This is a genomic window from Solibacillus sp. iso_87, from assembly GCF_056173085.1.
Map to the genome: position 1 here is coordinate 3898528 of NZ_CM149656.1, position 48332 is coordinate 3946859.

At 37.6% G+C, this 48332-nt stretch carries 48 protein-coding genes and 2 riboswitches (1 of these 50 running past the window's edge); of the genes, 9 read left to right on the top strand and 39 right to left on the bottom strand.

The features are described 5' to 3' along the window. Window positions 1-948, top strand: partial view of a DUF4179 domain-containing protein gene (locus tag AC0VXV_RS19950; protein WP_475529802.1) — the 3' portion only. The gene continues 135 nt to the left of window position 1, outside the view; the window shows 948 of its 1083 coding nt (coding positions 136-1083); the start codon falls outside the window, past its left edge; it ends in the stop codon at window positions 946-948. Between the two features lie 169 nt (window positions 949-1117). Here the strand turns inward: AC0VXV_RS19950 and AC0VXV_RS19955 are convergent, their stop codons facing one another. The 3 genes from AC0VXV_RS19955 to AC0VXV_RS19965 form a co-directional block, all read right to left on the bottom strand. Further along, a complete protein-coding gene (locus AC0VXV_RS19955; protein ID WP_475529803.1) occupies window positions 1118-2785 on the bottom strand; it encodes a sodium:solute symporter family protein in 1668 nt (555 codons plus the stop codon). Between the two features lie 16 nt (window positions 2786-2801). After that, window positions 2802-3104 (bottom strand): DUF4212 domain-containing protein, encoded by a 303-nt coding sequence (locus AC0VXV_RS19960; RefSeq protein WP_475529804.1) that lies wholly within the window; start codon window positions 3102-3104, stop codon window positions 2802-2804. A gap of 1120 nt (window positions 3105-4224) precedes the next feature. After that, on the bottom strand, window positions 4225-5814 hold the full coding sequence (locus tag AC0VXV_RS19965; RefSeq protein WP_475529805.1) for an ATP-binding protein: 1590 nt from the start codon (window positions 5812-5814) through the stop codon (window positions 4225-4227). A gap of 239 nt (window positions 5815-6053) precedes the next feature. Between AC0VXV_RS19965 and AC0VXV_RS19970 the strand changes: the two genes are divergently transcribed. After that, window positions 6054-6872 (top strand): dimethylarginine dimethylaminohydrolase family protein, encoded by an 819-nt coding sequence (locus tag AC0VXV_RS19970; protein WP_475531504.1) that lies wholly within the window; start codon window positions 6054-6056, stop codon window positions 6870-6872. Window positions 6873-7081: 209 nt separating this feature from the next. Here AC0VXV_RS19970 and AC0VXV_RS19975 read toward each other — a convergent pair whose 3' ends face one another. The 19 genes from AC0VXV_RS19975 to AC0VXV_RS20065 all read right to left on the bottom strand — a co-directional run bounded on the left by AC0VXV_RS19975 (window position 7082) and on the right by AC0VXV_RS20065 (window position 26695). Further along, entirely contained in the window at window positions 7082-7630 is a 549-nt protein-coding gene (locus AC0VXV_RS19975; RefSeq protein WP_475529806.1) for a VUT family protein, read from the bottom strand. 9 nt (window positions 7631-7639) lie between these two features. Continuing rightward, complete coding sequence (gene queC / locus AC0VXV_RS19980) at window positions 7640-8296, bottom strand: 7-cyano-7-deazaguanine synthase QueC (RefSeq protein ID WP_475531505.1); 657 nt, start codon at window positions 8294-8296, stop codon at window positions 7640-7642. Window positions 8297-8338: 42 nt separating this feature from the next. Next, the gene (gene queF / locus AC0VXV_RS19985; protein WP_475529807.1) at window positions 8339-8839 is read right to left on the bottom strand and encodes a preQ(1) synthase; all 501 of its coding nucleotides are present in this window, start codon (window positions 8837-8839) and stop codon (window positions 8339-8341) included. A gap of 121 nt (window positions 8840-8960) precedes the next feature. Continuing rightward, window positions 8961-9007: riboswitch (PreQ1 riboswitch) on the bottom strand. A 115-nt stretch (window positions 9008-9122) separates the two neighbouring features. After that, window positions 9123-9851 carry a 7-carboxy-7-deazaguanine synthase QueE gene (queE, locus tag AC0VXV_RS19990; RefSeq protein ID WP_475529808.1) on the bottom strand — a complete coding sequence of 243 codons (729 nt, stop codon included), beginning with the start codon at window positions 9849-9851 and terminating at the stop codon, window positions 9123-9125. Next, window positions 9844-10317, bottom strand: coding sequence for a 6-carboxytetrahydropterin synthase QueD (gene queD, locus AC0VXV_RS19995; RefSeq protein WP_475529809.1), 474 nt, complete (start codon window positions 10315-10317; stop codon window positions 9844-9846). Before queD ends, queE begins: the two co-directional genes overlap by 8 nt. Before the next feature lie 152 nt (window positions 10318-10469). After that, window positions 10470-10516: riboswitch (PreQ1 riboswitch) on the bottom strand. An 81-nt stretch (window positions 10517-10597) separates the two neighbouring features. Beyond that, the gene (gene rlmH / locus AC0VXV_RS20000; protein WP_251691003.1) at window positions 10598-11077 is read right to left on the bottom strand and encodes a 23S rRNA (pseudouridine(1915)-N(3))-methyltransferase RlmH; all 480 of its coding nucleotides are present in this window, start codon (window positions 11075-11077) and stop codon (window positions 10598-10600) included. 90 nt (window positions 11078-11167) lie between these two features. Then, complete coding sequence (locus AC0VXV_RS20005) at window positions 11168-11332, bottom strand: CxxH/CxxC protein (RefSeq protein ID WP_079523607.1); 165 nt, start codon at window positions 11330-11332, stop codon at window positions 11168-11170. A 163-nt stretch (window positions 11333-11495) separates the two neighbouring features. After that, window positions 11496-12788, bottom strand: coding sequence for a S1C family serine protease (locus AC0VXV_RS20010; protein WP_475529810.1), 1293 nt, complete (start codon window positions 12786-12788; stop codon window positions 11496-11498). A 180-nt stretch (window positions 12789-12968) separates the two neighbouring features. After that, window positions 12969-13757: an MBL fold metallo-hydrolase gene (locus AC0VXV_RS20015; RefSeq protein WP_475529811.1), complete on the bottom strand. Its 789-nt coding sequence runs from the start codon at window positions 13755-13757 to the stop codon at window positions 12969-12971. Between the two features lie 12 nt (window positions 13758-13769). Then, window positions 13770-14603: a two-component system regulatory protein YycI gene (locus AC0VXV_RS20020; protein WP_475529812.1), complete on the bottom strand. Its 834-nt coding sequence runs from the start codon at window positions 14601-14603 to the stop codon at window positions 13770-13772. Then, a complete protein-coding gene (locus tag AC0VXV_RS20025; RefSeq protein ID WP_475529813.1) occupies window positions 14590-15924 on the bottom strand; it encodes a YycH family regulatory protein in 1335 nt (444 codons plus the stop codon). The genes AC0VXV_RS20020 and AC0VXV_RS20025 overlap by 14 nt, the downstream gene beginning before the upstream one ends. Beyond that, window positions 15921-17756 (bottom strand): cell wall metabolism sensor histidine kinase WalK, encoded by a 1836-nt coding sequence (gene walK / locus AC0VXV_RS20030; RefSeq protein WP_475529814.1) that lies wholly within the window; start codon window positions 17754-17756, stop codon window positions 15921-15923. Before walK ends, AC0VXV_RS20025 begins: the two co-directional genes overlap by 4 nt. Before the next feature lie 5 nt (window positions 17757-17761). Next, window positions 17762-18472, bottom strand: coding sequence for a response regulator YycF (gene yycF, locus AC0VXV_RS20035; RefSeq protein WP_008408338.1), 711 nt, complete (start codon window positions 18470-18472; stop codon window positions 17762-17764). A 238-nt stretch (window positions 18473-18710) separates the two neighbouring features. Further along, window positions 18711-20180 carry a peptidoglycan DD-metalloendopeptidase family protein gene (locus AC0VXV_RS20040; protein WP_475529815.1) on the bottom strand — a complete coding sequence of 490 codons (1470 nt, stop codon included), beginning with the start codon at window positions 20178-20180 and terminating at the stop codon, window positions 18711-18713. A gap of 288 nt (window positions 20181-20468) precedes the next feature. Continuing rightward, window positions 20469-21755, bottom strand: coding sequence for an adenylosuccinate synthase (locus tag AC0VXV_RS20045; protein WP_475529816.1), 1287 nt, complete (start codon window positions 21753-21755; stop codon window positions 20469-20471). 194 nt (window positions 21756-21949) lie between these two features. Continuing rightward, window positions 21950-23302 carry a replicative DNA helicase gene (gene dnaB, locus AC0VXV_RS20050; RefSeq protein ID WP_079523573.1) on the bottom strand — a complete coding sequence of 451 codons (1353 nt, stop codon included), beginning with the start codon at window positions 23300-23302 and terminating at the stop codon, window positions 21950-21952. 12 nt (window positions 23303-23314) lie between these two features. Beyond that, the gene (gene rplI, locus AC0VXV_RS20055) at window positions 23315-23761 is read right to left on the bottom strand and encodes a 50S ribosomal protein L9 (protein ID WP_475529817.1); all 447 of its coding nucleotides are present in this window, start codon (window positions 23759-23761) and stop codon (window positions 23315-23317) included. Then, window positions 23758-25734 carry a DHH family phosphoesterase gene (locus tag AC0VXV_RS20060; RefSeq protein ID WP_475529818.1) on the bottom strand — a complete coding sequence of 659 codons (1977 nt, stop codon included), beginning with the start codon at window positions 25732-25734 and terminating at the stop codon, window positions 23758-23760. Before AC0VXV_RS20060 ends, rplI begins: the two co-directional genes overlap by 4 nt. A gap of 13 nt (window positions 25735-25747) precedes the next feature. Then, a complete protein-coding gene (locus AC0VXV_RS20065) occupies window positions 25748-26695 on the bottom strand; it encodes a YybS family protein (RefSeq protein ID WP_475529819.1) in 948 nt (315 codons plus the stop codon). A gap of 500 nt (window positions 26696-27195) precedes the next feature. Between AC0VXV_RS20065 and AC0VXV_RS20070 the strand changes: the two genes are divergently transcribed. From AC0VXV_RS20070 to rbsB, 6 genes are read left to right on the top strand one after another with little or no spacing between them, the layout of a single operon-like run. Then, window positions 27196-28182, top strand: a complete 987-nt coding sequence (locus tag AC0VXV_RS20070) for a LacI family DNA-binding transcriptional regulator (protein WP_475529820.1) — start codon at window positions 27196-27198, stop codon at window positions 28180-28182. Then, window positions 28179-29057: a ribokinase gene (rbsK, locus tag AC0VXV_RS20075; RefSeq protein ID WP_475529821.1), complete on the top strand. Its 879-nt coding sequence runs from the start codon at window positions 28179-28181 to the stop codon at window positions 29055-29057. The genes AC0VXV_RS20070 and rbsK overlap by 4 nt, the downstream gene beginning before the upstream one ends. Beyond that, window positions 29054-29443 (top strand): D-ribose pyranase, encoded by a 390-nt coding sequence (rbsD, locus tag AC0VXV_RS20080; RefSeq protein WP_475529822.1) that lies wholly within the window; start codon window positions 29054-29056, stop codon window positions 29441-29443. Before rbsK ends, rbsD begins: the two co-directional genes overlap by 4 nt. 15 nt (window positions 29444-29458) lie before the next feature. Next, the gene (locus tag AC0VXV_RS20085; protein ID WP_475529823.1) at window positions 29459-30955 is read left to right on the top strand and encodes a sugar ABC transporter ATP-binding protein; all 1497 of its coding nucleotides are present in this window, start codon (window positions 29459-29461) and stop codon (window positions 30953-30955) included. Further along, window positions 30942-31883, top strand: coding sequence for a ribose ABC transporter permease (gene rbsC, locus AC0VXV_RS20090; RefSeq protein WP_475529824.1), 942 nt, complete (start codon window positions 30942-30944; stop codon window positions 31881-31883). The genes AC0VXV_RS20085 and rbsC overlap by 14 nt, the downstream gene beginning before the upstream one ends. Window positions 31884-31898: 15 nt before the next feature. Continuing rightward, entirely contained in the window at window positions 31899-32837 is a 939-nt protein-coding gene (rbsB, locus tag AC0VXV_RS20095) for a ribose ABC transporter substrate-binding protein RbsB (RefSeq protein WP_475529825.1), read from the top strand. A gap of 151 nt (window positions 32838-32988) precedes the next feature. Here the strand turns inward: rbsB and rpsR are convergent, their stop codons facing one another. The 6 genes from rpsR to AC0VXV_RS20125 all read right to left on the bottom strand — a co-directional run bounded on the left by rpsR (window position 32989) and on the right by AC0VXV_RS20125 (window position 36703). Further along, complete coding sequence (gene rpsR / locus AC0VXV_RS20100; protein WP_172954456.1) at window positions 32989-33228, bottom strand: 30S ribosomal protein S18; 240 nt, start codon at window positions 33226-33228, stop codon at window positions 32989-32991. Between the two features lie 41 nt (window positions 33229-33269). Further along, window positions 33270-33827 (bottom strand): single-stranded DNA-binding protein, encoded by a 558-nt coding sequence (ssb, locus tag AC0VXV_RS20105; protein WP_008408356.1) that lies wholly within the window; start codon window positions 33825-33827, stop codon window positions 33270-33272. Between the two features lie 38 nt (window positions 33828-33865). Beyond that, window positions 33866-34156 (bottom strand): 30S ribosomal protein S6, encoded by a 291-nt coding sequence (rpsF, locus tag AC0VXV_RS20110; RefSeq protein WP_008408357.1) that lies wholly within the window; start codon window positions 34154-34156, stop codon window positions 33866-33868. A 208-nt stretch (window positions 34157-34364) separates the two neighbouring features. Then, window positions 34365-35465, bottom strand: coding sequence for a redox-regulated ATPase YchF (ychF, locus tag AC0VXV_RS20115; protein WP_350478716.1), 1101 nt, complete (start codon window positions 35463-35465; stop codon window positions 34365-34367). Between the two features lie 128 nt (window positions 35466-35593). Continuing rightward, window positions 35594-35794: a DUF951 domain-containing protein gene (locus AC0VXV_RS20120; protein WP_079523585.1), complete on the bottom strand. Its 201-nt coding sequence runs from the start codon at window positions 35792-35794 to the stop codon at window positions 35594-35596. Window positions 35795-35797: 3 nt separating this feature from the next. Beyond that, the gene (locus tag AC0VXV_RS20125; RefSeq protein WP_475529826.1) at window positions 35798-36703 is read right to left on the bottom strand and encodes a mechanosensitive ion channel family protein; all 906 of its coding nucleotides are present in this window, start codon (window positions 36701-36703) and stop codon (window positions 35798-35800) included. A gap of 115 nt (window positions 36704-36818) precedes the next feature. Between AC0VXV_RS20125 and yyaC the strand changes: the two genes are divergently transcribed. Continuing rightward, entirely contained in the window at window positions 36819-37445 is a 627-nt protein-coding gene (gene yyaC, locus AC0VXV_RS20130; protein ID WP_475529827.1) for a spore protease YyaC, read from the top strand. Here the strand turns inward: yyaC and AC0VXV_RS20135 are convergent. The 11 genes from AC0VXV_RS20135 to rpmH all read right to left on the bottom strand — a co-directional run bounded on the left by AC0VXV_RS20135 (window position 37362) and on the right by rpmH (window position 47644). After that, window positions 37362-38069, bottom strand: coding sequence for a DUF554 domain-containing protein (locus AC0VXV_RS20135; RefSeq protein ID WP_475529828.1), 708 nt, complete (start codon window positions 38067-38069; stop codon window positions 37362-37364). The genes yyaC and AC0VXV_RS20135 overlap by 84 nt on opposite strands. A gap of 108 nt (window positions 38070-38177) precedes the next feature. Next, a complete protein-coding gene (locus AC0VXV_RS20140; protein WP_475529829.1) occupies window positions 38178-39023 on the bottom strand; it encodes a ParB/RepB/Spo0J family partition protein in 846 nt (281 codons plus the stop codon). Further along, entirely contained in the window at window positions 39016-39777 is a 762-nt protein-coding gene (locus AC0VXV_RS20145; protein WP_079523590.1) for a ParA family protein, read from the bottom strand. Before AC0VXV_RS20145 ends, AC0VXV_RS20140 begins: the two co-directional genes overlap by 8 nt. A 222-nt stretch (window positions 39778-39999) precedes the next feature. Beyond that, window positions 40000-40884 (bottom strand): nucleoid occlusion protein, encoded by an 885-nt coding sequence (noc, locus tag AC0VXV_RS20150; protein WP_475529830.1) that lies wholly within the window; start codon window positions 40882-40884, stop codon window positions 40000-40002. 249 nt (window positions 40885-41133) lie between these two features. After that, the gene (gene rsmG, locus AC0VXV_RS20155; RefSeq protein WP_475529831.1) at window positions 41134-41850 is read right to left on the bottom strand and encodes a 16S rRNA (guanine(527)-N(7))-methyltransferase RsmG; all 717 of its coding nucleotides are present in this window, start codon (window positions 41848-41850) and stop codon (window positions 41134-41136) included. Between the two features lie 60 nt (window positions 41851-41910). After that, the gene (gene mnmG, locus AC0VXV_RS20160) at window positions 41911-43800 is read right to left on the bottom strand and encodes a tRNA uridine-5-carboxymethylaminomethyl(34) synthesis enzyme MnmG (RefSeq protein ID WP_475531506.1); all 1890 of its coding nucleotides are present in this window, start codon (window positions 43798-43800) and stop codon (window positions 41911-41913) included. 33 nt (window positions 43801-43833) lie between these two features. After that, window positions 43834-45219, bottom strand: coding sequence for a tRNA uridine-5-carboxymethylaminomethyl(34) synthesis GTPase MnmE (mnmE, locus tag AC0VXV_RS20165; RefSeq protein WP_475529832.1), 1386 nt, complete (start codon window positions 45217-45219; stop codon window positions 43834-43836). Window positions 45220-45393: 174 nt separating this feature from the next. Next, the gene (gene jag / locus AC0VXV_RS20170; RefSeq protein WP_475529833.1) at window positions 45394-46158 is read right to left on the bottom strand and encodes an RNA-binding cell elongation regulator Jag/EloR; all 765 of its coding nucleotides are present in this window, start codon (window positions 46156-46158) and stop codon (window positions 45394-45396) included. Next, window positions 46159-46941, bottom strand: a complete 783-nt coding sequence (yidC, locus tag AC0VXV_RS20175; RefSeq protein WP_475529834.1) for a membrane protein insertase YidC — start codon at window positions 46939-46941, stop codon at window positions 46159-46161. A gap of 131 nt (window positions 46942-47072) precedes the next feature. After that, complete coding sequence (gene rnpA, locus AC0VXV_RS20180; protein ID WP_008408387.1) at window positions 47073-47414, bottom strand: ribonuclease P protein component; 342 nt, start codon at window positions 47412-47414, stop codon at window positions 47073-47075. 95 nt (window positions 47415-47509) lie between these two features. Continuing rightward, complete coding sequence (rpmH, locus tag AC0VXV_RS20185) at window positions 47510-47644, bottom strand: 50S ribosomal protein L34 (RefSeq protein WP_008408389.1); 135 nt, start codon at window positions 47642-47644, stop codon at window positions 47510-47512. Window positions 47645-48332: the final 688 nt, after the last annotated feature.

The following is a 48332-nucleotide window of genomic DNA, read 5'->3' on the forward strand; positions in this document are numbered from 1 at the left end:
AATTGGATGAAGGGAGTTGCGGCTGTTTGCCTATCGCTCGGTATCGGCACCGCATCACTTATAGGCCTATCCTATACAACTTTTGCTCATGAAATTCCGATAGTAAACAGTATTATCAAACTCTTCTCGACCAAGGATGAGATAATTTCAGGCTATGAGGAGTTTGCGGATCAGCAGCATCTTGTAGCAGAAAGCAATGGCACAATAATTACGGTAAATGAAAGCTTATTTGATAGTAAAAAGTTTTTAGTTGGCTATTATATTGAAACAGACAGAGATTTAGGTGAGCATCCGGACATAGAAACTACATTTAAAGTGGATGGTCGTGAGCATGTACTCTTTCATACGGAGCATATAATTGAAAAGGTCGGACCAAACAAATATGCCGGCTTAACAACAGCGATTTTGCACTTATCTAATCAATTGGAACAGGCGAATTTCGAATTCCACATTAGCAGTCTTTCCAATCGGGATACAAAAGAGAAAGTTCAGGGTAATTGGGATTTTGAAATAGATGCAAAAGCTACTGAGAATAAAGTTCAAATTGTGGAAGTACCTGCATCAAAAAAAGCTGATCTAGGTATTGAAATAAATGAAATTATATACACACCGATTTCCTTTATCGTCAATTATACAGAAACGGAAAATAATGAGATGTTGAAAGAGAAATGGGACGTTATTTCTTCCGATTTAAATGTAAAGGATGATTTAGGCAATACGTATACATCAAGGCTAACAGGCGGTACAGGAAACGGGCAGGGAATTATGGAATATGTATTCACATATGAAAAACTCCATCCGGATGCAAAAACTTTAATATTCACCCCTATATTCAAATTGATGGAGGCGGAAATCGACGAAAACGGCGTTAAATGGGCAGATCCTGATAGCGATTTGAAAAAGGAAATAATCGAACTTGGAGATATTATTATTGAAATTCAAAAGTAACATATCATCTAAGTCCAAGCCAGTTACTATTTAAAATGAATACCCGGCTTAGATCTCCCTTGAAATTAGGCAGGCAACCAATAGAAAAGCCAAAACGTTAAACTCTACGTTTTGGCTTTTAAAATTCTAGTGATTTTGTAATAGAACATTGAACTGCGCTCTCAATTTATTATTCTTTCGATGATCCGTCATTTAAATAAACTTCACCGTCTTTATAAACCATTTGTTCTGGATAACGCAGGTTTATAACTGCCTCTTGAAGTTCTTGTGAAGGAGCCCGTGTTGAAAGTGAAACAATAATATTAGTAGCGAAGGCAGCAATTGCTCCGAAAATACCAGCACCAGTATCAATAATGCCTAATACTGTATAGCCACCATACTTCGCACTAAAGATATAAATAAGTGTAACCGCTAAGCCGACAAGCATTCCTGCTATAGTTCCTTTTGCATTAGCACGTTTCCACCATACACCTAAAACGAGTGCAGGGAAGAAGGTACCTGTTGCAAGCGCAAATGCCCATGCAACAATTTGGGTAATGGCACCAGGCGGGTTTAATGCAATAATCCCAGCTAATAGTGTTGCAACAACAATTGAAATACGTCCTATTAACAGGCGTTTTTGTTCAGATGCTTGTGGATTGATGATGCGGTAATAAATATCGTGTGCAAATGAAGATGAAATAGAAATCATTAAACCACCAGCTGTAGATAACGCAGCTGCCATTGCGCCTGCTGCCACAAGTCCAATAACAAATACACCTAGATTTGCAATTTCAGGTGTAGCCATTACGACAATATCGTTGGCAATTTGCAGTTCAAGCCATTGAAGAATACCGTCACCATTCGTATCGGCTATCCCTAATTTGCCTGTATCAATCCATGATTGAGTCCAAGCCGGTAGTTCAGCAATTTTTCTACCAGCGACTTCCGTCATTAAAATAAAGCGAGCAAAAGCTGCATAAGCTGGTGCACTAAAATATAAAAGCCCGATAAACACTAATGCCCATGCACCTGACCAACGTGCCGCCTTCATAGTACCTACTGTATAAAAACGTACGATTACATGCGGAAGTCCAGCTGTACCACACATTAACGTAAACATAAGAGCTAAAAACTGCCACTTAGTTCCATTCGTAAAAGGTGCAAAATACTCAGAAATACCGAGCTCCCGGTCGAGTTCACCCATTTTCGTTAAAATTTCACCATAAGAAATCCATGGTAAAGGATTACTAGTCAAATGGAATGACATAAAAATAACAGGTACTAAATATGCGATAATTAAAATTACGTATTGGGCTACTTGAGTCCAAGTAATACCTTTCATACCACCAAATGCAGCATAAAATGCAATTAGCACAACGCCGATTAGTGTTCCGATTTTCGCATCAATTTCAAAGAGACGTCCGATTACTACACCAGAACCTGATAGCTGTCCGATTGAATACGTGAAGCTTATAATAATTGTACATATAGCTGCTATTATTAGTGCTGCTTTACTATTAAAACGGTCTCCGATAAATTCAGGCACAGTATAGCGACCAAATTTACGAAGCTGCGGTGCAAGTAATATCGTTAAAAATAAATATCCGCCAGTCCAACCCATAATATAAGCCAATCCATCATAGCCAAGTAACATGATCGTTCCAGCCATCCCGATAAAGGATGCTGCACTCATCCAGTCTGCCCCAATTGCCATCCCATTGAAAATTGGTGGCACCCCGCGACCAGCAACATAGAAGTCCGATGTTTGTTTAGCAGTATTATAAACTGCAATCCAAATATATAAAGCAAATGTAGCCAGTATAATTAACATTGACACTATAAATTGAGTATCCATAAATTACCTCCCCTCATTAGTGATTAATCATATTGTTTGCGCCAATTTCTTCATTTCGCGCTTCACTGATCCCATACTTTTTATCAATTTTGTCCCCAACAATCGCATTTACAAAAAGTAAAATAATGAAAGTAAGCAAAGCTCCAATTGCCCCCATAAAATAGTGGAACGGGAATCCCAAAAACTGAACATCGGTTAATGAGTCTGCAAGCGCTACCATAACAAAAGACACTAAAAACCAAATTGCAAAATAAATAGCCATGTACGTATTTTTCTCACGGAAATAGGCATCAGCAACTTTTTTGTCGATTTTTTTCATCTAGACCTTCTTTCTTCAAATTTTTATCGTAAATCAAAAATAAAAAGAATTGTTTCCTTTAAAGGAAGCGGTACTAAAATCACCTTAACAACCATTAAAATAATAAGTCCTATTATAGGAAAGGTGAGTGCGATGAAACGTTTTTTGATTAGTCCATAAGCAAGACAGCAAATGGAGAAAAGAATAATGAACAGAAGCAACTAATTCCCCCTATATCTCCAAGTTTTTTTTAATGTATGTTAAAAAGGTCCAGGATAAAACGACTATAGAATAAAAAAATCAATTGAGTAGTGATTACTAAAACAGACAAGCATTAAAAATTAAAACCACCTAGTATGATGATAAATCAACGTTCTAGGTGGTATTTTTTAAATTGCACAACTTATGATATGTTTTATTTTCTCTTTGATCGAATATGGTTTGTCTTATAAACTTAAACACAGAATACATAATTATTAAAGATTCGACGGTTTACTATGTTATATTGAAATTGTAGTAAAAGACCATCATACTTTTGACATCGAAAATGTTAATTTAAGATCATTAAATCAGCATTATTGGGTGCCAAACCCATTAGAGTTCTTCAGGAACAAAGAATTCTACCGCAGCATCTCCAAGTGAGATGCTGCCTTTTTAATTGTTGCAGAAACAAATTTACAGTTTATAAACAAACCATTTAATTTAAAACTAAAAAGCTTAGAGGATATTAATAGTTACTATCCTCTAAGCTTTTTTAAATCTATTTTCTTACACACCAATAAATATCGGAATTCTTTATCAATCCCCGCTATTTTCTACACATAAAACAGTACCGTTCGTTGGAGTAAGTCTTTTTTGTTCCCATTGTTCTTCTAGAAGGTTGATCATTAATGATTGAATTAATTTTGTTACAATATTTGCGTGTATAGGAATTGCAAGATTTTTTCTTTCAAGAGGCTCCTTCGTAAGATTATACAATTCCCTATATTTTCTCCTCTTTCTGCAATTCCAAATATTTTCCCCCTTGCAAACATGAATAATTAAAACATCCAATGTTTACAGATTCGAAAATACCATACACTTTGAAGGGTAATATTTAGAAAGATTCGCAATGAAACAAAGTTACAAAAACCGCATCTATTTAAGATTGCGGCAACCAAATTGTAAATATTGTCCCTTTTCCCTTCTCACTTTTTACATTTATTCTTCCTCTATGCAACTCTATAATATGGTAACTCATCGATAATCCCAGTCCCAACCCATCTTTTTTCGTTGAGTGAAACGGAGTAGACAGTTTTTCCAACGTATCTATATCCATTCCAGACCCATCATCTCTGATGGTAATTTCAACTTCATTATCAGAATGACTTTGATCGATAGAAATTGATATATTACCGTCAAAATCAATGGCATCAAAGGAATTTTGTAGGATGTTTAGAAATACCTGCTTGATTTTATCTTTATCTATATTAATCTTATCCTTAAAAGAAGCCTGATAAAGAACCTTTATATTTTTGTTTCTAAAATCATTTTCCATTAACGTCAAAATATCTTCCATAAGTTCATGTATACTTACTCTGGATTTAGAGACTTCTTTTTCATCCGGTTTAGCCATCATCACAAATTGCTGAATAAGATTTTTTATTCTTTCTAATTCACTGAAGATAATTCTAAAATATTCTCTTTGCTTGTCATTATCTGTTTTTAGATTTTCCTTAAAGACTTCTAATAAACCAATGATTGAAGTAAGAGGATTTCTAATCTCATGAGCAAGTCCGGCACTTATCTTTCCTATTGCTGACAATTTCTCACTTAGCATAACTTGTCTTTCTAATGCGAGTCGTTCTGTAATATCTCTAAACTGGCCAAATACTCCATTTATTTGGTTAGATTCATTATAAATTGGAAATGTGTCAAATAAATATGTTTTATTGGATATAGATACTTCAATATCTTCGTACTTTTCACTATCTCTCAAAACATTTTCCATGTACCCCCCGATTACTGCTATTTCTGTAATTGGGCGATTGCATATTTCTTCTTTACTGCATGATAATACATTCTCAGCAAAAGGATTTATTTCAACTATTTTTCCGTCATCATCGGCCATAATGACCCCGTTTCGACTGTTTTCCATTAACACTTGATTTAAGACTAATAATTTCTTATTCTGCTGCTTTACTTTAACCTCACGTTCTATAGAATCTACAGCAGATTTGAGTAATCCTGAATGGAAAGAACTTGCATGATGAGCGGCCATCATTACTGATATAGTCCCGCCTATCTTACCTGAAGAATTAAAAGGTACAGAGAAACAAGCACTCTCATGTAAACTATGGAAGAAATGGTCTAATCCAATGAGCTGCACAGATTCCCCCATTTTTAATGCCATTTCAATGGAATTCGTTCCGACCTCTTCTTCTATTAATCTAATTCCCGGAGTTAACCCTAACGACTCAATTTGCCACTTAATCATTTCATCTCCGTACAATTCTATAATGTATCCTTCATGATCAGTGATAACGATTAAAACAGCTGTCCCATCTAGTTCAGCTATTAACTTCGTCATAAATTTTCTTGCCACGGTAATGGTATCATCAAGAATCTTCTTCCTTTGTGCCAACTCACTTTTTGGCAATTTCTCTCCAGAAATCGGCAGTTCATAAGGATCCATATTTCTATTAAGACATCTTTGATGCGAATTATATATATATGTATTTCTAGTTTCCATTTTATTAAAGCCACCATTTACAATTTATTTGTAAGTTATCCCATTCAACCCTATTAAGAATATCATGTTCATTTAGGAATATGTGACTATAAATATATTAATAGAAATGCTATTGACTTTAATTTCAGTATGTCCGTTTGTAATAATAATGACCGTTTCGGAAAAACTAGTTGAAAAAGCGATGATAGGAGTGCCTAAAAGTGACAGAACGCCCAAACATAAATCTCAAGACTTTTTGCATGAGTGAATACGATGTTTTAAAAAGAGTAATTCTTTGTCAGCCTCAATATATGACGATTCGTGAGGTAATTAATGAAACACAGGAGCATTTTAAGAAGGAAGGCATCCATATTGAACGCGCACTCGAGCAGCATGCTGAATTTGTTAGAATTCTACAGGAAAATAACGTCGATGTTATTTTATTACCTTATCATAAAAAATATCCTGAACAGGTCTTTACAAGGGATGTTGGTTTTACACTAGGACAAACAATTTTTGTTGCTAAAATGGCAACAGAAATTCGTTCAGGAGAGGAAAACATTTTAAAGCAGTGGCTGGAGGATGAAGAAATCTCCTATTATAATTTAATCGAGGAACGAATTGAAGGCGGGGATGTTGTAATTGATCAGAATACTATTTACGTGGGCCTCAGTAATCGGACGGACGAAAAAGCTGTTGAACAATTACAGCGTCTTTTAAATAATTTTAAGGTCATTCCTATTCCATTTAAAGAAAAATACTTGCATTTAGATTGTATATTTAATATCGTTTCCCCTGAAGTAGCACTTATTTATTCAAATGCTTTAACACAAAAAGAAATTGATTTTTTTGCTGCACGTTATGATTTAATTGAAGTTTCTGAAGAAGAGCAATTTCAATTAGGTACAAATGTATTGAGTATTGGCAATAAGCGGATATTAAGTCTTCCAGTTAATGTTAATGTCAACAAACAGCTTCGTGAACGGGGCTTTCAGGTAATTGAAGTGGATATTACAGAAATTATTAAATCCGGCGGCTCGTTCCGCTGCTGCACCCTTCCTATCTTACGAGAAGCATAAATAAAAATATACAATGGATCTGCAGTAGCACCTACCGGGAAACCACTTCCAATTAATGAAAACCAAATTTCATAAGTATAAAAAGAAGCATATTCACTTGATGCGAATATGCTTCTTTCACAAAATTTATAAACCGCACTTACTTATGGTACGGTTCACCTTAACTAATTTAAGTGCGGTAAAAAATGCTTTAACATATTATTACTTAATTAGGTGGACATTTTAGATAGACGCCTTTCTTTATACACTAAACCTTGCGCTAATAAAGCCGCGCCAATCATTTGCATGACTATTTTTACAAATACTTGACCAACTATAGCTGCAGGGACGGCTACCCAAGGTATAAAGCCTGCACCAATTGGACTTAATCCTACAACTACAAAAATAACCGAATCTAGCAAGCCTCCTACAATTCCACTATAAAATACGCGCCACGCCATCGGTAATTTTAAACGTGTATAAATTTCTGTATCTGTCGTTTCTGCTACTAAAAATGACAAGGCTGAAGCTGCAACGATGACCAATGTGTCTCCCAATAAATAGGACACCACTGCTGATAATACTAACGCTAAGAAGATAAAGGCATATGTCTTTTTGCGGCCGTATTTATTTTGAACTATGTCGCGGAAAATAAATGTCGCACCAATAAAGAATGAGCCCATCGGTATAATAAACATTCCAAATTCAAGTGGCATAAATCTCGCTGTTACGACATTTGCCGTAACAATTGATATTAAATAAAGTAAAACTCTACTCATAAAATCCTCCTATCTTAACGATTGTGCATAAGCTTCCATTCCTTGCAGACGAAGTTTACATGCCGGGCACTCACCGCATCCATCCGCTATTATTCCGTTATAACATGTCAATGTTTTTTGACGTACAAAATCAAACGCACCTAGCTGATCCGCTAAAGCCCATGTCTCTGCTTTATTGATCCACATGAGTGGCGTATGTATAACAAATGATGTATCCATTGATAAATTTAATGTGACATTTAATGATTTTACAAAGGCATCGCGACAATCTGGATAGCCACTAAAATCGGTTTCACATACACCTGTCACAATATGCTTAGCGCCAATTTGGCTTGCTAAAATCCCTGCGAATGATAAAAAAACTAAATTACGACCCGGTACAAATGTAGATGGGAGCTCACCTTCCTCTCCTTCATTTATTTCGATATCGTCACGCGTTAAAGCATTCGGTGCTAACTGATTCAAAAGCGACATATTTAAAATATGATGTCGTACGTTCAATTCCTGTGCAATATGTTTAGCGCATTCAATTTCTAGTGCATGTCGTTGTCCATAATCAAAAGTTACTACTTCTACCTCTTTAAAGTTTTTTAAAGCCCAAAACAAACACGTTGTACTATCTTGCCCGCCACTAAATACAACAACGGCTTTTTCATGCTTCATTATTTTTCCCCTCACTTTGCATGCAAAATTTACCGAATAAAAAAATTATCGATTATCAATTTTTTCAGGATATAAATCATGATTCATTAAACGATAGTTTGCTATTTCTTCATATTTCGTACCTGGACGACCGTAGTTACACCATGGATCGATTGAAATACCTCCACGTGGCGTAAACTTGCCCCATACTTCAATATAGCGAGGATCTAAAAGTTTAATCAAATCATTCATAATAATATTTACACAATCTTCGTGGAAATCACCGTGGTTGCGGAAACTAAATAAATATAATTTTAACGACTTACTTTCCACAATTTTCTTATCTGGAATATATGAAATATACATCGTTGCAAAATCCGGTTGCTGCGTAATCGGACAAAGACTTGTAAACTCTGGGCAATTAAATTTCACAAAATAATCACGGTTTACATGTAAATTGTCAACAGACTCTAATACTTCTGGTGCATATGCAAATGTGTAACTCACATTTTGATTCCCTAATAACGTTAAATCCTCTAATCCTTCTGTTTGGTGACGACCAGACATAAAAAAACCTCCTTAAGTTAATACCGTAGTATTCCAAGGAGGGCTAACTGTAACGACTATAAACAAACTATTAGAGGCATAAAAAAAGCCACATCCGATATGGACATGGCGTAATATACATGTATCCATAGTTTTTTATAGAGGGTATCAGCTATGAACCTCTCCTGAACAACTCAGGTATTTCATTATTTTTCATTCTATTATATATATTGGCATATGTAAATTAATATTTCTAAAATAATTTGAGCTTACTTAACATTCCCTATCATTTTACTGCCCTGAATTACACGCCTCTTTTATTTCCCCATATGAGAGTATGCAGCTGTGGAAGTACTTTAACATCGTTTAATTGTTCATCCATCATCACTTGATCAATGAGCATTTCATACTTTGCCAATAGATAGTTTGCTAATTGTCCAGTGTCTAAAGAGGTAATGTCATCATTTCCGACTTGTAAATAAAATGGGGTGTCTGGGTATCGTCGATGTACTTCTTTGGCATACTCATAATCCTCTTGATTAAACACGACGATTTTTAGCGACACGTGCTGATTCCCATTTTGAATTTTCAACTTCTCTAAAATATGGGACAGCATCAAAAAATCTGTTGTCATGCCTGAGCTAGGTGGCTTTGGTGAAATTGTCAATTCATCGATATCGTATAGCCAATCCTGCCATTTACTTCCTTGCGTCTCTACCCCAATTTTTATATTGTTTTTTTTAAAAATCGCAGTCAGTGCACCTAAGTTATACAGAAGTGCTGGATTTCCTCCTGAAATGGTGACAAACGAAAACCTGTTTCCACCAATACGTTTTAACTCCGCCCATATATCCTCCGCTGTCATTTGCTTGATTAAATGCTTGCCGCTGCCATCCCATGTAAATGACGAATCACACCAAGAACAGGCATAATCGCATCCAGCTGTGCGTACAAACATCGTCTTCTGACCTATTACCATACCCTCACCTTGAACTGTAGGACCGAAAATCTCAATTACAGGGACTTTACTCAACTTCCATCCATTCCCTTCTTGCTTCAGCATAGCTCGTAGGCGTTTCATATAGCTTAACAAACTCTACACGTGTGCCATCATAACGTTGCTCCTTTTGCAAAGCTTCATGTAACTTTTCATAAATCCAAACAACGATATTTTCAGCTGTTGTATTCATCGGTGGTAGCGTTTCATTGATATAATGATGGTCCAAGTGCGTTTCGATTTGTTGCTTCCAAATTTCCTTAATATCCCCAAAATCAATCATCAACCCTCGATCATCCGTATAGCCGCTCAAGCCTAAAATTACACGATACGTATGTCCATGTAAATTTTTACACTTTCCCTCATAGTTATGTAAATGGTGCGCAGCGTCAAACGTAAACTCTTTACTCACAAGCACCCGTTTTGCATGATACTTTAATTGACTTCTTTTTATATCTACATCCATTTTTTGTAGCTTATCGACAATTCTAAAACCTGGCATACGTTAAAATCCCCTCCACATATAAATATAAAAAAACTCCCTCGTAAAATGTTTCCGACACTTTCCAAGAGAGGTTGCTATGAATCGTTCTATTAAAACATATGAATAAAACATAAAAAGCCATGTCCTATATGGACATGGCGAATTGTCATGTTTCCATAGTTTTTTATAGAGGGTATTAGCTATGAACCTCTCCCGTTTTACTTCGGGTATTATTGTATAAGATTATAATATATAAGTATCCAGAAGATTTCAAATGTAATTCCAATTAAAACCGCACTTACTTATGATACGGTTCACCCTTAATAATTCTGAAACTGCGGTAAATCTGCTCTACTAGCACTAGTTTCATCAACTGGTGAGGCAGCGTCATTTTTCCGAAGCACAGTTTTTCATCCGCGCGATTAAGTACATCCGCATGCAATCCTAATGATCCGCCTATAACAAACGCGACTTTGCTTTTCCCGTAAGTCATTAGCGCCTCTAAATCTGCGGCCATTTCTTCACTCGTTTTCATTTTACCGTCAAGTGCCAATGCGATGACATATGTACCGTCATTGATTTTCGCAAGGATACGGTCACCTTCTTTACGTTTGACGATTTCCATATCAGCTTCACTTAACTGCTCAGGTGCTTTCTCATCCGGTACTTCTACTAAATCGATTTTCGCATAGCCGCCTAATCGCTTCACATATTCCTCAATACCCATTTTTAAATACTTTTCTTTCAACTTACCAACCGAGATGATAGTAATATTCACAACTTATCCACCTTTACGTTCCATTTACAAACAAGTTATCCACAAAAGTTATGCACATATCCACAAATAAAAACTATATATTGTGTAAAGTTATTTACTTGATACAACATATGTTGCGGACTGTTCACAGTAAGAACAAGTTGTTGATAACTTTTCCTCTTCCGATAACAAATCCATCATCGGGAAATTTTCTGTTTCTGCCACGTGCATATCTAACGCATGATCTATATGGGTTTCACAGCTGTACGTCTTCATTTTTAAACCTTCTTTCTTTTCTGAAATTTCCACAAACTTATTCACAATTTTTGAAATGTTATCCACAACCCATTGTAACAGACAAAAAACGAGTAGAAAAGACAAGCCTTTTTCTTCTCTACCCGTTGTGTACAATTTCATTCTTTAATTAAGTTATCCACATTTACAATTGTGCATTTTCCACTAACTCTAAATTAGCCTCTACTATTTTACCGTTGCGATATACTTTAATTTTTAATGTATCGCCAATAGATTTTTGATTATATAAATGTTTACGAAGCTCAATTGCATTTTCGATTTTTTCGCCATCCATTTCTACAATGACATCGTATTGCTGTAAACCTGCTTTATCTGCAGCTGAACCTCTTACAACTTGAGAAATGACAACACCATTCGTTACTTCTTCAGGTAATTTTAATGTTTGCTGTTGATAATAAGCCGGTACTTCCGTTAAATCGACTAAGGAAATTCCCATAGTTGGGCGTTGTACTTCCCCATGCTTTTCGAGTTGTTCAATAATTGGAATTGCTGAATTGATCGGAATCGCAAATCCTAAGCCCTCAACTGAAGACTGGGCAATTTTCATCGAATTTATACCGATTAATTCACCTGCAATATTCACTAAAGCTCCGCCTGAGTTCCCTGAGTTGATTGCTGCATCAGTCTGTAATACTTCCGTTGACCAGTCTTCTGCACCATCTTCATTTAAGTCGACAGGTACAGAGCGGTCTTTCCCCGAAATTACACCTGTTGTTACCGAACCATAAAAATCTAAGCCTAATGGATTTCCGATGGCAATTACCGTTTCACCTTGTTTTAATACATCCGAATTTCCAAAGTTAGCTACTGTATCGATTCCTTCACTTGGTATTGAAAGTATTGCCAAGTCTGTCCAAATATCAGAACCGATAAGCTCTGCTTTTACTTTCTCGCCATCATCTAAAGTTACTTCAATTTGTTCTGCACCATCCACAACATGGTGGTTCGTTACGATAAAGGCAAAGTTCCCTTCCTTTTTATATACAACGCCTGAACCGCTACCTACCGCTTGAGCTTCTCCCGTACTTTGATTCCAAAAGTTTGGTGCTACATTTTGGATATTTGTAATCCCAACAACGGCACTCGATACTTTTTCAACCGCATTTGTTACATCAGTTGTCACCTCTGTTGCAGTTTGGCTAATCGTTGAGTTTGGGGAATCATTTGTAACCGAGTTAACTTCATTACCACCTGGTAGCTGATTTGCCAACGAGGGGAGCAGGAGCCATAATAATAAAGCACCAACGACAACACCGCTTAAACCAGATAAAAAGTATCCGCCTTTACTGCCTCCTTTTTTATCTTTTCTACTTTGCCGCTGTTTTTTCTCTTCTTCTTCTCTTTTTAAACGAGCCTCAAGCTCAGCAATACGATCATTTTGAGTTTCTTGCTTATCGTCTTCAGGATAGTATCCCATATCGCTCATCCTTTCTTTACTCTTCTTACTGTTAGCATACACACTTAACATTAAAATTAGATGAAAATCACATAAAACCTAATTAAAAATTGTTTATAAAATAAAAAAGGTATGCTAAAAGTAGAAACTTTTAACACACCTATCTTTTACCCATATTTACTTCAATTATGCCTTGCTAAATTAAACTGTCACAAGCTTTGTCGGCTCATTGGCATCGGTATCATGCAGATGCAAATATTCCCCTGCAATAATGCCGCATGACTGTAATGTCTGTTCTACGCTCATCCGCGCCAGATCTTTCATATTGTTGTCTTTACTTAAATGCGCCAAATAAATTTGCGTCGGTTTTTCTGCTACAACATCAGCCATTGCTACTGCAGCATCCTCATTTGAAACATGTCCTACATCCGATAATATACGGCGTTTAATACTCCAAGGATATTTGCCCATTTGAAGCATACTCACATCGTGGTTACTTTCAAATACGTAGGCATCTGCTGCTGAGATATATCCTTTCATCCGGTCACTGACATAGCCTGTATCTGTAATGACAACTAGCTTTCGCCCGTTCTCATAGAATGTATAGAACATCGGTTCAGCAGCATCGTGAGACACGGCAAATGATTGAATATCCAGCCCGCCGAATGTTTTTACAGTTTCCATATTAAAATCAAAACATAAATCGGTTGGGATTGTTCCTACTAGCCCGTCCATCGCTGTCCATGTTTTTGCATTTGCAAATACAGGAATATTATATTTACGTGCAATGACACCGAGCCCTTTTATATGGTCACTATGCTCATGTGTTACTAAAATACCTGATAAACTTTTCATATCACGATCTATATTAGCAAACAGTTGCTCCATTTTCTTTCCGCTTAAGCCTGCATCAATCAAAAATGAGTGTTCATCATTTTCTACGTAGACTGCGTTTCCTGTACTGCCACTTGCTAAAACGCTAAATCGCATTGTTAAAACTCCCTACTCTTCCAAATCCTCTGTCTGCTCGACAATTTCGGATAAGTCATTTTGGATCTCCACAATTCGTCCTTGTACCGCATTCACAAAATGTATTTCTTCTGTGTCATCAGCCAGTTTTACCCGCACTTCCCATGTCGGTGCAAATACTTGTGTTTGCGTTAATTGAACAATTGTAGAGTAGCCTAGATTCATTTCCGTTATCTGAGAATCTGGTTTTAATAAATTCTTTCCATATAGAATCTGCAATACTTGTCTTGCAGTTAATAGATTCTGTTCTTTATCTAATTTTTTATGCTCTTCCAGCATTGTTTGCTCATAGGAAACAATGCTGTTTTCATCATCCCAATAAAGTTTTACATAACCACGCACATTATAATACAGTGTTACATCATTCACCTTCTGGAAAAATGTCGCTTCTCTTTTCTCTTCATCGATACTCCAAAGCACATAGGAATTACCTTCATATACATTGTTGTGGACAAATTCAGTATATGAATCTCGGGTATCGCTTTTCTGTAGCTTTACAGGCTTGTCCATCGTCACAATCAGCTTATTGTTATTTTCGATCTTTGCACTTTGATTCGGAAAGTATGGCACTTCAGATGGAGAGAAATTTTTAATTTGTCCGGAATAATATGCCGCACTTTCCTTATTGTTCGGAAGGGCAATATACGTTATATTATCTTCCTTCAAACGGGCTTCGATTTCCACCGTTTCCCCTAAAACTTCTATTTTCTCTCCTTCTTTATAGCTCTCTAAATACTGCGTATATAAAAAGAGATTCAATACTAGAAAAACCCATATAAAAATAGTTTTCGTTCTACTCCAATCCAAATTCATCACCCCCTGTTTCCTCGGGTGAAAGGCGTGTCCATTCATTGTTTGTTACGGCAAACCATTTTGGCTCCAATACGAGGACTAAATCCGTATCCTGCTCCGATTCTTCAAGCGTTAATTCGTACCCGACAACGATTTCCTCTGTTTCATTAAATAATTTTTTATCATTTGTACGGAGTGACTCAGCTATTTGTTCCCCTGATTCCAGATCTCTCTGTACCCCATCAATATGAGTATCCATTAAATAATAAGGGCGGCGGTAACGGAAAATACGGTCTTCACCCCAAGTAGTTACGAGACGAGTCATCGTATCATTACTGTATACAGGAAGACCCTGTACAAATAGCTGATACTCTGTACTATGCCTTCCAATGTCCATATAGGACAAGCGGTAATCCATTGTAAATCCACCATGGTCATTTATAAAATTATAACTGTCCTTCAATAATCTTGTCGAAGGAAGCGGTGTATTACTTTCTGCAGTCGGGTATACATAATTTATTATCCGATTTTGGCTATCAACTGTCATTAACGATGTTCCATCAGTAAACCTTTCTGATTGAGAACTTTCAATATTCCTTTGTACGATTTTTAAATCGGTGAACAGAATCTTTTTAAATAGATCAGGTTTAATATCTACAGCTAAATATCTGTCCCTCGCTAACTGTATAGGATCTTTGGCCACATATAAAGAGCGTAAAGCATCCCGTTCAACTTCAACGTATTGGCCATAATCATTTGCCGGTTCAATTACCTTCTCCATGAAATAATCCTTATCAGGTACGCTTGCATACGCTCTATATAATAATCCTTTTTCTGTGTTTAGGAAGAGCAACTGAAGCTGATCGCTATTCTCAACATTTGACCAGTCTATAATAAGACGTGTAAAGCTTGCATCTGGTATTTCATTTTCATTATATGACAAAAGATTAGAGAAAACGCGCAAAGGAATTTCTTCCTTATAAAACATTGTTATGCGATTATTCATACGTACCATTTCATTCATACTACTGTCTGAAAGGTCAACATTAATTAAGTCCATCTCGTAAACTTGCCATGAACGTAAGTGTTTATATAGTCCTTTTAAAGGTGTTGAAGAGACTGTACCGTAAAATTGGTCATTTTGGCGATACAACAATCTGTATGGTTTTATTACTTCCTGTATGTCCTTCGGTTTGCCGACAAGTACTTCCTCAATCTGGGTCTCCTTTATCGTTTCATATTCCGGTTTGTAATTCCAAATAAGAAGTGTAAACACTATGCTGAGTAGAACGAGGAATGCTAATAAAAAAGATTTTATCTGTTCAACATATTTCATTCCCAATCACCCGCTTCATCCAATTCATATGGCAATGTGAAGAATATCGTAGTACCCTGGCCTTCCTCACTTTCTGCCCAAATTTTCCCGCCGTGTGCTTCAATCATTTCACGAGCGATTGCAAGACCTAAACCTGTTCCACCCATCGACCTTGCTCTTGCTCGGTCTACACGATAGAAACGATCAAAAATTCGCGTCACATTTTCTTTCGGAATTCCCATGCCATCATCTGAAATCATAACGCGAATCATATTATCATGAACGGTAAAACCAAAACGAATATTGCCGCCATCCGGAGAATACTTCAATGCATTTGAAATAATATTATCGATTACCTGTGTCAGCTTATCGGTATCAATATCAACAAAATAACTTTTTTCCGGAAGCAATCGGATAAACTCTACATTTTGTGACTTCGACATTTCAAATCGGTCGATAATTTGCGTGAAAAACTTATTAAATTCAACAAACTCCAAGTTCAGTTCATACTCCTGGCTGTCCATTTTTGATAACTGCAGCAAATCATTAACAAGGCGGATCATACGCTCTGTTTCAGTTTGTGTGACGTTTAAAAATGTTGGTGCTATATTTTCATCTTTCCACGCACCTTCTGCAAGGGCTTCTAAATAGCTGCGCATCGTCGTTAACGGCGTACGCAATTCATGGGAAACATTCGCAACAAATTCACGACGTTCCATATCGATTTTTTCTTGTTCGGTAATATCATGCAATACTGTAATCAGACCATTAACAAAACCTGTTTCCTTTTGAATTACAGAAAAGTTTGCCCGTAACACATATGGCGCATCATTCATACTAAAATCAAGATTCACAGGATCTTTCATATGAATCAAGTCTTCAAAACTATACTCCTGGTCTAAACGCAATACCGATGCAATCGGGCGGTTTAAAGTTGTTTCACGTGAATCATGAAGCAATTCCAATGCCGGATCATTAATCAAAATAATTTTCCCTTTACGGTCTGTTGCAATTACACCATCTGTCATATTACTAAGTACGCTTGCCAGTTTCCGGCGTTCAGCCTCTGTCGTGGATTGTGCTTCCTGAAGGCGATTGGTCAAATGATTGAAGGCAATGGCTAACTGTCCAATTTCATCTGTTCCGTATACACGCACTTTCCTTGCATAGTTCCCTTTTGACATTGCCTGCGCCTGTTTTCGCATATCGGAAATAGGGCGAGTGATGGTTCTCGCAACTAAAATTCCTAATATAATCGTAATAGCAAGCGAAACTGCAATACCTGCTGCAAAAATACGATTAATTTCATTTAATTGCTCATATACCTTTTCAATATTCGATTGAACGTAAATGACACCCTTCAATTCCTCCTTGGGCCCTACATTATCCATAATAGGGACAGCCAGTATCCACATGCGATCTCCTGTATCCCGATCCATTGAAACCTTATCCAACAGTGTTTCGGAAGACGCGGCCTGTTGGATAATTTCTTCATTTATCCGTTGACCAACAATTGCCTGGTCATTATCGGAAGTAGCCAATATACGGTATTGACGGTCCACTACATTGATTTTGTTAATATCTTCTGTAGAAAAACTCTGCAAAATGGACTTTAAACTATCCTCTATCGTAGGAGGCGTATTTTCATCGCGCACTTTTAACATTTCTTCACGTACACTATAATGCACAAGCTCTATTCTTTGGCGAATCGAATCCTGGAAATTCGTTTTTAAACTCGTCTCCAGCTGCTTTGAGAAATAAATGCCTATAATTTGAAGAGCAATAATAACTAATAGGACATAAATCAGTACAAGCTTTACATGGATGGACTTAAAAAAGCTCACTTTTTGCATGTATTTTACTCCTGTTCAGGGTTTCGTAAGTAATAGCCGACTCCTCGTCTCGTAACAATCCATAAAGGATGACTTGGATTATCTTCAATTTTTTCACGTAAACGGCGGATTGTTACGTCCACTGTTCGTACATCACCGAAATAATCATACCCCCATACTGTTTGCAGCAAATGCTCACGTGTCATAACTTGACCAATATGTTTTGCTAAATAATGCAGTAATTCAAATTCACGGTGTGTTAATTCAATTGACTCGTCACGCTTTAATACTAAATAGGCATCTGGCTGAATCGTTAAAGAGCCCACTACAATATCGTTCGTTTCCGCTTGTGCTTCTTCTATTTGGGCAGGCACATTTAATCGGCGCATATTCGCTTTTACGCGGGCGATTAATTCACGTGTACTAAACGGCTTTGTTACATAGTCGTCAGCACCCATTTCCAACCCCAGCACTTTGTCGATTTCCGAACCTTTTGCCGTAAGCATAATAATTGGGAAATCATATTTTTTGCGCACTTCACGACATACTTCCATGCCGTCACGTTTAGGTAGCATAATATCCAGCAGCATTAAATCAGGCTGTTCCTCTTCAACTCTTTGAAGCGCTTCGTCCCCATCGTATGCACAAATGACGCGATAACCTTCTTTTATTAAATTAAACTGCAGAATGTCTGCAATTGGTTTCTCATCGTCTACAACTAATATCGTTTTATCCATCGTCTAATTCCTCTTTTCTCATATATTCTCTATATAATTATGAAAGGTTATCTTTATTTTTACTATAACTACTCTATCATGCTTTGCCGTTTGGTGCATTATACAGCTATACTGCTATGATTATTTTCCGGGAAATATTCCACCCATTTAAGAATAGTTTTTGAATTTTATCCACTCTAATAACTTGAAGACCATATTATAGAAAAAGCAGTCCAATTCTGTCTTGGACTGCTAAAAATTAATCTAAATATGATAACGGATTTACTTCTTTACCGTTTTTATGAACTTCGAAATGTAAGTGTGTGCCTGTTGAACGCCCCGTTGAACCCATTTGTCCTAAAGCGGAGCCTTGTTCTACTACTTGTCCAACTTTTACATCAATGCGAGATAAATGGGCATACAATGTTTCAAAACCGTTTTTATGGTTAATCACTACATAATTTCCGTATGTTGAATGCTTGCCTGCAGTTTTGACAACACCATTATCTGACGCTTTTATCGTATAGTTTGATGGACGGGCAATATCAATACCATAGTGGTAACGTCCCCATCGCTCTCCCATATTACTTGAAATATAGCCACCAACTGCCGGCCAAGCAAAAGTACCGGTTCCAACAGAAGGGATCACTTTCGTTCCGACAACGACAATACGGTTTTCAGGCTCAGATACTACATTTGCCTCTGACTGTATTCTTTCAGTACGGACACCATTCTCTTCAGTGATTAAGTACGAAACTTCTTTCTTGCCCTTTTCGCCTTCCTGCTTCACTACTTTTTTACCTTTAAGCATCGTTGCATCTTCTTTGACGATTTTCGCAAAGTCCATTTCCTCTACTTTTTTCTTTTCATAAACCGTCTTTACTGTAACAAATGGCTTTTGTACAGTTACATTGACTTGTTCGCCAATTTGAAGGACAGTGTCTGCTTTAAGCGTAGGGTTGATTTTTAATAACTCAGCAGTTGTTAAATCATGTGCTTTTGCAATTGAACCTAACACATCTCCTGCTTTTACAGTATATACTTCTTGCTCCAATGCACCTGTTTGTAAAAGTTGTACTGCTTGTTCGGCAGAAACAATATTTGCCGGCTCGGCTAACACTTCATCACCTGTAATCGGAGCAGATAATGTAAGATCGACCAGGCGTGTTTCATCCTTTTGTAATTCGGGTACAGAATCTTTAGTTGCATTGTTTTGCAATTCTTTTAAATCGTTTTGTGTTACAAATTGAAGCTTTAATCCGTCAATTACAGCTTCAAACTCTTTTTTATCCTTCACTGATGCAACGACTGTTTCTCCCACTTTTAGTGAGTAGGCTTGTGCCTGAACAGTTATTGCCTCTTGAAGGTTTTTTAATGTCTGCTCTTCATTAGCTTCGACTGTAAATACTTGCTCTGGTATAAGTGAAATATCAGCGCCTGCGTCAATAGTTAAGTCTTCATATTGTTCGCTTGCCTCTTGCTCTTTTTGCTCGACAATCTCATTTACTGTTGCTTCATCTGCAACGGAACCTACGTATGTATCAGCTACATAAACGTGGAAAACTTTAGCGAATTTTTCTTTATCTGTTTCATTCGCGAAACCTATATTGAATGTCACTGTAGAAACAAGTAATGCAAATAATGTAGCCATTTTAAGTTTTCTATTATGACGATTCATTAGACTTTGATTAGATTTTTTCAAGTCTAACTTGTTTCCTTTTGAACTCATGATAAAGCTCCTTTCGACTAGATCTGTCCTATAAAAATGATGTATTTTCTTTAAATAACTAGCGATTGCTAAAAACACACTTTGCTAATGTACCATATTTCTCATTTCAAATGAACCGCTCCAGTCTTTTTGTAATGTAAATGTATTATTTTCTAAAAGAATGTTACATTTTTAGTAGGTAAAATAGTCCACTAACCCTCCTTATATCCATTTATAGTTTTTCCTAGTAACAAAAAAAGCATATTAAAAGCCGGCTAGACTTTTAATACACTTCTATACTTCAAATAATTACTTCCAAATTTCATTTACGATATTTGTTTGCTCACGTGAAGGGCCAACTGAGAAAGTCATCAATGAAATACCTGTAAGCTCAACAATGCGCTGTACATAATTTTTCGCATTCTCTGGCAGCTCATCAAATGTGCGAACGTTCGTCACATCTTCTGACCAACCTGGCAGTTCTTCATAGACAGGTTTACACTGTTCAATGATTTCCAAGTTTGCCGGGTATTCTGTAATCTGTTCTCCGTTATATTCATACGCTGTACAAATTTTAACCGTTTCAAGCCCTGATAATACATCAATAGAATTTAAAGCTAAATCCGTTATTCCTGAAACTCGGCGTGAATGACGAACTACAACCGTATCAAACCACCCAACACGACGCGGGCGACCTGTTGTTGTCCCATATTCACGGCCTACTTCCCGAATTTGCTGGCCAATTTCATCATGAAGTTCAGATGGAAATGGACCATCCCCAACACGGGATGTATATGCCTTACAAACACCAACAACGCGCTCTACTGCTGTTGGACCAACACCTGATCCGATTGCTGTACCGCCTGCTACAGGGTTTGAAGAAGTTACATATGGATAAGTTCCTTGATCGACATCAAGCATAATTCCTTGTGCTCCCTCAAACAGCACTTTACCGCCTTCATCAACAACATCGTTCAGCACTTTCGATGTATCCGTTACATATTGGGCAATTTCTTGACCGTATGCGTAGTATTCCTCGAAAATATCATCAAACTCTAAGCCTTCTACTTCATAAAACTTCGTAAATAAACGATTTTTTAATGTTAAATTTGCACGTAATTTTTTTTCAAATGTTTTTTTATCTAAAAGATCTGCTACACGAATTCCGATTCGGGCAACTTTATCTTGGTAGCAAGGACCAATTCCTTTTGCTGTCGTTCCTATTTTTTCATCACCACGTGCCGCTTCCTCTGCAATATCCTGATGAATGTGATATGGCAAAATAACATGTGCACGATTGGAAATTCTTAAGTTCGATGTATCAATTCCTCTAGCTTGCAGTCCTTTTAATTCCGTTACAATTGACTTTGGATTAAGAACAACACCATTTCCTATAACCGAAAGTTTATCCGGATAAAAAATTCCTGAAGGGATTAAATGCAATTTATATGTCTCTTCACCGATTTTAATTGTGTGACCCGCGTTATCTCCACCAGCATAACGTGCGATTGCATCTGCTCTTTTTGAAAGGAAATCTGTAATTTTACCTTTTCCTTCATCTCCCCATTGCGTACCTACTACAACTACAGCTGTCATCTATGTGCACCTCCGACGAATGAATTACCTAACGACTAAAATTATGTATTAAGTATTTCATTCTTATTCATAAGAATTTACCTTTTAATTCCTTAATGATGAAACATGAACATTTTAACAAGTTCAAATCATAAATGTCAACAAAAAACACGAACATCCACATTTAACTTATGCGGAACGTTCGTGTTTAAGTGTTACTCCTCTCGTGGAGGAGGGGTAAATTCTAAATTCAGGAATTTATTGTACTCTTTACGGAATGCCAAGCTTACCGTGCCTGTTGGACCGTTACGCTGTTTTGCAATAATTATTTCGATAATATCTTTACTTTCCGATTCTTTATCGTAGTAATCATCACGGTATAGGAAGGCTACGATATCGGCATCCTGCTCAATCGAACCTGATTCACGCAAGTCACTCATCATCGGCCGTTTATCCTGACGCTGCTCTACACCGCGGGACAGCTGTGATAAGGCTATTACAGGTACTTTTAGTTCACGTGCTAAACCTTTTAAAGAACGGGAAATTTCCGATACTTCCTGCTGACGGTTTTCCCCTGGCTTACCGCTACCTAAAATAAGCTGCAAGTAGTCGATTAAAATCATCCCCAAACCGCTTTCCTTTGCTAATCGACGGCATTTCGCACGTATATCCGTCATGCGTACACCAGGAGAGTCATCGATATAAATACCGGAATTTGATAAACTTCCCATAGCCATTGTCAGCTTACTCCAGTCCTCTGTCTCCAAAGCACCTGTACGCAAGCGTTGTGCATCAATATTGCCTTCTGCACATAACATACGCATGACAAGTTGGTCCGCGCCCATCTCAAGTGAGAAAATAGCTACATTTTCACGGGCCTTTACAGCAACACTTTGGGCTACATTTAGGGCAAAGGCTGTTTTACCAACTGATGGACGGGCTGCTACAATAATTAAATCGTTGCGTTGGAAACCGGCCGTCATCTTGTCCAAATCACGGAAACCGGTAGGAATACCTGTCACATCTCCGTCACGTGACTGGAGCTGTTCAATATTATCAAATGTCTGAACAAGTACATCTTTTACGTGCTTAAAGTCGCCCGCATTTTTACGGTTCGAAACTTCAAGCATTTTCTTTTCAGCTTCTGCTAAAAGAACCTCTACCTCATCTTCACGCGTATATCCGTCATCCGCTATTTTAGATGCAACGCGAATAAGGCGACGTAAAATCGCCTTTTCTTCTACTATCTTTGCGTAATGTGCGATATTGGCAGCTGTCGGAACAGCACTCGCCAATTCCGTAATATAGCTTAATCCGCCGATATCCTCGAGCTCTTTTTTTGCTGATAATTCTTCCGTTACAGTGACAAGATCAATTGCTTTTCCCTGATCGCTCAAGTTCAGCATCGTTTGGAAGATCTTTTGATGTGCAATATGATAAAAATCATCTGCTATAACAATTTCAGATGCTGTTATTAGAGCTTGTGGTTCAAGGAAAACGGCTCCAATGACCGATTGTTCCGCTTCACTATTATGTGGAGGAACTCGGTCCATCATGGATTCGTTCATTGTTGTCGCTCCTTATTCTTCAATTACATGTACCTTTAAAGTAGCCTTTACATCTTGATGTAACTTCACTGGTACATTGGCATAACCTAATGAACGAAGTCCTTCATTACAATCCATTTTGCGTTTATCTACTTTAAAACCATGTTTCTTTTGTAATGCATCTGCAATTTGCTTAGTAGATACTGAACCAAATAGGCGACCACCTTCACCTGATTTCGCTTTTACTTCTACTGTAATTGCTTCTAATTGCTCTTTTAAATCTTTCGCTGCCTGCAACTCTGCCGCTGCATTTTTCTCTTCTAAACGCTTTTGACCTTGCAGTTCGCTAATTGCCTGGTTATTAGCTTCTTTTGCATAACCGTTTTTAAGTAAAAAGTTACGTGCGTAACCTTCTGCTACTTCTTTAATTTCACCTTTTTTGCCTTTACCTTTTACGTCTTTTAAAAATACTACTTTCATGATTCTTTACTCCCTTCGACTACTTCATTAATTGCTTCATATAAATGTTTTTTAACCTCATCAATGGATTGTGCTTCCATTTGGGTAGCGGCATTTGTTAAATGGCCTCCACCGCCAAGCTTTTCCATGACAAGCTGGACATTTACTTCTCCTAATGAACGTGCACTAATGCCGATCAGTCCATCATTGCGATGGGCAATGACAAACGAGGCACCGACATCTTTCATTGTTAGTAAAATGTCTGCAGTTTGTGCGATTAATACTGAATCGTATACTTTTGAATCTTCACCATTTGCTACCGCAATTCCTGCAAACGGGAATTCTACAGTTTGAATAATTTTTGAACGTGCGACATATGTTTCTACATCTTCCTTTAACAGACGTTGAATCAGCACGGTATCAGCACCAAATGTACGTAAATATGAAGCGGCTTCAAATGTACGCGCACCTGTTCTTAATGTAAAGCTTTTTGTATCCACAATAATACCAGACAATAATGCTGTCGCTTCAAGCGGCAATAACTTTTCATTTTGAGGCTGGTATTCCAGCAGCTCCGTAACGAGTTCTGCTGTAGAGGATGCATATGGCTCCATATATACTAATGTCGGATTATTGATAAATTCTTCTCCGCGACGGTGATGGTCAATAACAACCACCTTATCCGTTCTGTTTAGTATCCGACTATCAATCACCATACTTGGCTTATGTGTATCGACAATAACTACAAGTGATTTTGGAGTTATTTTTGATAAAGCTTCGTCAGGTGTAATAAAGCGATCGTAAAAATCAGTTTTTTGTTCCAACTCGGTCATTAACCGGTCTACACTTCCGCGTACTTCATCAAAATTGACTACGACAAATCCTTCAATACCGTTCATCGCAACCATTTTACGAACACCGACAGATGCTCCTATTGAATCCATATCCGGATTTTTATGGCCCATTACGAAAACGCGGTCACTATCTTGAATTAAATCACTCAGTGCATGTGAGATTACACGGGCACGTACTCTTGTGCGCTTTTCAACAGGATTTGTTTTACCGCCATAAAAGCGAATTTTACCATTGGACTGCTTAATGGCAACTTGGTCACCACCACGGCCTAGAACTAGGTCAAGTCCCGACTGCGCTAATTGCCCAAGCTCCACAAGAGATTGAGAGCCTGCTCCAATGCCGATACTTAATGTTAATGATAAATTTTTCTGCATCAATGTTCGTTCACGGATTACATCTAAAATTGAAAAACGCTTCTGCTCAAGCTCCGATAAAATCGATTCATTTAACACAGCCATGTAACGGTCCGATGCGATTCTTTTAACAAAAATATCATATTGTGCTGCCCATTCATTTATAATCGATGTCATCATCGTATTCGTTACGCTTTTTGCCTGGTCATCCATGCCCGATGTAAGCTCATCATAATTATCGATAAAAAGAATGGCGAGTACTGTCCGGTCCGCCATATATTGCTTTTCAATCTGTACTTGCTTTGTAATATCAAAGAAATAGAAAAGTTTCTCTTCTTCTTTATAATAAATATGGTACTTCCGATCATTGATAGCAATGACCGTTTCATTTTTTTGGTCTTCTTTAACAAGTAGAGGCAGCTCTTCTGAAATCATTTCAAGTTCATATCCGACTAGCGATTCTTGCTGCAGTACGCGAAGCATAAACGGGTTTGCCCACTCCACCGTCATTTCATCATTCATTATCAGGATTCCGAATGGCATTTCCAGAAATGCCTCTTTTCCGACATCCTCCATCCGGTAGGAAAGTGTTTGAATATGCTTTTCGGTTTCTACATATGTTAATAATTCAACTTTTACCGTGTAGTAAGCTGCTACTGAATAAATAGCTATAAAGGCTATTCCCACCCATACATTCCACATCATAATAAGGATAGCTGCTACTGCACCAAGTAAAAATAATACTAATAGTGGATATCGAATTGGTCTTTTACGAAAAATCCCCATTCCCATCAGCTCCTCATTTCTGACTCTTTTCTCGAATGTAACTACGTGCATTAAAGCCTAAATCAACAATACCTACTAAAATAACAAACGAATAGAGAGGTATTGCTAAAATTGTACTTAAAACCTTTATAAACTTCGGATAGCCAAACGCATCAATGACAAAATGTATAAATGAGATACCTTGTATTGTTAATAATACCCATAATACCATTGAAATATTTAGCATAATAATAGCCAATGAAGAACCGGCTTCTGGACGAACGAATAAATTCACTGATAAAGCGATTAAGTAATACCATAACACTGATCGTGGTAAACGTAATTCACTAAACTTCGCAAACTTTGGTACGTCTACTTTTAAACGCTTTAAAATCGGTAAATTAACAGTGATAATAATAAATGTTAAAAATAACATGGCAAATGTAATTGAAGCCGGTATTGTCATTTCCAACGTATTTAACATTGTATTCGCCAATTCCATTGTTTCTTTGGGCACAGGTTGTCCAGTCAGACTTTCCGTCATTTTAATCGATTCCATATAGCTCGTCTTCATGAGCCCAAGAGAATCCCGAATAAAATCTACTTCAAACAAACGCAATGAAATTAAATACTGAATCGCAAATGTGATCAGCAGGACAATACTCGTTGAGATAAACATAAATACTTTACTCTTTTTATGATAAATAGCATCCCCTATCGCTACACCTGCTGCTGCAAATATTAATGAAGCGGGTAGTAATAGCAGTCCACCAATAAAAAAAGTAATAAATACAGCAATCACTGCGACTAAAAGCGATGACTTCCGATTATAGTTTGCGCTATACCAAATCATCGGTAATGGAGCAATAATCGCCGCAATAATATTCGCCAGTGGAATATAAAATACGATTGCCATCAGTACAGTGAACAGCGCAATCATCATTGCACCATGTGCCAGCTTTCTTGATTGATTATTTTGCATGGAGAACCTTCCTTATCTGTTGTTCGCTAGACTATAATGCAAGGGCTTTTCAAACTTTGCTATTACATTTGGTCGGCTTTTCGACCAGTCTACTTTCAACTTTTCTCACCTTCCTATTGTACCATTTTTGCATGGTCAAACAAACTAACCGTTACGACAAGAAGAATGAATTGCATCAATCCATTATGACATTCCCATTACCTTCTCCTACTACTTAAAAAAATCTGCTTACACCTAAAGCATTATAGGGGAATGCAAATACTGGAATATGCCCAATATATAGGGTAGAAATCCATCGAATAGAAAACAAAAGAAATTATTAGTATGTCATTATGATTTTTTTAGTATAGCTTAATATGGAGTATTTTTTGTCTGAATAACTAGGTTCTACGTATTAAAAGCCGTTTCTCTGTCTTTTATGTCCTTTATTTCGTTGACAATTTGTATTGTATAGCATATATTATGTAACCGGTAACACATTTTGTTTAGGGGGCGAATAGATGGTTAACATTAAAGATGTAGCAAATGTTGCAAATCTTTCTGTGGCAACAGTATCACGCTACTTAAACCAAAATGGTTATGTCAGTAAAAAGTCATCAGAACGTATTGAACAGGCAATTCTTGAGCTGGATTATAAGCCAAGCAGTGTTGCACGTTCATTAAGTAAAAAACAATCCAATATTATTGGTCTCATTGTTCCGGATATAAAAAATCCATATTTCCCAGAACTGGCGCGTGCAGTGGAAGACATGGCATTGTCTTATGGTTATACTGTTGTTCTTTGCAATTCAGACGACCAGATGGAAAAAGAATTGTTATATATAGAGCGCCTATCACAAACGTATGTTGCCGGCTTAATAGTGGCAACAAGCTTGCTGGATCCTTCTGTTTATATGTCCATCAATACACCAATTGTTGCTCTTGACCGAATAATCGATGCAACAGTCCCAACTGTGGCTACCGATAACCAAAAAGGAGCCAGGATCGGGGCGGAGTACTTACTTACTCATGGAGCAGGAAATTTACTATGTATACGTGGTCCACAAGGTTTAAAAACCGCGGATGATCGCCTTACAGGATTTCTTGAAGCAATGAATAAACAAGGACTAGAGTCAATTGTAATAACAACATCATTTGATTTTAAAATTGCTGCTGAAGCGATAGAACAGATTTTAACAATAAATCCGCAGATTGATGGTATTTTCGCAAGCAGTGATACATTAGCCATTGCTGCACTTCATATCGCGCATAAGCTTGGTAAGCGCGTACCGGAAGAACTGCAAATTGTAGGCTTTGATGGTATTTCACTCGGTGAAATGGTATCACCCCCATTAACAACGGTCGGTCAAGATTTATACAAAATGGGTACTGCAGCCGCAACAATGTTAATTGAACAGATTGAAGGCAAAGAATTGATACAAACGGTATTAAATATAGATCCACAACTAATTGTGCGAGGGACGACAAGAAAGGAAGCTGCAAAATGATTACAGTAATAGGAAGCATCAATATGGATTTAGTCGTTCAAATGGATGTATTCCCTAAAAAAGGTGAAACTATTTTAGGAAGCTTATTTACAACGATTCCAGGCGGTAAAGGTGCGAATCAGGCAGTAGCTGCTGCACGCTTAGGCAGCCAAGTTAAAATGTTAGGTGCTGTCGGCACAGACAGCTTCGGTACGGAGCTGCGTGCGAATCTGAATGAAGAAAATATAGATACAAGCTTAGTGATAAATACAAATGGTGCTACAGGCATTGCAAATATTTTACTCCACGAATCAGACAATCGTATTGTCGTTGTACCAGGCGCAAACTCTAAAGTAACACCAGAAGAGATTGCTTCAGCAAAAACTGTTATTGAAAACAGTCAGTTAGTAGTAATGCAGCTTGAAATTCCAGTAGAAACGATTAAGTACAGCTTAAAGTTATGTAAAGAGCTTCAAGTACCGGTACTATTCAACCCTGCCCCGGCAGCAAACTTCGATATTGAGTGGATGCCGTATATTAAATACTTAACACCAAACGAAACTGAATGTGCCTTACTTTTCGGAGACAATGTTGTAGCAGCATTAGAAAAATACCCAAATCAGTTAATCGTAACATTAGGTGAAGATGGTGCATGCTACTTTGATGGAACAAAACATATTCATGTAAAAGGACATAAAACGACGGCTGTTGATACAACAGGTGCCGGTGATACATTTAACGGTGCATTTGCACATGCTATTACAAACGGTCAGTCGATTGAAGAAGCAGTATTCTTTGCGAATATAGCGGCGTCATTATCCGTTGAAAAATTTGGAGCCCAAGGTGGTATGCCAAAATTAGAGGAAGTAACTGCTCGAAAGGAAGGCGCAAAATGAAAAAACAAGGCATTTTAAATCGCGAATTAGCCGGTATATTTGCACGCTTAGGTCATACAGACAAAATTGTTATTGCCGATTGCGGCTTACCGATTCCGGACGGCGTTACATGTATCGATTTAGCATACAAACTTGGAGAACCAGGATTTATGACGGTTTTAGAAGTTGTTCTAGAAGATCTAGAAGTAGAACATAGTTACTTAGCAGAAGAAATAGTAACTGCAAACGAAACAATTCATTCTTCTTTATTGAAAATTGTGGAACCGGTTTCATATATATCACACGAACAATTCAAAAAGATGTCGAGTGAAGCAAAGGTCATTATTCGTACAGGTGAAATGACACCATACGCCAATATCATGCTACAAAGCGGCGTAATTTTCTAAGGTAGGTGACGGAACATGATTGAAATGAAGGGCATAAGAAAAGCATTCAATGGCAACGTCGTATTAAACAATGTTGAGTTCACCTTGTTAGACGGGGAAATCCATGCCTTAATGGGTGAAAATGGTGCCGGTAAATCAACGATGATGAAAATTTTGGCCGGTATCTACTCGCGTGACAATGGTGACGTGCTAGTTGACGGTCAGTCGTATACATTTACTTCAGCAAAAGACGCAGAAAACTTAGGCATTCACGTAATTCACCAAGAATTAAATATTCTGCCGCATTTATCTGTAGCAGAAAACCTGTTTTTAGGAAAAGAAAAAACAATCGGTCGTACGGGATTCCTTCGTACGCGCGAAATGAATAAAGAAGCAAAGGCACTGTTGGCAAAACTGGGTTTGCATATTGATGTACGTCAGCCTGCCGGTTCACTATCAGTCGGAAAACAACAGCTGATTGAAATTGCCAAAGCTATTAATTCAGAAGCAAAGTATATCGTAATGGATGAACCGACAGCTGCCCTTACAGATCGTGAAATTGAAACACTTTTTGAAACGATTAGAGAACTGAAAGCAAAAGGTATTTCGTTTGTTTATATTTCACATCGTATGGAAGAGATTTTTGCAATTTGTGATCGTATTACGATTTTACGTGATGGTGAGTATGTTGGTGTTCGTGAAATTCCAAAAACAACTTTTGATGAAATCGTTAAAATGATGGTCGGACGTGAGCTTGGTGAACGTTATCCAAGCCGTAATACAAAAATTGGGGACGTTGCTCTAGAAGTAAAAGGGTTAACATGTCCTGCGGTATGCAAAGATATTAACTTCCAGATTCGTAAAGGTGAAATCTTAGCATTTGCCGGTTTAATGGGTGCAGGCCGTACAGAAGTGGCACAGGCGATTTTCGGTAATCTTAAAAAGTCTAAAGGTGATATTTTCATTCACGGAGAAAAAGCGACGATTAAAAACCCGATTCAAGCAATGAAATACGGAATTGGATTTGTGACGGAAGACCGTAAAACAGAAGGTCTTGTACTGGATTTTTCAATTAAGGAAAATATGTTTTTAACAAATTTGAAAACGATTGCAAAAAGTGGCTTTATCCAACCACAACAAGAGCAATTGCATGCTGCGAAATATATTGAGCAGCTAAATATTCGCTGCAGTGATGCGACACAGGCTGTCGGCTCATTAAGCGGAGGTAATCAGCAAAAAGTAGTTATCGCAAAGTGGTTAAGTACAAAACCGGATATTTTAATTTTGGACGAACCTACTCGCGGTGTTGATATCGGTGCAAAAAAAGAAATTTACTCAATTATGAATCAGTTGGCCGAGGAAGGTGTAGCCATTTTAATGATTTCCTCAGAGCTAACGGAAGTGTTAGGTATGGCTGACCGTGTAATGATCATGCACGAAGGACGCCAAACAGCTATGTTAGACAATGTTGACTTAACACAAGAAACTATTATGCATTACGCAACAGGAGGAGAAGAAATTGTTAAAAACTAGCTCAAAAGAAATGTTAGGAAAGCTAGGTCCTCTTTTAGGATTATTTTTAATTGTAATTGTCATTACGATTTTAAATCCAAGCTTTATGACAACAGATAATATTTTAAATATTTTACGTCAAGTTTCGATTAGTGCGCTTATCGCATTTGGTATGACATTTGTTATTTTAACTGGCGGGATCGATTTATCGGTTGGATCGACATTGGCCCTTACAGGTGCCGTAGCTGCCACAATGCTCGCTTCAGGAATAGATCCTGTATTAACAATTCTGGCAGCCTTATTATTAGGTGCCGTTCTTGGTGCTGTAAATGGTGTCATTATTGCAAAAGGAAAAGTAGCACCATTCATCGCGACATTGGCAACAATGACAATTTATCGCGGATTAACATTAGTATATACAGATGGTCGCCCTGTTTCAGACTTAGGAAATGAAATTACATTTCAAATGTTGGGTAAAGGATATTTCTTCGGTATTCCAGTTCCAGTTTGTACAATGATTCTAGCTTTCATTGTGTTATATATAATTATGCATAAAACAACATTCGGTCGCCGTGTTTATGCAGTAGGCGGTAATGAAGCGGCTTCTAAATTATCAGGAATCAATGTGGATCGTATAAAAATTGCCGTGTACTCATTAACAGGTATGCTAGCAGCTTTATCTGCGCTGGTTTTAACATCTCGTCTAAACTCTGCACAGCCAACAGCAGGGACATCTTATGAATTGGATGCAATTGCAGCAGTTGTATTAGGTGGGACAAGTTTAACAGGCGGTAAGGGATGGATTTTCGGTACATTAGTAGGTGCCTTGATTATCGGTGTGTTGAATAACGGATTGAACTTAATCGGTGTTTCTTCATTCTTCCAGCAAGTAGTAAAAGGAATTGTTATTTTAATCGCGGTGTTAATTGACCGTAAAAAAACAGCGTAGAAGGAGGTCATTAGCGTGAAAAAACAATTAATATTATTAATGGCACTTTTGGCCACTGTGATACTGTCGGCTTGTTCGGTAAAACCAGGCTTCTCTTTGGAACCTTCTTTTGGAACATCGGCTACAACTACAGAAAGCAGTAATGATACATTGACAATCGGTTTATCTATTTCAACTTTAAACAACCCTTTCTTCGTAACGCTAAGTGAAAATGCAGAAGCAAAGGCAAAAGAGCTCGGTGTGAAAACAACGATTGTAGATGCGCAGGATAATGCATCCAAGCAAGCTTCCGATATTGAAGATTTAATCCAACAAAACGTTGATCTAATCATCATTAACCCGGTAGATTCTGTTGCTGTTGCAACTGCAGTTGAATCTGCTAATGCTTTAAATATCCCGGTCATCACGGTAGACCGTTCATCTGAAGGCGGCGAAGTCGTATCACATATCGCCTCTGATAATGTAGCTGGCGGAAAGCTGGCTGGAGACTATATTACAGAGTTGGTTGGTGAAGGTGCTAAAGTTGTTGAATTGGAAGGTGTCGCAGGATCATCTGCTGCGCGTGATCGTGGACAAGGATTCAATGAAGCTGTCACAGGTATATTAGACGTCGTTGCAAAGCAAACAGCGAACTTTAACCGTTCAGAAGGCTTAACAGTTATGGAGAACATTCTGCAGTCCAATCCGGATGTTACAGCCGTATTTGCACACAATGACGAAATGGCATTAGGTGCACAAGAAGCAATTTCGGCTTCAGGTAAGAAGATTGTAGTAGTCGGCTTTGATGCGACTGACGATGCGGTAGCTGCAGTAAAAGCAGGAAGTTTAGCTGCAACGGTTGCGCAAAAACCTGATGAGATTGGAAAAATCGCAATGGAAACAGCTATTGCTCATTTAAACGGTGAGACGGTTGAAGAAGTGATTCCAGTCAATCTTGAATTAATTACAAAATAATAATGCAATAGCCTGCAAATAGGCTACTGCACCTCTCAGGCTGTCACAAGTAATTTTGTGGCAGCCTTTGTTATGGAACTATAAAAACTTCTCATACAACAAAAAAAGTACAACAGAGGCGATTAAGCCTATGCTGTACTTTCAAGAAAAATTATTTTTCTTCAGCTACGAATGGTAGTAATGCCATAATACGTGAAACTTTGATTGCAGATGTAAGTTTACGTTGGTATTTAGCAGAAGTACCAGTTACGCGACGTGGTAAAATTTTACCGCGCTCAGAGATGAATTTCTTTAAAAGATCTACATCTTTGTAGTCGATGTGCGTAATGTTATTTGAAGTGAAGTAGCAAACTTTACGGCGTTTGCGGCCTCCGCGACGTGGTGCCATTATCGTGTTCCTCCTTTTAATTTTTAATTATAGATGTGAAGTTCTTAGAACGGTAAATCGTCTTCAGATACTTCAATCGGTCCTTTACTGTTTGCAAATGGATCTTCATCTACACGTGTATAGTTTTGCTGATTTTGAGCTGGCTGTTGATAAGAACCGTAAGAATCCTGAGATTGCGCGCCTCCAAATTGTTGGTTAGGCTGATTATAAGATGGCTGACCACCATAATTTTGCCCTCCACCGTATTGTTGGCTTGGTGCACCTTGTGATGCATTAGCTCCTCCACGTGGTTCTAAGAACTGCACTGAATCAGCAACGACATCTGTTGTATACACACGCTTTCCATCTTGTCCTTCAAAGCTACCTGTTTGAATACGACCTTCTACACCAATCAAACTCCCTTTTCTCATGAAGTTTGCTAAGTTTTCAGCTTGTTTTCTCCAGGCGATACAGCCTATGAAATCTGCTTCGCGTTCACCAGACTGGCTCGAAAATGTACGGTTTACGGCAATCGTAAAGCGTGCCATTGGAACTCCACTCGGTGTGTAACGAAGCTCTGGATCCTTTGTAAGTCTTCCGACTAATACGACACGGTTAATCATCAATGCACCCTCCTTTTTTCAGCATTTAAGTTTAAAAATTATTTGTCTTCTTCGCGTACTGCGATGTGACGGATGATGTCTTCGCTGATGTTAGCTAGACGAGTATATTCGTTGATAGCTTCAGTACCAGCGTTAACTTTCACGATTTGGTAGAAACCTTCGCGGAAGTCATTGATTTCGTAAGCTAAACGACGCTTACCCCAATCTTTTGCTTCTGTGATCTCTGCACCATTTGAAGTTAAGATTTCTTGGAAACGCTCTACTAAAGCTTTCTTCGCTTCTTCTTCAATGTTTGGGCGGATGATGTACATTAATTCGTACTTTCTCATTTGTGTTTGCACCTCCTTATGGACTTGGGCTCTCCTACTAAATAGGGAGCAAGGAGTAAGTAACTTCTATTACTCACATCAATGAATTGTATCATAGTTGTTATTTCTATGCAACTGGCTACATCTCTTATTATTAATGAAATAAATTTATTTCATATATAAATAAACGCTTTGTGAGGATAATTTCTACTCACAAAGCGTCTACTAATTATACGTTAAATAAGAACTCCAATACGTCGCCGTCTTGCACTACGTATTCTTTACCTTCAGCGCGCACTCGGCCCGCTTCTTTTGCAGCCGGCTTTGAACCGTACTCTACTAAATCCGTATATGCTACTGTTTCAGCACGGATAAAGCCGCGTTCAAAGTCAGAGTGAATAATACCGGCACATTGAGGTGCTTTCATACCTTTGCGGAATGTCCATGCACGAACTTCCTGCACACCAGCTGTAAAGTAAGTAGCTAAACCTAATAGGCTGTATGAAGCTTTAATCAATTGGTCTAAACCTGATTCAGCAATTCCTAATTCAGCTAAAAATTCTTTTTTCTCATCGTCTTCCAACTCAGAGATTTCTTCTTCAATTTTCGCACAAACAGTAATTACTTGAGCGCCTTCAGCTGCTGCGTATTCTTGTACCATTTTTACATACTTGTTTTCAGATGGATCCGCTACCTCATCCTCAGAAACGTTCGCAACATAAAGCATTGGTTTAATCGTTAATAAGTGTAAACCTTTGATGACTTTTTTCTCGTCATCTGAAAGGTCTGCAGCGCGGGCAGGTTTTTCAGCTTCTAATACTTCTTTTAGCTTTTGAAGAATTGGCTCTTCCACCATTGCTTCTTTATCTTTTTGCTTCGCCATTTTTGCTACACGTGCAATACGTTTATCCACTGATTCCATATCCGCTAAAATTAACTCTAAATTAATAACTTCAATGTCATCGATCGGGTTTACTGTACCCGAAACGTGCGTAATATTTTCATCTTCAAAACAACGAACAACTTGGCAAATTGCATCTACTTCACGAATGTGAGCAAGGAATTTGTTTCCTAAACCTTCACCAGTAGAAGCACCTTTTACGATACCTGCGATGTCTGTGAATTCAAAAGTTGTCGGAACTGTTTTCTTTGGTACTACTAATTCTGTTAATTTGTCTAAACGCTCATCCGGAACAGTTACGCTGCCAACGTTTGGTTCGATTGTTGCGAACGGATAGTTAGCCGCAAGAGCACCTGCTTTTGTAATTGCGTTGAATAAAGTGGATTTTCCTACGTTAGGTAAACCAACAATACCAGCTGTTAATGCCATATTGACACAACCTTTCTATGTTCAGTTCATTTAAATTTATTATTAATTCATTTATGGATTTTTCTGTCCATTAAATTTTACAACCTTGTCTATTATATTGATTGCGGGCATAAAAGTCTATTTTGCTTTTAAACTTCTTCTGCCTGGCGTAAAATTTTTTTCATTTTTTTCTCAAATTCGCGGCGTGGAATCATAACGCTATGTCCGCAACCCTCACATTTTATGCGAATATCGGCACCTAATCGAATTACTTTCCATTCGTTTGTGCCACAAGGATGTTGTTTTTTCATTTCCACAACGTCATTAAGACCGTACTGCTTTGCTTCCATCTATTATTCTCCTCCCTGATTTCGCTCATAAAACATCATTTTTGGTACAGCAAGAGGAATACCGTTGCGTGTTAAGATGTCGATTACATCTTTCCTAATAATTCGCGATATTGAATATTGCTGTAATGGTAATGTTTCTATTGTAATAGCAATTGTCGCTTCTGTGCTTGTCGTATTTGTGACACCTAAAAAGACAGGAGCAGAAACAAGTTCCTCATATTTTTGCGGTAACGTATCCAGATAGTTTTGTATAACCATTTGAACTTTTTCAATATTGACATCAAGCGGAATTTGCATATTAATAGTAGCTTTTGAGTTGTTGATAGAATAGTTGATAACGTCTACAATACTGCCGTTTGGAATAATAAATTGTTCTCCTGTTACTCCCTTTACTTTCGTTGTACGAAGGCCAATTTCCATTACAGTACCTTCAGCCGTATTTATTTTCACAAAATCCCCTACACCGAACTGATCCTCTAAAATAATGAAAAATCCTGTAATAACATCCTTCACTAAGTTTTGCGCACCAAATGCAATGGCCACAGAAGCAATACCTGCCCCTGCCAGTAACCCGGCAATTTGTATATTCATAGCCGATAAAATTCCCATAATGGCGGAGAAGTACACTAAATAGCTCAGTACGCTTTGCAGCAGCTTTACAATCGTAAGCTGTCGACGCTCATTATTTCTTACACGAAGCATAAACACTCGATGAATGATCTTCTTGCCAATAAAAACGACAAGATATGAAATAACGATGATTGCCAGAATTTTTGCGCTGGCTGCCAGAATCTTTACCAAAAATTCAGTACTTGTGACGTATTCCCAAAGTTTTGTCGTATAGTCTGCGAGCCCTTTAATATCCGTTTCAGCAAATTCCTCTAAATCTAATTTCAAATCTTTTTCCAAATTTACCACCTCTTGTATAACAAACTTTAAAATTGAATATACTGCATAAATATATCGTATTTTAGCTTATATCTCGAGTAATCTACTTAAATCAAAAAATTAAAGGAGTGATAATATGACACAAGCCTGTCCTCAAAATTATAGCGTCCATTACGAGCAGACGAGCGCGGTTTGGGAGCTGAGCGAAATCTTTTTAAAAACGATTCCGTTTGACCATGAAGAACTTATTTTTTGCTGTATCGGTACAGACCGATCTACAGGTGATGCACTAGGTCCAATTATCGGCAGCCAGCTGCACCAAACTTTTTCATTTCCGTTTCCGGTCGTTGGAACATTGCAGGCACCGCTTCATGCGCTTAATATAGTAGAGCGTTACGAACAGCTTATTAATGAAAAAGAACAACCTTTTATTATTGCAATTGATGCATGTTTAGGTGAATCAAATGCGATTGGTTCTATTCTAATCCAACAGGGTCCTCTTTATCCCGGAAAAGCCGTGAAAAAAGAGTTGCCCCCTATCGGTAACATATCAGTTAAAGGAATTGTTAACGTAGGAGGCTTTATGGAAGCTAAAGTATTACAAAATACGAGACTGCATGTTACGTATTCTATGAGTGATAAAATTGTTCGTGCACTTGTTTTAGCATGGCAGCGCCATTTACTGAAACGGAAAAATAATCGCCACGAGTATCCCGACCATCAAAATCGCTGGCAGCAGATTGGCTATACGGATTTTCGTTAATCCGGCAATATTCAAACCGATTGCCATAATCATAATACCGCCTGTTGCCGTCATTTCTGTGATGAATAGGTCCAGTGCTTCACTAGGAATATATGTACTAATAACGCCTGCAAATAAAGCAATCGAGCCTTGATATAAAAGTACAGGAACCGCCGATAGTAAGACACCTATTCCTAAAGTTGAACTTAATATAATCGACATAAATCCATCGATAATCCCTTTAGTGATGAGGATATTGTGATCATTGCGCAAGCCACTATCAAGAGCACCGAGAATCCCCATTGAGCCAATAACAAAAATGAGCGTTGCAGTAACAAAACCCTCTGCAATCGTTCCTTTTTGTGCGCGCTTTCCAAAAAGGGATTCAATCCATTGACCGAGGCGATTAAACTTCCCTTCAAGGTCGAGCCATTCACCGATGACCGCACCAATGATTAGACTGACTATAAGGAGAATAAAATTCGTACTCTCCAATCCCATTTGAATTCCTAATAGCGCAACAACTAAACCGATAATGGATAACACTGTCTGCTGCATGGATTCCGGAATATTCTTAAAGATACGGCCGACCATTGCACCGATAATAATAAATAATGCATTTAACAGAGAACCTAGTAATACCATGAAATTTCCTCTTTCTATTTGCTGTCTAACAAATTCAATTTATGTATTATACTTTTTATATTATAACTGTTCATAAAAAAAGTGCTGAAACTTTCCGCTCAGCACTTTTTATTGTTGTTCCATATTTAATATTTCCAAAATGCGATGCAAATCATCATCTGAATAAAACTCAATTTCAATTTTACCTTTGTTCTTAGCTTTTTTGATTTGTACTTGTGTTCCAAAGTAATCACGTAATTGAGACTCTGTTGCCTGTGTATGAATATCCTTTTTGGTCGGCTTTGTTTCACGTGAAACGGCCTCATTTAAATCTTGAATATACTTTTCCAATTGGCGAACATTAAGATGGTCCTTTATTACTTTATGTGCCACTTCAGGTATACGTCTTTTATTTTTTAATCCAAGCAATGCACGGCCATGCCCCATTGTCAGTTTTCCTGCGTTGACAAGGTCTCGAATGTCTTCCGGCAATTGCAACAGACGGATTAAGTTAGCAATATGCGGACGGCTTTTTCCTAATCGTTTCGCTAAATCATCTTGTGTAAAATTCAGTTTCACAATTAAACTGTTGTATGCTTCCGCCTCTTCAATTGGAGTTAAATCTTCACGTTGCAAGTTTTCCAAAATGGCAACTTCCATCATTTGCTGTTCATTAAAGTCTTTTACAATGACAGGTACTTCAGTTAAACCTGCACTGACAGCTGCACGATAACGGCGTTCTCCTGCTACAATTTCATATTTTCTAGCATTTTTACGTACGACAATCGGTTGAATAATACCATGTTCAATAATAGAGCTAGCTAATTCTTCAATTGCAGTTTCATCAAAGATTTTACGTGGCTGAAATGGATTTGCTAAAATTTTTCCTACTGCAATTTGCTGTACCTGGTCTTCCTTATGTACGGCTTCTTCACGAAAAAGTGCATCAATTCCTTTACCTAAACCTTTAACCATTTTTAATCACTTCCCTTGCAAACTCTAAGTAAATTTCTGCTCCGCGTGATTTTGAATCATATAAAATTACCGGTTTACCATGGCTCGGTGCCTCACTTAACCGCACATTACGCGGAATTATCGAACGATATACTTTATCCTGGAAATAGCGTTTTACTTCATCAATTACTTGAAGCCCTAAATTCGTACGGGCATCCAGCATTGTGAGCAACACGCCATCAATCATTAACTCCTTGTTCAAATGTTTTTGGACAAGTCGGACTGTCGAAAGCAACTGACTCAACCCCTCTAATGCGTAATATTCACATTGGACCGGGATGATCAGTGCATCGGAGGCAGTCAGCGCATTAATTGTTAATAAGCCAAGTGATGGCGGACAATCAATAATAATGAAATCAAAATTATTTTTTATCTCCTGCAATGACTTTTTCAGTCGAACTTCACGAGAAATTGTGGACACAAGCTCAATTTCAGCACCTGCCAATGATATTGTAGCAGGGACAATATATAAATTTTCTACATCCGTTTGTTGAATGACGCCTTTAATATCTTCATCATTAATCAAAACGTCGTATACACAGCTTTCTAAATCACCTTTTCGAACACCTAATCCGCTTGAAGCGTTTCCTTGTGGGTCGATATCGATTATTAATACTTTCTTTCCTAAAAAAGCTAAACATGCACTTAAGTTAACAGAGGTTGTCGTTTTTCCAACGCCACCTTTTTGATTGGCTATCGCAATAATACGTCCCAATATCCGCACCTGCTTTCATCACTTCAATTTAGGTATATTTTTAAAGTCTAAAAATCTCGGATGACTAAATCTTCCTTTAATAATACTATTTCTATTATCTTAACAAAAAATGTTAGAAAACGATGCTATGAAACTAAATTTATTTTAAAAAAACTTGCTGATCCTACTAATCTATTAAAAAAACTGCCTAGAAAGTCATTATCTTTCGGGCAGTTCAATAATTTATTTTCTCTTCGGAATTTTTACAGTGATTTGGTAGTAATCGTCTGTATCCTCTTCCTCCGTTTTCACATTAATTCCACTTTTCGTCACCATCGATAACGACTGCTTGATCGTATTAAGGGCAATACGCACATCTTTGCTTATCGCTTTTCTGCTTGGTTTACGTTTTTTTATCTCTGGCTCATCGGGATTTAGAATTTTTTGAATTTGCTCTTCAAGTTGTCTAACATTCCAATCAAACTCTTTTGTCGCTGCAATGAGCTGCATTTGTAATTGCTCATCTTTGACTACAATTAAAGCCCGGGCATGACGTTCCGAAATTTCACGATTTAAAATAGCATCCTGAACAAATTGAGGCAACTTTAATAAACGCAATTTATTAGCAACTGTTGATTGTCCTTTACCAAGACGTTGTGCAAGTGCTTCTTGTGTAAGCTGATGCAATCCTAATAATTGTTGATAAGCAAGCGCTTCTTCAATTGCTGTTAATTCCTCACGTTGAAGGTTTTCAATCAGGGCAATAGACGCCGTTTCTCGATCATTTAAATTGCGTACAATAGCAGGCACTTCTGTCCATTGTAGGGATTTCATCGCTCGATAACGTCGCTCACCGGCAATTATTTCATATTTATCTGCGTCATTATTTATTGGACGAATCACAATTGGTTGAATGACGCCATGTGTATGAATAGTTCTTGCTAATTCTTCAATCTTCTCATCATCAAAAACTGTACGTGGCTGATAACGGTTCGGAATGATTTTGTCTATTGGAATTTTAACTACTTCTTCTGAAGCCATCGAGATATTCTCTATTACTTCTACTTCACTTTTTACTTCAGGCTCTTTGCTCCCGCCTCCGAAAAAACGTGAAAAAGTACTTTTCATCCGTGTGGCACCACCTTTAGGAAACTGTCTACCTCATATACAATATTATTTCTGATTCATTCAAAAATGTACAGTGTTCAATGAATAGTAATTTACGAGAAAGAAAGATTTTGCCTAAAAAAGGACAAAATAATGTCTTTACCCATTTGTATTTCAAAATAAACTTATATTTTTCTATCCACTAAAAAAACATAAATATAAATATATATGCAGCAAAAGACGGATATATTTCAAATTTGGTTAATTTTTTTATTTAATTGGTGTTTTATTAGGAACACCTGGTTTACGTGGGTATTTTTTTGGTGTTGATTTTACTTTATCAAATACATAAAGTGAACGTTCGCTTTCCTCTACCGGTAAATGGAATGCAAACTCCTCTATTAATTTTCCGCCTAATGTAGAGATGGCCTTTGTCGCATCTTTTAATTCTTCTGCACCTGCTGCAGCTTTTAATGCAACAAAATAACCGCCTTCTTTTGCTAATGGAATACATAGCTCTGATAATACAGAAAGACGTGCTACCGCGCGGGCTGTGACAACATCAAATTTCTCGCGATATACTGCATTTTGACCAAATTCTTCAGCACGGGCATGAACAAATGTCATATGTTCCAAGTTTAACTCATTTGTTAAATGATTTAAAAATGTAATTCGTTTATTAAGTGAATCGACAATCGTAATTTGTAAATGCGGGAAGCAAATTTTAATCGGGATACTTGGGAAGCCTGCACCTGCACCAACATCGCATACCGTTGTCACTTTTGTAAAATCAAAATAAAAAGACGCACTGATTGAATCATAGAAATGCTTTAAATAAACGCCTTCCAAATCCGTAATTGCCGTTAAGTTCATTTTTTCATTCCACTCAACTAAAAGCTCAAAATATTTTTTAAACTGCACAATCTGGTGTTCTGAAAGCTCAATACCCTTTTCCTTCAATGCTTCGATAAACTGCTTTTCGTTCATAAAATGACTCCTCCATATTAAAGAATGAGCGCCTTTTTTGGATAAAGACGCTCACATCATTCAGTTCGTAGTTACTTTTGCAATTTTACCTTGCTCAATATAGACAAGTAAAATTGAAACGTCTGCAGGGTTTACACCTGAAATACGCGATGCTTGAGCAATTGAAAGCGGCTGAACACTCTTAAGCTTCATGCGTGCTTCTGTCGCCAAGCTTGGAATAGCCTCATAATCGATATTTTCAGGGATTTTCTTATCCTCTAGCTTCTTCATTTTCTCTACTTGCTGAAGTGCTTTTTGAATATACCCTTCATATTTTAATTGAATTTCAATCTGCTCTTTCACATCACCTGGAAGTTCCACTTCTGATGGAGTTAGGGAAGCAACTAAATCATACGTCATTTCAGTACGTTTTAAAAGGTCTGCTCCGCGGATACCATCTTTTAGCTCCGCGCCGCCAGCATTGCGGATGACTTCTTGTGTCGTCGCATTCGGCTTAATAATAATTTCACGCAGACGAGCGATTTCCTGTTCAATCTGTGCTTTTTTCCCTTGGAACTCCGCATAACGGTCTTCCGTTATCATCCCTGCTTTATAACCGATTTCCGTTAAACGTAAATCTGCATTGTCATGACGTAATAGAAGACGGTACTCTGCACGAGAAGTTAATAAACGGTAAGGTTCATTCGTACCTTTTGTAACTAGGTCGTCTATTAATACACCGATATAGGCATCTGAACGGTCTAAAATAATTTCTTCACGGCCTAAAACTTTTGCTGCGGCATTCATTCCGGCCATTAAGCCTTGCCCTGCTGCTTCTTCATAGCCTGAAGTACCATTAATTTGACCTGCTGTATAAAGACCTTGGATTTTTTTCGTTTCTAATGTTGGCCATAATTGTGTAGGAATAACTGAATCGTACTCAATCGCATAGCCCGCACGCATCATTTCGGCATTTTCCAAACCAGGGATCGATGCGATTAATTTCTTTTGAACATGCTCCGGTAAGCTTGTTGATAAACCTTGGACATATACTTCACGTGTATTGCGTCCTTCAGGCTCAAGGAAAATCTGGTGACGCGGTTTATCGTTAAAGCGCGTTACTTTATCTTCAATTGATGGGCAGTAACGTGGACCTGTCCCTTTAATCATCCCTGAAAACATTGGAGACAAATGCAGGTTTTCCTCAATTGTACGATGTGTTTCTTCTGTTGTATAAGTTAACCAGCAAGGAAGCTGATCCATAATATATTCTGTTGTTTCAAAACTGAATGCACGGGGTACATCATCACCAGGTTGAATTTCCGTTTTTGAATAATCAATTGTACGGTTGTTTACACGTGGTGGTGTCCCTGTTTTAAAACGAATTAAGTCAAACCCTAATTCTTTTAAGTTATCCGCTAATTTAATCGATGGCTGCTGGTTGTTTGGACCCGAAGAATATTTCAGATTTCCTAAAATAATTTCCCCACGTAAAAACGTACCTGTTGTAATAATAACAGCTGGTGCACGGTAAATTGCTCCAACTTGTGTAATGACACCTTTTACTGCGCCATCCTCTACAATTAGTTCATCGACCATTGCCTGATGAATTTGAAGGTTTTCTTCTTCTTCCAAAACCCGTTTCATCTCATGCTGATATTGGAATTTATCTGCTTGTGCACGTAAAGCGCGTACTGCTGGACCTTTCCCTGTATTTAACATGCGCATTTGAATATGTGTTTTATCGATAATGCGTCCCATTAAACCGCCAAGTGCATCAATTTCACGAACAACGATTCCTTTTGCTGGTCCGCCGACTGAAGGATTACATGGCATAAACGCAATCATATCTAAGTTAATTGTAAGCATGAGCGTTTTAGCACCCATTTTCGCAGCTGCATATGCAGATTCCACACCTGCATGTCCTGCACCAACAACGATTACGTCAAAATTACCTGCTTCGTATTGTATTGACATGTTGTTCTTCCTCTCTTTTATTCCGATTTATTTCCCTAAACAGAACTGCGAGAATAGCTGATTAATTAAGCTTTCCTGTACAGTGTCTCCAATAATTTCACCAAGAATCTCCCATGTACGTGTCACATCGATTTGAATCATATCGACAGGTACACCTGATTCAGCTGCAGCAAGCGCATCTTCGATTACTTGTTGAGCTTGATGCAATAACGCAATATGTCGCGCATTTGATACATATGTTAAATCATTCGCTTCCACTTGCCCTTCAAAGAACAATGCTGCAATCGCTTCTTCCAGCTCAATTACACCTTCTTCTTTCAATAACGAAGTCGTTACGACACGATGTTTTCCAGCCAATTCATGAACACGGTTTAAATCGATTTTCCGTTCGATATCTGTCTTGTTGACAACGACAATATAATCCATCGCCTGAATCGTTTCAAAAAGGCGTTCATCTTCTTCTGTAAGCTCTTCTCCGTAATTTAATACAAGCAATATTAAATCAGCATCTTTTAATGCCTCTCTCGAACGCTCAACACCAATTCGTTCAACAATATCTTCTGTTTCCCGAATACCTGCTGTATCAACTAAACGTAAAGGAACTCCGCGTACGTTTACGTATTCTTCAATAATATCACGAGTTGTGCCTGCAATGTCGGTTACAATCGCTTTATTTTCTTGAACTAAACTATTTAAAAGAGATGATTTACCCACGTTGGGACGTCCTAAAATAACAGTAGATAAACCTTCACGTAAAATTTTGCCTTGAGATGATGTTTGAAGTAATTTAATAATTTCCTCTCGTACCCAACCGCATTTTTCAAGAAGTACAGGAATCGTCATTTCTTCTACATCGTCATATTCCGGATAATCAATGTTTACTTCCACTTGTGCCAACGTCTCTAATAATGCCTGGCGTAAAGATGTAATAAGACGAGAAAGCTTTCCATCCATCTGGCCGAGCGCAACATTCATTGCACGATCGGTTTTCGCACGAATTAAATCCATTACCGCTTCTGCCTGTGACAAGTCGATACGGCCATTTAAAAATGCACGTTTCGTAAATTCCCCAGGCTCTGCTAAACGTGCACCGTAGCGTAATACAAGCTGCAGTACTCGGTTAACAGATACAATACCGCCATGACAATTGATCTCGACAACATCTTCACGCGTAAATGTTTTAGGTCCGCGCATTAAGCTCAACATAACTTCCTCTACCACTTCATCGGTTTTCGGGTCGATCAAATGTCCGTAATGGATCGTATGTGTCGCAACTTCCGCCAGACGCTTATGATTTGGTGATTTAAATATTTTATCTGCAATCGCTACCGCCTCATCGCCGCTCAGACGAACAATCGCAATAGCTCCTTCTCCCATCGGAGTGGAAATCGCAGCAATCGTATCGAATTCCATTTATATCCTCCTATTTCAGTGTTATCCACATGTGGATAAATCACATCCGTGCTATACTAACTAACAATTTAGACTAACATATTTTTATTAAAATCTAAAGTAATGTAGATTTGATTCCATCTTTCATTAAAAAAACGACCTATCCAAAAGAATAGGTCGAAATCTGTCTGTATTTTATTTTACTGGCTCAATGACTAAATATCGATTTGGTTCGACACCTTCTGAGTGCGTTTCGATATCTATTCGATTTGCCAAAGCATTATGGATAATTTTTCGTTCATAAGATGCCATTGGTTCAAATGATACGGGTTTTCGTGTACGAATAGCCTTGTCCGCCATGCGTAATGCCAGCTGTTCAAGTGCTGCTTGACGTCGCTCACGATAATCTTCCACATCCATTTGTAAAATCATAAACGATTTGGCTGTTTTATTAAGAATGAGCTGAGTTAAATGTTGAAGCGCATTTAATGTAAGGCCACGCTTTCCAATTAATAACGCTGCTTTCTCGCTCGATAACTTAAATGAAACATGTTTACCATCTGTTTCATGGTCAATTGTTAAATCTGTAATTCCCATTCCTAGAGCAATATTCGTTAAATACTGTTTTGACTCTTCAATGGGGTCCACTTGTTGTTGTTCATGGTGAATTGGTTGATCTTCATTTGCTGAAACCGGCTCATTCTCGATTGTTTCCTCGACAATTGTCAGTTCTTCCACATCAGATGCAGAATCTGAAGTCGTCTCTTGATCCACTTGCTGCTGAACAATTTCCTTTACTGTGACACGAACTTCAGCATTTCGTGCCCCAAAACCTAAAAATCCTTTTTTACCCTCTTGTAAAACTTCCACATCAACTTGTTCACGAGTATGGCCAAGCTTTTGTAACGCTAATGAGATCGCTTCTTCTACTGTTGCGCCTATTTGCGTAGTTTGTTTCACTTATTTCGCTCCTTTAGCATCGGTAGCATCCGGTTTATTTTTATTCCAAGGTTTGTAAATAACAAGGTTTTGTAATACAGATACAAAGTTTCCGACTACCCAATACAATGATAATGCGGCAGGTAAAATAATACCGAAACCAACAATCATTAATGGCATGATGTACATCATAATTTTCATTTGCGGGTTATCTACTGCTGGTCCAGTCATTAATACAACATACTGAATAAGACCTGCGATAACAGCAAATACAATACTTGGCTCCGCTAATGGAACCGATAAAAACGTCCCTAATTCAAAGGCATCCGGTGTTGCATTCATACGGCTAATCGCATGATAGAAACCGATTAAGATCGGCATTTGGATAAGGATCGGTAAACATCCAGCTAACGGGTTAACACCAGAAGTCTGCATTAACTGCATCATTTCCTGCTGGTATTTTTGCTGAGTTGCCGCGTCTTTTGAGCTGTATTTTGCTTGCAGCTCTTTTAACTTCGGTTGCATTTCCTGCATTTTCTTAGAACTTTTTACTTGTTTAATAGTTAAAGGCAGAATGATTAGACGAATAATAACAGTTACGATAATAATTGCAAATGCATAATTCGCAGCACTACCTTCGAACATATCAGCAAAAAGCTTGATAAATGATACTAATGGCCAAACAATATATTCATTCCAAAAGCCATCACTTTCAGATGAAATTGGTTGGTCAAATTCTGTACAGCCTGATAGCAGTAATACTACTGAAACAAGTGACAGCATTATCCATAGATTTTTCTTCAACCTTCTTCCCCCTAAAGCAAATCTATTCAATTTTTATGACAATATTTTACCATTACGGACGTTCGTACACTACTAATTGTTCTGTAAATTCAAATTTTAGAGCATTGAATGAGTAACAATTAAATGTGGAACTATCCTTTATATACTCTTGCAACCTTTAAAACATGCTGCAAGCTTTTTTTGGTTTCGTGAAAATCCAGTGTGGCCGCCTGCGTTCTGGCGATAATAACATAATCCATATCTTGTTTTACTTCATCTTTTAATTCCAGAAAAGCTTGGCGAATATAGCGCTTCACTTGAACCCGAGTGACCGCATTTCCTACTTTTTTGCTCACTGATAAGCCAATACGAAACGCCTGTTGTTCTTCCTTTTTCAAGCAATATACAACAAATTGGCGATTCGCAAAAGACTTACCTTTTTTAAACACCTTTTGAAAATCTTCATTTTTCTTTATACGTTGGCGTTTATTCATGATCCATTCACCTGCTCCATCTAATCATTGGTACTTTTTTTGCTCATTCAACAACGATAAAAGAAAAAAAAGACCACTGATGTGGCTCAGTGGACTTATGCTGATAATACTTTTCTTCCTTTTTTACGACGGCGAGCTAATACGTTACGGCCGTTTTTAGTGCTCATACGAGCGCGGAAACCGTGAACTTTAGAGTGCTTACGTTTTTTAGGTTGGTACGTGCGTTTCATTTATATACACCTCCTGAATTCGAGCGTTACTATATCTATCTCTACATACAGACCATGATATTATATAAAGAATAAAACCTATTTGTCAATGCTTCAATTTTATTTTTCTCTTTTTCCTTATAAACCTCATATAATCCCCTTGCTGATAAACACTGCCACTTATCCACAATTTATAAAATTAATTTAAGTTTATGCTGTGAATAGTATTTTTGCCTTTAAAAATTATCCACAACGTTTATCTACAGGTTTTTCACATATAACAAACCTGTGGACAACTGTTATGTATATAACATATGATTATGTGGATAAGATCGTTTAAGTATTGAAATACCTAACTTTATTTGATACGATAACTGTGTTTTACTTTGTGGAATTCTTTTCTGGGAAATATATTATCCACAATTGTTGATAATCTGTGGACAAAGATTTCCCCTACTCTAGAACAACCTTTATCCACAACTTGTGGTTATGTGTATGAACTCCTTTTTAATTATAAAATATATATTTTATAGCTCTGTTTCCTATTAACCATCTAACAGAGCCTTTCTTTTTTCGTAAGCAAGAAAGTTTGCATTTGTAAGGAAATTCACATAAAAAAGAGACTCTCAACTAATCTTTGTTAGTATGAGCTTTGTCATTTAAATATACGAATCGAATGTGAAATGAATTAATGAAAGGAAGAAAGAGC

Coding starts and splice junctions, on each gene's coding strand:
- AC0VXV_RS19955 (WP_475529803.1), bottom strand. CDS start 2,785: ATGGATACTCAATTTATAGTGTCAATGTTAATTATACTGGCTACATTT.
- AC0VXV_RS19960 (WP_475529804.1), bottom strand. CDS start 3,104: ATGAAAAAAATCGACAAAAAAGTTGCTGATGCCTATTTCCGTGAGAAA.
- AC0VXV_RS19965 (WP_475529805.1), bottom strand. CDS start 5,814: ATGGAAACTAGAAATACATATATATATAATTCGCATCAAAGATGTCTT.
- AC0VXV_RS19970 (WP_475531504.1), top strand. CDS start 6,054: ATGAGTGAATACGATGTTTTAAAAAGAGTAATTCTTTGTCAGCCTCAA.
- AC0VXV_RS19975 (WP_475529806.1), bottom strand. CDS start 7,630: ATGAGTAGAGTTTTACTTTATTTAATATCAATTGTTACGGCAAATGTC.
- queF (WP_475529807.1), bottom strand. CDS start 8,839: ATGTCTGGTCGTCACCAAACAGAAGGATTAGAGGATTTAACGTTATTA.
- queD (WP_475529809.1), bottom strand. CDS start 10,317: ATGCCAGGTTTTAGAATTGTCGATAAGCTACAAAAAATGGATGTAGAT.
- AC0VXV_RS20005 (WP_079523607.1), bottom strand. CDS start 11,332: ATGAAGACGTACAGCTGTGAAACCCATATAGATCATGCGTTAGATATG.
- AC0VXV_RS20010 (WP_475529810.1), bottom strand. CDS start 12,788: ATGGGATACTATCCTGAAGACGATAAGCAAGAAACTCAAAATGATCGT.
- AC0VXV_RS20015 (WP_475529811.1), bottom strand. CDS start 13,757: ATGCGATTTAGCGTTTTAGCAAGTGGCAGTACAGGAAACGCAGTCTAC.
- AC0VXV_RS20025 (WP_475529813.1), bottom strand. CDS start 15,924: ATGAAATATGTTGAACAGATAAAATCTTTTTTATTAGCATTCCTCGTT.
- walK (WP_475529814.1), bottom strand. CDS start 17,756: ATGCAAAAAGTGAGCTTTTTTAAGTCCATCCATGTAAAGCTTGTACTG.
- yycF (WP_008408338.1), bottom strand. CDS start 18,472: ATGGATAAAACGATATTAGTTGTAGACGATGAGAAACCAATTGCAGAC.
- AC0VXV_RS20040 (WP_475529815.1), bottom strand. CDS start 20,180: ATGAGTTCAAAAGGAAACAAGTTAGACTTGAAAAAATCTAATCAAAGT.
- AC0VXV_RS20045 (WP_475529816.1), bottom strand. CDS start 21,755: ATGACAGCTGTAGTTGTAGTAGGTACGCAATGGGGAGATGAAGGAAAA.
- dnaB (WP_079523573.1), bottom strand. CDS start 23,302: ATGAACGAATCCATGATGGACCGAGTTCCTCCACATAATAGTGAAGCG.
- rplI (WP_475529817.1), bottom strand. CDS start 23,761: ATGAAAGTAGTATTTTTAAAAGACGTAAAAGGTAAAGGCAAAAAAGGT.
- AC0VXV_RS20060 (WP_475529818.1), bottom strand. CDS start 25,734: ATGGGGATTTTTCGTAAAAGACCAATTCGATATCCACTATTAGTATTA.
- AC0VXV_RS20065 (WP_475529819.1), bottom strand. CDS start 26,695: ATGCAAAATAATCAATCAAGAAAGCTGGCACATGGTGCAATGATGATT.
- AC0VXV_RS20070 (WP_475529820.1), top strand. CDS start 27,196: ATGGTTAACATTAAAGATGTAGCAAATGTTGCAAATCTTTCTGTGGCA.
- rbsK (WP_475529821.1), top strand. CDS start 28,179: ATGATTACAGTAATAGGAAGCATCAATATGGATTTAGTCGTTCAAATG.
- rbsD (WP_475529822.1), top strand. CDS start 29,054: ATGAAAAAACAAGGCATTTTAAATCGCGAATTAGCCGGTATATTTGCA.
- AC0VXV_RS20085 (WP_475529823.1), top strand. CDS start 29,459: ATGATTGAAATGAAGGGCATAAGAAAAGCATTCAATGGCAACGTCGTA.
- ssb (WP_008408356.1), bottom strand. CDS start 33,827: ATGATTAACCGTGTCGTATTAGTCGGAAGACTTACAAAGGATCCAGAG.
- rpsF (WP_008408357.1), bottom strand. CDS start 34,156: ATGAGAAAGTACGAATTAATGTACATCATCCGCCCAAACATTGAAGAA.
- ychF (WP_350478716.1), bottom strand. CDS start 35,465: ATGGCATTAACAGCTGGTATTGTTGGTTTACCTAACGTAGGAAAATCC.
- AC0VXV_RS20120 (WP_079523585.1), bottom strand. CDS start 35,794: ATGGAAGCAAAGCAGTACGGTCTTAATGACGTTGTGGAAATGAAAAAA.
- yyaC (WP_475529827.1), top strand. CDS start 36,819: ATGACACAAGCCTGTCCTCAAAATTATAGCGTCCATTACGAGCAGACG.
- AC0VXV_RS20135 (WP_475529828.1), bottom strand. CDS start 38,069: ATGGTATTACTAGGTTCTCTGTTAAATGCATTATTTATTATTATCGGT.
- AC0VXV_RS20140 (WP_475529829.1), bottom strand. CDS start 39,023: ATGGTTAAAGGTTTAGGTAAAGGAATTGATGCACTTTTTCGTGAAGAA.
- noc (WP_475529830.1), bottom strand. CDS start 40,884: ATGAAAAGTACTTTTTCACGTTTTTTCGGAGGCGGGAGCAAAGAGCCT.
- rsmG (WP_475529831.1), bottom strand. CDS start 41,850: ATGAACGAAAAGCAGTTTATCGAAGCATTGAAGGAAAAGGGTATTGAG.
- mnmE (WP_475529832.1), bottom strand. CDS start 45,219: ATGGAATTCGATACGATTGCTGCGATTTCCACTCCGATGGGAGAAGGA.
- rnpA (WP_008408387.1), bottom strand. CDS start 47,414: ATGAATAAACGCCAACGTATAAAGAAAAATGAAGATTTTCAAAAGGTG.
- rpmH (WP_008408389.1), bottom strand. CDS start 47,644: ATGAAACGCACGTACCAACCTAAAAAACGTAAGCACTCTAAAGTTCAC.